56 protein-coding genes (1 of these 56 running past the window's edge) are annotated in these 57671 nt (G+C 64.3%); 34 read left to right on the forward strand and 22 right to left on the reverse strand.

Annotation, left to right across the window (positions count from 1 at the left end; translation table 11 throughout):
* The 3 genes from J2852_RS23715 to J2852_RS23725 form a co-directional block, all read left to right on the forward strand.
* Positions 1-713: vWA domain-containing protein (locus tag J2852_RS23715; protein WP_209880503.1), on the forward strand; the 713-nt coding region annotated here is incomplete at its 5' end.
* A gap of 44 nt (positions 714-757) precedes the next feature.
* A complete protein-coding gene (locus J2852_RS23720) occupies positions 758-1687 on the forward strand; it encodes a protein phosphatase 2C domain-containing protein (protein WP_246499945.1) in 930 nt (309 codons plus the stop codon).
* Complete coding sequence (locus tag J2852_RS23725) at positions 1684-3624, forward strand: hypothetical protein (protein WP_209880506.1); 1941 nt, start codon at positions 1684-1686, stop codon at positions 3622-3624. The genes J2852_RS23720 and J2852_RS23725 overlap by 4 nt, the downstream gene beginning before the upstream one ends.
* Positions 3625-3802: 178 nt before the next feature.
* On the opposite strand, the gene J2852_RS23730 is transcribed toward J2852_RS23725, so the two are convergent.
* From J2852_RS23730 to J2852_RS23745, 4 genes are all read right to left on the reverse strand, one after another.
* A complete protein-coding gene (locus J2852_RS23730; RefSeq protein WP_209880508.1) occupies positions 3803-4195 on the reverse strand; it encodes a hypothetical protein in 393 nt (130 codons plus the stop codon).
* A gap of 560 nt (positions 4196-4755) precedes the next feature.
* The gene (locus J2852_RS23735) at positions 4756-4986 is read right to left on the reverse strand and encodes a hypothetical protein (RefSeq protein ID WP_209880510.1); all 231 of its coding nucleotides are present in this window, start codon (positions 4984-4986) and stop codon (positions 4756-4758) included.
* 439 nt (positions 4987-5425) lie between these two features.
* Positions 5426-6385, reverse strand: coding sequence for a hypothetical protein (locus J2852_RS23740; RefSeq protein WP_209880511.1), 960 nt, complete (start codon positions 6383-6385; stop codon positions 5426-5428).
* Between the two features lie 268 nt (positions 6386-6653).
* Positions 6654-7958 (reverse strand): site-specific integrase, encoded by a 1305-nt coding sequence (locus tag J2852_RS23745; RefSeq protein WP_209880513.1) that lies wholly within the window; start codon positions 7956-7958, stop codon positions 6654-6656.
* Positions 7959-8214: 256 nt separating this feature from the next.
* Here J2852_RS23745 and J2852_RS23750 point away from each other — a divergent pair, with 256 nt between their 5' ends.
* Positions 8215-8934 (forward strand): hypothetical protein, encoded by a 720-nt coding sequence (locus J2852_RS23750; protein WP_209880515.1) that lies wholly within the window; start codon positions 8215-8217, stop codon positions 8932-8934.
* 91 nt (positions 8935-9025) lie between these two features.
* Here the strand turns inward: J2852_RS23750 and J2852_RS23755 are convergent, their stop codons facing one another.
* Complete coding sequence (locus tag J2852_RS23755; RefSeq protein ID WP_209880516.1) at positions 9026-9487, reverse strand: hypothetical protein; 462 nt, start codon at positions 9485-9487, stop codon at positions 9026-9028.
* Between the two features lie 243 nt (positions 9488-9730).
* Here J2852_RS23755 and J2852_RS23760 point away from each other — a divergent pair, with 243 nt between their 5' ends.
* From J2852_RS23760 to J2852_RS23815, 12 genes are all read left to right on the forward strand, one after another.
* Positions 9731-10597 (forward strand): helix-turn-helix transcriptional regulator, encoded by an 867-nt coding sequence (locus tag J2852_RS23760; protein ID WP_209880518.1) that lies wholly within the window; start codon positions 9731-9733, stop codon positions 10595-10597.
* A 4-nt stretch (positions 10598-10601) separates the two neighbouring features.
* Positions 10602-12149: a hypothetical protein gene (locus J2852_RS23765; RefSeq protein WP_209880520.1), complete on the forward strand. Its 1548-nt coding sequence runs from the start codon at positions 10602-10604 to the stop codon at positions 12147-12149.
* A gap of 14 nt (positions 12150-12163) precedes the next feature.
* Positions 12164-12373, forward strand: coding sequence for a hypothetical protein (locus J2852_RS23770; protein WP_209880522.1), 210 nt, complete (start codon positions 12164-12166; stop codon positions 12371-12373).
* The gene (locus J2852_RS23775; protein ID WP_209880523.1) at positions 12370-12873 is read left to right on the forward strand and encodes a hypothetical protein; all 504 of its coding nucleotides are present in this window, start codon (positions 12370-12372) and stop codon (positions 12871-12873) included. Before J2852_RS23770 ends, J2852_RS23775 begins: the two co-directional genes overlap by 4 nt.
* A 368-nt stretch (positions 12874-13241) precedes the next feature.
* A complete protein-coding gene (locus J2852_RS23780) occupies positions 13242-13937 on the forward strand; it encodes a hypothetical protein (protein ID WP_209880525.1) in 696 nt (231 codons plus the stop codon).
* Positions 13938-14097: 160 nt separating this feature from the next.
* A protein-coding gene (locus J2852_RS23785; protein ID WP_209880527.1) for an IS5 family transposase occupies positions 14098-14936 on the forward strand; the annotation gives its coding sequence in 2 pieces (ribosomal slippage) (positions 14098-14476 and positions 14476-14936; 840 coding nt in all).
* Positions 14937-15209: 273 nt separating this feature from the next.
* Complete coding sequence (locus J2852_RS23790) at positions 15210-15521, forward strand: hypothetical protein (protein ID WP_209880529.1); 312 nt, start codon at positions 15210-15212, stop codon at positions 15519-15521.
* 153 nt (positions 15522-15674) lie between these two features.
* Positions 15675-16589, forward strand: a complete 915-nt coding sequence (locus J2852_RS23795; protein WP_209880530.1) for a hypothetical protein — start codon at positions 15675-15677, stop codon at positions 16587-16589.
* 145 nt (positions 16590-16734) lie between these two features.
* Positions 16735-17520 carry a hypothetical protein gene (locus J2852_RS23800; RefSeq protein ID WP_209880531.1) on the forward strand — a complete coding sequence of 262 codons (786 nt, stop codon included), beginning with the start codon at positions 16735-16737 and terminating at the stop codon, positions 17518-17520.
* A 176-nt stretch (positions 17521-17696) separates the two neighbouring features.
* Entirely contained in the window at positions 17697-18377 is a 681-nt protein-coding gene (locus J2852_RS23805) for a hypothetical protein (RefSeq protein WP_209880532.1), read from the forward strand.
* Positions 18378-18445: 68 nt separating this feature from the next.
* Positions 18446-19270 carry a tetratricopeptide repeat protein gene (locus J2852_RS23810; protein WP_209880533.1) on the forward strand — a complete coding sequence of 275 codons (825 nt, stop codon included), beginning with the start codon at positions 18446-18448 and terminating at the stop codon, positions 19268-19270.
* A gap of 700 nt (positions 19271-19970) precedes the next feature.
* Positions 19971-20714 carry an IS5 family transposase gene (locus J2852_RS23815; RefSeq protein ID WP_209880534.1) on the forward strand — a complete coding sequence of 248 codons (744 nt, stop codon included), beginning with the start codon at positions 19971-19973 and terminating at the stop codon, positions 20712-20714.
* Between the two features lie 135 nt (positions 20715-20849).
* Here J2852_RS23815 and J2852_RS23820 read toward each other — a convergent pair whose 3' ends face one another.
* Entirely contained in the window at positions 20850-21185 is a 336-nt protein-coding gene (locus tag J2852_RS23820; RefSeq protein ID WP_209880535.1) for a hypothetical protein, read from the reverse strand.
* Between the two features lies 1 nt (position 21186).
* On the opposite strand from J2852_RS23820, the gene J2852_RS23825 reads away from it, so the two are divergent.
* Positions 21187-21777 carry a hypothetical protein gene (locus J2852_RS23825; RefSeq protein ID WP_209880537.1) on the forward strand — a complete coding sequence of 197 codons (591 nt, stop codon included), beginning with the start codon at positions 21187-21189 and terminating at the stop codon, positions 21775-21777.
* 421 nt (positions 21778-22198) lie between these two features.
* Here J2852_RS23825 and J2852_RS23830 read toward each other — a convergent pair whose 3' ends face one another.
* The 4 genes from J2852_RS23830 to J2852_RS23845 all read right to left on the reverse strand — a co-directional run bounded on the left by J2852_RS23830 (position 22199) and on the right by J2852_RS23845 (position 25781).
* Entirely contained in the window at positions 22199-23071 is an 873-nt protein-coding gene (locus J2852_RS23830) for a site-specific integrase (protein ID WP_209880539.1), read from the reverse strand.
* Between the two features lie 132 nt (positions 23072-23203).
* The gene (locus tag J2852_RS23835; RefSeq protein ID WP_209880541.1) at positions 23204-24274 is read right to left on the reverse strand and encodes a site-specific integrase; all 1071 of its coding nucleotides are present in this window, start codon (positions 24272-24274) and stop codon (positions 23204-23206) included.
* Positions 24275-24288: 14 nt separating this feature from the next.
* Positions 24289-25335, reverse strand: a complete 1047-nt coding sequence (locus tag J2852_RS23840; protein WP_209880543.1) for a nucleotidyl transferase AbiEii/AbiGii toxin family protein — start codon at positions 25333-25335, stop codon at positions 24289-24291.
* A 5-nt stretch (positions 25336-25340) separates the two neighbouring features.
* Positions 25341-25781 carry a hypothetical protein gene (locus J2852_RS23845; protein ID WP_209880544.1) on the reverse strand — a complete coding sequence of 147 codons (441 nt, stop codon included), beginning with the start codon at positions 25779-25781 and terminating at the stop codon, positions 25341-25343.
* Positions 25782-26507: 726 nt separating this feature from the next.
* Between J2852_RS23845 and J2852_RS23850 the strand changes: the two genes are divergently transcribed.
* From J2852_RS23850 to J2852_RS23865, 4 genes are all read left to right on the forward strand, one after another.
* Positions 26508-27791: a coiled-coil domain-containing protein gene (locus J2852_RS23850; RefSeq protein ID WP_209880546.1), complete on the forward strand. Its 1284-nt coding sequence runs from the start codon at positions 26508-26510 to the stop codon at positions 27789-27791.
* 177 nt (positions 27792-27968) lie between these two features.
* Entirely contained in the window at positions 27969-28892 is a 924-nt protein-coding gene (locus tag J2852_RS23855) for an abortive infection family protein (protein WP_209880548.1), read from the forward strand.
* Positions 28889-29569, forward strand: a complete 681-nt coding sequence (locus tag J2852_RS23860) for a DUF429 domain-containing protein (protein ID WP_246499943.1) — start codon at positions 28889-28891, stop codon at positions 29567-29569. The genes J2852_RS23855 and J2852_RS23860 overlap by 4 nt, the downstream gene beginning before the upstream one ends.
* Positions 29570-29597: 28 nt before the next feature.
* Complete coding sequence (locus tag J2852_RS23865; RefSeq protein WP_209880551.1) at positions 29598-30677, forward strand: hypothetical protein; 1080 nt, start codon at positions 29598-29600, stop codon at positions 30675-30677.
* Between the two features lie 64 nt (positions 30678-30741).
* Here the strand turns inward: J2852_RS23865 and J2852_RS23870 are convergent, their stop codons facing one another.
* From J2852_RS23870 to J2852_RS23895, 6 genes are all read right to left on the reverse strand, one after another.
* Positions 30742-31311, reverse strand: coding sequence for a hypothetical protein (locus J2852_RS23870; protein ID WP_209880553.1), 570 nt, complete (start codon positions 31309-31311; stop codon positions 30742-30744).
* A gap of 143 nt (positions 31312-31454) precedes the next feature.
* On the reverse strand, positions 31455-32198 hold the full coding sequence (locus J2852_RS23875; protein WP_209880555.1) for a uracil-DNA glycosylase family protein: 744 nt from the start codon (positions 32196-32198) through the stop codon (positions 31455-31457).
* A gap of 4 nt (positions 32199-32202) precedes the next feature.
* Positions 32203-33606, reverse strand: coding sequence for a hypothetical protein (locus J2852_RS23880; RefSeq protein WP_209880557.1), 1404 nt, complete (start codon positions 33604-33606; stop codon positions 32203-32205).
* Between the two features lie 8 nt (positions 33607-33614).
* The gene (locus tag J2852_RS23885; protein WP_209880559.1) at positions 33615-33923 is read right to left on the reverse strand and encodes a DUF4258 domain-containing protein; all 309 of its coding nucleotides are present in this window, start codon (positions 33921-33923) and stop codon (positions 33615-33617) included.
* A gap of 674 nt (positions 33924-34597) precedes the next feature.
* The gene (locus J2852_RS23890; protein WP_209880561.1) at positions 34598-35572 is read right to left on the reverse strand and encodes a phospholipase D family protein; all 975 of its coding nucleotides are present in this window, start codon (positions 35570-35572) and stop codon (positions 34598-34600) included.
* Positions 35550-35882 carry a trypsin-like peptidase domain-containing protein gene (locus J2852_RS23895; RefSeq protein ID WP_209880563.1) on the reverse strand — a complete coding sequence of 111 codons (333 nt, stop codon included), beginning with the start codon at positions 35880-35882 and terminating at the stop codon, positions 35550-35552. The genes J2852_RS23890 and J2852_RS23895 overlap by 23 nt, the downstream gene beginning before the upstream one ends.
* 288 nt (positions 35883-36170) lie before the next feature.
* Between J2852_RS23895 and J2852_RS23900 the strand changes: the two genes are divergently transcribed.
* The 7 genes from J2852_RS23900 (at position 36171) to J2852_RS23930 (ending at position 42819) form a co-directional block, all read left to right on the forward strand.
* Complete coding sequence (locus tag J2852_RS23900) at positions 36171-36836, forward strand: hypothetical protein (RefSeq protein ID WP_209880565.1); 666 nt, start codon at positions 36171-36173, stop codon at positions 36834-36836.
* 64 nt (positions 36837-36900) lie between these two features.
* Positions 36901-37683 (forward strand): hypothetical protein, encoded by a 783-nt coding sequence (locus J2852_RS23905; protein WP_209880567.1) that lies wholly within the window; start codon positions 36901-36903, stop codon positions 37681-37683.
* Between the two features lie 379 nt (positions 37684-38062).
* On the forward strand, positions 38063-38797 hold the full coding sequence (locus J2852_RS23910) for a hypothetical protein (RefSeq protein WP_209880569.1): 735 nt from the start codon (positions 38063-38065) through the stop codon (positions 38795-38797).
* A 256-nt stretch (positions 38798-39053) separates the two neighbouring features.
* Positions 39054-39845, forward strand: coding sequence for an AAA family ATPase (locus J2852_RS23915; protein WP_209880571.1), 792 nt, complete (start codon positions 39054-39056; stop codon positions 39843-39845).
* Between the two features lie 29 nt (positions 39846-39874).
* Positions 39875-40273: a hypothetical protein gene (locus J2852_RS23920; RefSeq protein WP_209880572.1), complete on the forward strand. Its 399-nt coding sequence runs from the start codon at positions 39875-39877 to the stop codon at positions 40271-40273.
* A 616-nt stretch (positions 40274-40889) separates the two neighbouring features.
* A complete protein-coding gene (locus J2852_RS23925; RefSeq protein WP_209880574.1) occupies positions 40890-41900 on the forward strand; it encodes an AAA family ATPase in 1011 nt (336 codons plus the stop codon).
* Positions 41901-41904: 4 nt separating this feature from the next.
* Positions 41905-42819, forward strand: a complete 915-nt coding sequence (locus J2852_RS23930; RefSeq protein WP_211112319.1) for a ParB/RepB/Spo0J family partition protein — start codon at positions 41905-41907, stop codon at positions 42817-42819.
* Positions 42820-43107: 288 nt separating this feature from the next.
* Here J2852_RS23930 and J2852_RS23935 read toward each other — a convergent pair whose 3' ends face one another.
* Together J2852_RS23935 and J2852_RS23940 are read right to left on the reverse strand one after the other, a co-directional pair.
* Positions 43108-44289: a hypothetical protein gene (locus tag J2852_RS23935; RefSeq protein ID WP_209880576.1), complete on the reverse strand. Its 1182-nt coding sequence runs from the start codon at positions 44287-44289 to the stop codon at positions 43108-43110.
* 1825 nt (positions 44290-46114) lie between these two features.
* On the reverse strand, positions 46115-46726 hold the full coding sequence (locus J2852_RS23940; RefSeq protein WP_209880578.1) for a hypothetical protein: 612 nt from the start codon (positions 46724-46726) through the stop codon (positions 46115-46117).
* A 243-nt stretch (positions 46727-46969) separates the two neighbouring features.
* Here J2852_RS23940 and J2852_RS23945 point away from each other — a divergent pair, with 243 nt between their 5' ends.
* From J2852_RS23945 to J2852_RS23960, 4 genes are all read left to right on the forward strand, one after another.
* Entirely contained in the window at positions 46970-47296 is a 327-nt protein-coding gene (locus J2852_RS23945; RefSeq protein ID WP_209880580.1) for a hypothetical protein, read from the forward strand.
* Positions 47297-47389: 93 nt separating this feature from the next.
* Positions 47390-47671 carry an N-acetylmuramoyl-L-alanine amidase gene (locus J2852_RS32410; RefSeq protein ID WP_425514404.1) on the forward strand — a complete coding sequence of 94 codons (282 nt, stop codon included), beginning with the start codon at positions 47390-47392 and terminating at the stop codon, positions 47669-47671.
* Positions 47672-48493: 822 nt separating this feature from the next.
* A complete protein-coding gene (locus J2852_RS23955; RefSeq protein WP_209880584.1) occupies positions 48494-48823 on the forward strand; it encodes a hypothetical protein in 330 nt (109 codons plus the stop codon).
* A complete protein-coding gene (locus J2852_RS23960; RefSeq protein ID WP_209880586.1) occupies positions 48792-49289 on the forward strand; it encodes a hypothetical protein in 498 nt (165 codons plus the stop codon). The genes J2852_RS23955 and J2852_RS23960 overlap by 32 nt, the downstream gene beginning before the upstream one ends.
* A 934-nt stretch (positions 49290-50223) precedes the next feature.
* On the opposite strand, the gene J2852_RS23965 is transcribed toward J2852_RS23960, so the two are convergent.
* Both J2852_RS23965 and J2852_RS32415 read right to left on the reverse strand, forming a co-directional pair.
* Positions 50224-51762, reverse strand: a complete 1539-nt coding sequence (locus J2852_RS23965; RefSeq protein WP_209880588.1) for a helix-turn-helix domain-containing protein — start codon at positions 51760-51762, stop codon at positions 50224-50226.
* A gap of 249 nt (positions 51763-52011) precedes the next feature.
* On the reverse strand, positions 52012-52386 hold the full coding sequence (locus tag J2852_RS32415) for a metal-dependent hydrolase (RefSeq protein WP_211112320.1): 375 nt from the start codon (positions 52384-52386) through the stop codon (positions 52012-52014).
* A gap of 318 nt (positions 52387-52704) precedes the next feature.
* On the opposite strand from J2852_RS32415, the gene J2852_RS23975 reads away from it, so the two are divergent.
* Positions 52705-54639: a ParB N-terminal domain-containing protein gene (locus tag J2852_RS23975; protein ID WP_209880591.1), complete on the forward strand. Its 1935-nt coding sequence runs from the start codon at positions 52705-52707 to the stop codon at positions 54637-54639.
* Positions 54640-54716: 77 nt separating this feature from the next.
* Here the strand turns inward: J2852_RS23975 and J2852_RS23980 are convergent, their stop codons facing one another.
* Both J2852_RS23980 and J2852_RS23985 read right to left on the reverse strand, forming a co-directional pair.
* On the reverse strand, positions 54717-55340 hold the full coding sequence (locus J2852_RS23980; protein WP_209880593.1) for a hypothetical protein: 624 nt from the start codon (positions 55338-55340) through the stop codon (positions 54717-54719).
* 11 nt (positions 55341-55351) lie between these two features.
* On the reverse strand, positions 55352-56152 hold the full coding sequence (locus J2852_RS23985; RefSeq protein ID WP_209880595.1) for a helix-turn-helix domain-containing protein: 801 nt from the start codon (positions 56150-56152) through the stop codon (positions 55352-55354).
* Positions 56153-56995: 843 nt separating this feature from the next.
* On the opposite strand from J2852_RS23985, the gene J2852_RS23990 reads away from it, so the two are divergent.
* Positions 56996-57671: the 5' portion of a plasmid replication protein gene (locus J2852_RS23990; RefSeq protein ID WP_209880597.1), read on the forward strand. 590 nt of this gene lie beyond the right edge of the window; 676 of the gene's 1266 nt are visible here — the first part of the coding sequence; its start codon is at positions 56996-56998; its stop codon lies off the right edge, out of view.

The raw sequence follows: 57671 nt of genomic DNA on the forward strand, positions 1-57671 counted from the left end.
CGAGCGTAGACACAAACCGTTCTCCCGATCATCCGATCCGGGAGACTCACCCCACAGCGACCGCGCCGGAAGGTGGGACCAGAACACCGCTTACAAGCGAACGATTGCCTTGCGTTCTTGTATTGGATGTTTCCGGGTCAATGGCGGGCGAGCCGATCCAGCAGGTGAATGAGGGGCTGAAAGCGCTCGCGCAAGATCTTAAAGGTGACGAGCAAGCCGCGGACAAGGTGCAGATCCTGATTGTCTCTGTCGGCGGCTCGGTCACGGTTGACACCGAATGGACGGACGCGGGCCTTTTTGACCCGCCGCGCCTTTCCGCGTCCGGGCAGACACCTCTTGGCCAAGGCGTTCGCCTGGCGCTGGAGGCGATCGAGGCTCGCAAAGCGGCATACCGGACGGCGGGGATCAACTATCGACGCCCTTGGTTGTTCATCATCTCCGACGGCGAGCCGACTGACCATGGCTGGGAAATGGCCGCGGATTCCTGCAGGGAGGCAGAAACGAGCCGCAAGACATCGGTGTTCGTCGTCGGGGTCAGCGGAGCAAATCGCACCAAACTGCAACGCTTCTCGAACCGGGAGGTCATGCAGTTGAAGGGCCTGCAATTCAAAGAACTGTTTCTGTGGCTCAGCGCGAGCGCCCGGGCCGCCTCGCGGGCACCCGATGCGGACGCTCCGGTGCAACTTCCCAAGATCGACTGGAGCGTTGCGTGACGGACAGTGCCCCGCACACTTGGAGGTGCGGCGGCGTGAGTGTGATGGGCCGCAGCCACGCTCAGCAGACGGGGGCGCATTGCCAGGACGCAATGGCCCTGCGAACCGCGGGCTCTCTCCTGGTGGCGATCGTCTGCGACGGCGCGGGAAGCGCGGCTTGGTCGTACGTCGGCGCCCGCATGGTGGCGGACCGCCTCACCGCCGCGCTAAGCGAGATCCCGGCGCACTACCGCCCCCTCCGGGCCCACCAGGAGGCTGTCCAGGCATTCGTTACTGACCGCTTGGGCGCCGAGCGTCGTCGGCTCATCGAGGCTGTTGCCCGCTTCAACGGCCAGCGGAATGTTGAGGCCAAAGACGATTGCGCGGGCGGCTTCGCCGAATTTGCGGCTCGTCTGTTCAAAGGACTTTGGTCTCTCGAGGAAACCAAGGCTGATGGGGACACGAACAACGAAGCCGTACATTCTGTGGAAATCGCCGAGCGCCTTCGCTGCACGCTGGTGGGAGCGCTGGTCGACGACAGCGGTGGTTTTTTGTTCCACATCGGGGACGGCCTCGCTTCCGCCTGTGCGCTGCGGCTTGGCAATGCTGGCGCATGTGTTGCGGAGGGCACCGAGATCGCCTCGCCGCCCGAAAACGGGCAGTACGCCAACGAAACATTTTTCGTTACCGATCCGGACTGGCGCGATCATCTTCGGTTCACACTGATCGGCCCGGAGTGTGACGCTGTTTTCCTCATGACCGACGGGGCGGCGGCGTTCGCCGGGGGGCCTGACCAACGCTCCCTGTTCGTGCCCTTCGCCAATCAATTGCTGCCGCACCTGACGACGCGTCCCGATCCGGACCTTTCGGATTTTCTCGCTCAGGTGCTGCCGCCCGAGAAGGTCCACCGGGTGACCGCCGACGACGCCACCCTCGTGTTCGCCCACAAACGACGGGGCGACCCGGATGTCAGCCCAGAGGCCGCATCCGCGTGACTTATCGCCTTTCTGATGGAACGCGGACGAAGACCATAGACCTTGGCAGCCCGGTCAACGCTGGCGGTGCGACGGGCAAAGTCTTTCGCATTGCGCAGAACACGAGCCTGTGCGCCAAGATTTACCACGACACAGCATACGCAAAGAAAATCAGACCAAAGATCGTGTCGATGCTGGAGGCCCGCCCAAGCCTCGAGCCGATCCGGTATGAGGGGCGAAAGTATCAGCAAATCGCATGGCCGGACAGCATCGTCGAGAACGATGCGGGCGAGTTCGTCGGCTTCACCATGCCGTACCTGACGGCGAGCAAGACGGTCGCTCTCAGCCGCTTGTTGACAAAGTCGGGGCGGCAGCAGGAAAAGATTTCAGAGTCCTACGAGACCCGCCTGCTCGTTGCCCGCAACATCGCCGCCATCGTCGCGGCGGTCCATGGCGCCGGCCATGCCATCGTCGATCTCAAGCCCATCAATTTTCGCCTGCACAGAGGCACTCCCTTCATCTGCCTGATCGACGCGGACGGGTTTCGAATCGCGGGCCACGGCCAAGCCGTCTACCCCGCGGAACATGTCAGCGACGAGTACACAGCCCCGGAGTCTAAGGAGAAGCCGTCGAGCGACCTGGGCGTTCCGCAGGATCTGTTCGCGATGGCCACCTTGATTTTCCAACTGATCAACAATGGGGTCCATCCGTTCCAGGGGGTCCCGGAGGACGGCAATGTGCCGACTTCCACGCAGGAGCGAATCTACGCCGGTCTGTACGCCTACGGCCGGCTCGCGACCCGCCTGAAACCAAGTCCGCAATCCGCCCACACGCTTCTGGACGACGACACGCGTGCTCTGTTTGAACAAGCCTTCACGTCGATTGATCGTCCCACCGCCGCGGATTGGCTGGCTCATCTCACGGAGATCACCCGTCCGCCACGCATTCGCAAGTGCGGAGCGTCGCCGGAACACCTCGCGTTCACGCGAGGGTGTCCGGCCTGCCATCTGCAAGGGATCGTGGAGGCGAGCAAGCGCGTGGCGGCGGCGCGGTCGGCTGCCAGCGCCACGCCTGCCCATCAAACGCCGTCCCCCCCGCTCAGCACTACTGCGCAATCTGCACCGCAGTCCACGAACGCAAACCAGAAATTTGGGTGGACTTGGCCGCGCGTCATCGCCGTCGTGTTCGCGTGCTGGGTCGGCTGGCAGTGGCTTGTCGGAGGTAAGCCGGCCAACCGTCCAGCCGTGACCGTGCCGCAACCCAAACAGGAGCACCCGGTACCAGCGGCTCCTCACAACCTTCCGACGCTTGGACTGACACCGGACATCCCGGTGGACAGACCATCGCCGAAGCACGAATGCCGTGATCCGAAGACTGGGCTGGTCTATACAGTGTTCGGAGAAACACCGAAGTGTTTTCCTGGCGACGTTCCTGAAGCCAAATACAAAGCCGGCCGCTCTCAACGGGAAGCGATTTTAACGCCGATCACTCGTATGTATGAGACGAGGCCGATCACCATCCCGCCGAAGAACACGACACAGTATGCGCCGGTTGGAGAGTGGTCGCAAAAGACCGTCGGACAGTCATCCTTGTTTTGCGTGGCGACGGCGGGCTTCGGCAACGGCCTGACGCTGAACATCGCGTTTTTCTCGTCGAACGAAGCGGTCCTGGCGGTGGGCTTGCCGGACGGGACAGGCGCTCCCCTCTCGCGAGACGCAGTACTGTCAAAGATCGTCACCGTGGACATTGACGGGGACAAAACGTACGGCGGTCGTGTCCGCGACGTTGAGGACCTGGGGCTCTCGTTTGGGAAAATCGGTGAGGGCGCAATCGCGGCGATCAAGGACGGGCTGTCTATGTTCGTCGTCGTCGACGGCGTCGAACCGGGTGTTCGGTTGACACTGAGGGGGTCACGGAAGGCGCTCACGCAAGCCCAGGACTGCGCGCGGGCCCTGTAGGCGGAGCCTACAGGGTGTCTCTCAGCGTGGCTGATCATCTGAATGGAGTCGGCTGAACGAGGCTGATCGCACTCGCGTTGTACCACGGCCCCGGACATTGCCGGCGTCGGGCTGGCGCGACAGACTGGGAGAGCGCTCGGCTCCGGAAACGTTCATGAACACCCTTTTCGCCTGGAGGTCATACCCAACCCTCCCTCACAAAGCCCTGCCGGTTGATGGTCACCTGCACCACAGTGCTGCCAACCTGCTTGGCCATCCAGACGCGACCGTAGGGCCGCCGGCCAAAAATCGTCCTCGCGCCCCGCACGACGAAGCCCCTGGCCGCGTAATCCTTGACCGTCTTTGTCATTGGCTGATCTTCAAGGGCGAAGGCCCGGACGTACTGCGGCCGCACCACAAATCCGGAAAGGCCGAGTTGCGACGCCTGGACGACCAAGCGTGCGGTCAATGGGCGCAGATGCGTGGCGATCGCGCCGGTCAAGAACGTGTAGGTGAGGCGGTCGCGAATTTCCGCATATTCTCGCGATGTCGGATCAGCGGCGATGGATTCGATGTTGTCACGCGCGGTCATAACCCCGTCTCCAAATGTAAGATCAAAATTGTTGCGCTTGAAACCCGCAGTGTCAACATTTGATCCGCATGAAAGCCCCATATTTTTCTATGCTACTGATTCTTTGTCAATTCCTGATTTTGCCATGACTCCACCTCTACTTGTTTGCGGTGTCACGGTGATGCAATCAACCGCATCGCGGTTCACCGATGTTGGCCGATGCCCCCGTAGTCACGAGGAGGACGGCGCTGAACCCGAATAGACATTTTCTACTTCGGAACGGGAGGGGTGACCATATGGCCGCCCTGTCGGTTCCGGAGATCAGCGGGGCGCGAGCCAGTCGCTGACGACGTTGCCGGCAGCCTCGCTGTGGAAGTCAATGCGGTCGTCGATTGTGAGACACCTGGGCAGTTCTCTCAGCGCATCCCACACTTGAACGATCAGCAAAAGCCGGCCGGCACCGAAACGTGTCCGGGACCTACCGACATGCGCTGGACGCTTAGGCGTCCAGCGCCTGCAAAGAGCGCAGTTCCGGAAACAACGATAATCTGAAGCGGTCGCCCGTAACTGACGCTCTCGCTTCATCCGAAAACGCCGTTGCCGACCGGCTGGAAGCCCTGTCGGGCGAGCACTGGCAGGTTGCTCTCGACCATGCCGGGATCCTGTCGCGACGCCGCGCCCGCCAGATCGACGCTGGCGAAGAACCGTCCGAGGCCCCAGTCACCTGCGTAGAACTCCTGGAGGCGCCGCCGCGCAAGGCATGGCCGACCCGCTGGAAGGTCGCCCAGTATCGGCTCGACCTCATTGATCACGAAGAACTCGGTTTCGAATCCTACTCCACCGAAGGCAAAGCGGTGGATGACGAGGGCTACGCCCGCCCGTTACCGTCACGCTTCAGTCGGAGGATGAGATCCCGGAACGGCTCGACGCCATCAAGCACGGCAGACAGACCGTCTCCGAGATCGCCGAGGTTCTCGCCTGATGGAACGTGTGGAGTTCCGCGGCCACTGTGCTCGTGTGAGGCTGGCGCGCGCCTACTGGAAGGGCCGGCTGAGTAGCGAGGCGTGGGCGAGCGCTATGCAGGAGGGTGCGGAACAGAGTGATTATGGGGACATGGACTACGTGCTGGAGGTGGCAGCGGATTCCCTCGAGGAAGGCGGACTTGGCTGGAACGAAAGGGCAGCCCACCGGCTGCCTTTTCCTTTCCGGACAACGCTGGGATGCGCCTTTAGCACCCGGTGAGATAACCGGCTACGCCATCACGGTGACGGTACGTGTCACCGGCTTTGTGCCGGTGCCGCGCGGGTGAGCCGACCACCAGTATAGTTTCTCGCCGCGCTTCTTGAGGTGCCCGCGCACCCAGTGCAGCCGTGCGGCACGGCGATCATTCTCCGTTTTGCCGCCCCCAGCCCGACGCGTAGCCGCGGTCGAAACCGACATGCGGACCTCTCGGTAATCGAGCAGGGGCGGCTTCCCAGATTTTTGACGCTGGCGGTTCAGGCGACCGAATTCATGCTCGACGGTGTGGATAGCACGCTGGGCAGTGAGCAGCGCCAGGGCGGCTACGAAATGGTCAATTTCGGTAGCGACATCAGCGGCATTGTCACAAATGTAGCGTTGCAGCGTTTCCGGACGAAGCACATTGCCGCGGTGCGTGAAGGTGAAAGCGGCGGTTTCCGTCGGCGCGAGGCCGAAATGCTCGCCGCAACCGCCCTTTCGTTCGCCCACGCCGATGAGGTGATCCGCGACTGGGGAGTCGAAATCAAAGTGGCAGATAAGATCGGCGCGGGTCGCCATTGTGGTATCAGCGAGCCAGTAGACCCGAAATTCGCCACGGCGACCGCTCGCGTCGGCCTTGATCCAAAGCCCGACCTTCTCGGGATGGTGGCGCCCTTCGGGAAGGTCCGGAAGCAAGCCTTCCTTTCGCAAGCCCTCGATGCGGGAGCGCTCCGACCATTCGATCCACATTTCCGGATATGGCACGCGCAGCACTTCTACCGCTTTCGCCAGCATCTCAGGCTTCCCAGTCAGCAGCGCCGCCGCTTGGGCGACATCCTCGGACATGACAAAGCGCACCGGACAACGGCCAAGCGCGTCGATTTCCCGTCGGGTAATGTCGTTTACGGCTTGGTAAAAGGTCTCAAGCGTGGGGCCGCCCAGTCTCGCATCGGGCAAATGGCTGTTGGAGACGAACGCATCGATCAGGCGCATGCAGAATCTCTCGGGCTGCTATGATGTGCGAAGCCGGGGGGCTGGCTTCGCACATCATAGAACATTTGACGTTTCCGGAATAGCCATAACCACGCCGCCATCATCGGCGATTGGGCCCTCGCCGCGTCAGGCGCCGCGGGGGCTTCTTCCCTAGCACCGTGAAACAATATGGATGTTTCCAAAAATTTGACACGGTGATGCGGCGAGTTCTGGGGAATCACCCCGCGCGGCCCCAGTGGGGATGCGGTCAACAGGTAAGTGTGGCCAGTCAGCCGTTGCGGAAAATCGCCGCGGTGACGTTGTCGCGGAACAACTCGCTTTCCCGCAGGTAAATCGCGGCGACCTTCGGATCCGTGTGGCCCGTCTGTCTCATGATGCTGGTCAAGGACTGGGAATGGCGGCCTGCCTCTGTTGCCAGACCAGATCGGAGGCTATGCCCCGACCAGCGGCCGACCAGAACGGGCTGACCATGCTTGTCGGTCACGACTTCCTCGGTCCCGTCGCCGTGCCGGTCGCGCTCGACCAGGCGGCGCCAGGGCCGGTCTGCCGGCTCGTCGGAGAGCGCCACGGTGGTGATGAGGCGCCTTACGATGTCCGCGACGCTCTCGCCGGAAAGGCGCTTGTCGGTCGGCCAGCCGCTTTTCTTCAAGCCGATGAACAGGGGCGCCATCGGCTCCTGTGTGCCCCTGACCGCCAGCCACGCTTCAAAGGCCCGCACCGGGCAGCAGGGATCATTGGGGTCGGCCGCCCGCCAGATGCCCTTCTGGGCGCTGACGTGGTCCTGTTTTCCGGTCTGGTTCGTCTTCGAGTATCGGACCCGCAGGACCAGCCCTTCCGGCCGCACGGCCACGTCGCGGATGTCCAATGCGACCGCCTCGGCCCGGCGCAGCGCCCCGCCAAACGTCAGGAGCAGGAGGGCGCGATCGCGCAGACCCTGGTGATGGGGCAGGGTGTCGCCGGTGTCGCGGTCGACGCGCGTCAGCGGGCAGTGCGCGATCATCCTCCGGAGCAAGTCGAAGGTGACCGGTTCGGCGCGGATGTCCTCGGCGTCGGTGGCCCAGGCCAGCGGCGTCGCGCGGCCAGGAACAGCGTCATCATCGTTCCCGACGTCGATCCCGGCACCGGGTCGGCGGATGCCGCTCATCACCTCCGTGATCATGGGATCTTTGGTGTCGAGCGGGATGCCCGCCCAATCGTGCGCCTTGTCGATCGCCGCCAGCGCGACGCCGATGGTGTTCGGGCGCAGGCCGCGGTCCGCGAGATGAGCCACGTACATGCCGACGATCTGCGGATCGCCGTTCACTGCGGCGAAGCCGAGGCGTTCGCACCAAGCCGTGTACTGCCGCCAGTGCGATCCGTAAACGCGCCGCGAGTTCTTCCCCAGCGACTGCTCGCGGTAGCGCTCGGCCCGGCGGCGCAGGCGTTCGATCTCTTGTTCCCGGGTGCGGCCGGCCGGCACCGGGATCGCGTCCGCCGAGATGACGAGTGTACCGAACTCGGTGGTGGGAATGCGGACGACGTCTTGCACGATCGGAACGAGGGCGGTGGAGGAGGGGGTGTCACCGTTCGGCATGGTCGGTCTCGCAAGGGCAAGGCAGGGCGGGTCTCCGGAAACCAGAGTAGCGCCCATTGACTCCGGTGTAAATGAGTCCTGGCCGAAATCCGATGACGTCGGCGGAAAAAGGTTGGCAGTGGGGCGCCAGGCTGGTCAGTTCTTCTATCTTTCCCAATGCGGGACATCAGGCCTGTTTCCGGATTGCCGAAGCGATTCGTCGGGCGTATGTTCAGGCGCATGTGTCGCACACGACCACCGTTCCGGAAACGACATAGTGGAGAAGGCCGTGCTTAAGAAAAAGTGTGGCGATGACGAGATCCTGATGGCGTTTCGCCGGCATGGTTCGGCGACGGCGGCCGCGCGAGCGCTGCGCGGTTGCGCGCTGGACCTCAGCCCGGCTGAACAACAGCAATCCCGGTATCTGTCCCGCGACCACGTCCTCGCGCTCCACGAGCACGGGCTTACGTCTCGTGAGATCGCAGAGCGCCTCGGCGGCGCAGAATCAAGCGTCAACGGCATGCTACAGCGCCTCGGCATCCCTCCGCGCAACGTGCATCTGCCCCCACTCAACGATGAAGAGGCGGCCGAAGTCCGCCGCCTGCACGCGCTCGGCTGGAGCAAGCGCAAGATCGCGCAGGCGCTCGGCCGCGGCCACTCTGCGAACAACACCGCGCTGTCGGCAAGGCGGTATCGTGTCCGCCGCAACCGGCGCTGGATCGGCGCCGAGGAGCGCGCGACGATGGCCGCGATGGCGCGTACTGATTATACCATCGTCCGGATTATGACGGAGACGGGGCGTAGCGAAGGGACGGTCAGTCGAGCGCTGCATCGCGCCGGCCTGCCAAAGCGCTCCGAGGCGGTCGATCGCGGGCGGGTGATGCGGCTTCTCGCCCTGCGGATTCCGGCAATCAAGGTGGCGCGGGACGTTGATTGCAGCCAGACAACGGCCTTTCGGTACGCCCGCCGGATGCGCGCGGCGGCCAACGCCGGTTGAATATGCCTGCATTGTTCGGTGTCAGCCTTACTGAAACGACAAAGGGGCCGGTTCGACCGGACCCTTTGTCGCTGACAAGCACGTTTCCGGATTATGCCGCGGCAGGAGCCTCCTGGCCCTCCGGTCGGTAGACATGGAAGCCCTTACGCAACTGCCGGATCGCCTCTTCTTCAATCGCCGGCGTGAAGAGCAGGTCGCGCTCCGCCGAAGCCTTAGGATTTTCGCGGTCGCGCTCGGCGCGGACGAGGCACCAGCAGTCCGACACCCCCCTCTGGATGACCACGCGTGTGACCGGCCGAGCGTACTTGTAGGCGTTCGCGGACGCTCCGCCATCCGCTTTCCGGAGTCGTGCGCCCGACCGCTTGTTTTTGGGAAGGTCGTAGGCGTCGAGCATCTTCTCCGCCTCTTTCGCCAAGCCCAAGAGTTCGGGTACTGAGACGTCCCCGTAAGCGCGGCCGGTCTGGACTCCGGACAGAACCTCTTCCAGTTCCGCGCGGTGCGCCTTGTCAATCTTGACTTTGCAGGTGATGAAATCCTTGAGAACCTTGCCCATGTCAATGCCCCACTGATCCGGTTGTTGTCTTTCAGCGGCTGTTCCGCCTGTCTTGAAAATATTTTCACAAAATGACTCTACGGTGTAAATAGGTCCGCCCGAAAAATGCGAAAAATTTTGCTCCTGGGAGCACGGCGGCGGTTCGCCCGTGATTCCGGAAATAGGGAATTGACGAATTCCGGAAAACGGGACATCATGTGTCCGATGGCGGGCAGATGGTGCCGGCGAGAAGGAGGTGGGTGGATGGCGAAGTGGACGCGTGTGGCGAAGACGGGGAAAAAGAGCCTAGCGGGCTATGTCCAGGGCGCTCGCGAGAGCGGGCTGAGCCTCGCCATGGCGTACCAGAGTTGTCCGTTGCGCGGCGAGCACGCCCGCCCGACCGAGGATCTCACCGACGGTGCGCGCGAACACGTCGCCGCGCTGGCCGCGGAGTTCGAGACGGCCTCGCCGGAGGTGCGGCGCGAGTTCGTTGTGCGCATCCTGGCCGATCCCATGCCCGGCGACCTGCCACTGCGCCTGAATGGCACGCCGCTGGACCTGCCGTTTCCGGAGCCGGACGGGGCGCTGGCGATCCTCGTGTCCGATCAGGCCTGGCATCAGATGGGCGACGATGAGGAGGCGGAGGAATACCGCCTGGAGATCCAGCAGACGCTGCATTGGATCGCCGTCCGCCTGGAGGAACTCGGTCACGACGCGGCGCTGGTGGCGGCGTTCCGGAAACTGGCGAACAGCCTGCCCGACGTCGCCGGCCTGATCGGGCTGGTTCGGGTGGGCAACGCCGCCAACGCCGCGATGATGGCGACCCGCGTCCACTGCGACCTGCGCGACGGCCGGGTCGACGCGCTCTCGCAGGGACTGGCGCTGGCCGTCGCCCACTGGGCCGACCGGAAGCGCTTCGGAGAAATCCGCGGCGACGAAATCCGCAGCCTCCGGAAACAAGCGGGGTTGACTCAGGCGGAACTGGCCGAAGCGCTCGGCATCACGCCGCGCCACGTCGTGCGGCTCGAATCCGGTGAGACGCGGGCGAGCGACGACCTCGGTTTTCGCATCGTCGAAGCGTGCTGGGCGCGCGCAAAATCCGGAAACGCGATGATCGGCGAGCCGGTGTGAGGGCATGATGGCGCTGAAGACCAGCCTCCTCAAGGAACTCGTCGACGACATCCCCGAGCGCGCCCCGGCGTCGCCGATCGAGCGCGCCCTGCGCCCGGACGGACTCTTGGGATACCCGGAGATGCGGGCGGAACTCCTGGCAAAGATGCCGGGGCTGAAGGCCGTGCGCTTCGCCGACGGCCCGACCGTGTCCGCCGCGCGCATCCAGCGAATCCCAGAGCATGGTCAGCGCGTCGTATCACTGGGCATCGACGTCGCGGCGCTCCCCGACCGTCTGTGGATCGAATGGGAAGAGGAGTACGACGACGGTCCTCGGAAGACGGGATGGCTGGTCGAAAAGGTTGGTAACCGGCTCCGCGGCATCCGGTTCAGCGGCACGGCGCGCACGATCGACGCGGCCTGCTGGCCGATCACGTTGACCGCGACGCCGGACGGTTGGGTACCGGGCCTGGAGCGGGCGCTGCCGTCGGGCCTCGTGTCCTACGACCCGACGTTGACCGCGAGCGGCCTGCGCGCCGCCCTGGTCGTGATGACGGCCAAGCAGGTGGTCGAGATTGTGCCGGACACCCGGCGCGAGCGCGGCGTTCCGACCTTCAGCCTGCTGCGGCTCGTCGAGCCGTGGCGTGACGTCGACCGTGACGGCGTGCCGAACGCCCTCAAGCGCCCGGCCACCAGCGGCGCACTGGCTGATCGCCTGAGCGATCTGGCCTTCACCAAGCAGGGCATGATCGCCCTGGGTCGGTCTTGGTATACGACCTCGGGGGACCGCGTACGCACGCTGCAGCGCGTCGTCATGCTGCGCGACGTTCTCGACGCCGCCGTGCGCTTCGACCTGTCCGATGGCCTGGTGCAGTCGGCGGCGGCTCTGGCCGACCGCGACGAGCGCAACCTGGCGCGGCTGCGCGACTTGGCCGCACTGCCGTTTCCTCTGGTCTGGCTGGAGTTCGACGCCGGTGACCTCGATCTCGGAATCCCGCATGCGCGGATTGGTCTATTGCTCAGCGCCCACACGGAAAACGATGTGCGCGCCGAAATCCACGGCGCGCTCTGGGCTTTCCGGAATGGCGAAGAATTCGACGGGTTGATCGAGAACGTTCCGACCGCGGCCTTCATCCTGAACATCGACGGCGCCGGCGAGGCACTGGAGGTCGTTGCTGAACGTCACCTCCATCGGGCCGTGTTGAACGAGCGGCTGCCGGGCTTCGTGCTGGCGCTTCTCTGCTTCCTGTCGCAGCCGCGCTTCGTCGAGATGCGCGACCGGCCGGTGCGCCAGGACATCGACCGTGCACGCCGCAAGGCCCGCCTTGCGCCGATCGGCACGATCCGGGAAATCCGGCTGAACGTCGACGTGGCCCCGGCCCACGGCGACGGGAAGGGCGGTGACGCGACGCGCACCGGCACGCGCATGGCGCTGCATCAGGTGCGCTCGTTTTGGCGCGTTCGGCTCGGCAACCTGGAATTTGTCCGGCCCTTCTGGCGCGGCGATCCAGCGCACGGCGTTGTCCGGAAACGGTACATCGTCGTCCGCGACGAAGCCGCCCTCGTGTCTTGATCGGAGGATCAGCCATGGACCCGAAACTCGCCCGCGGCATCGCCAACGCCCTGCGCCGCGGCCTGGAAACCTCGACCGGCGCCGGGTCCGACGCCCTGGATGCCTGCTTGCAGGCCCTATTCGTTGAGACGCTGGCCAGCCCGCTGCGAAAGCGCCGGGACGACCGGGTCTTCAATGTGCCGGTGACTGAGGAAATCACCGATCTACGGGAGGCAGTCGCGTGAGCAAGAGCAAGATTCCCAATGGAGTGGCATGCATCCAGGTTATCGGACCCGGGCTCACCCTTTGGGGCCCGACCACGCTGCCCGCCGATCAACCGGCGGTGGTCAAGCGGCGGGCGATTTTCGAGGAGGATCAGGGGCACGAGCGTGTGACCGAGACCTTCCTCGACCCGGACGGTCGGGTTGTGCTCCTCACCCATCACCATGTGTACGGTCGTGGAATCCAGTCGTTCAACAATGCGTCGCAGCCGCCATTCTCGGCGCGCGGCATCTCCTACGACACGGTCTGGTTCGCACGGGGGATCGACTGCGCCTGGTACGAGTGGCGCTATGAGACAGCGCCGAATCGTGGTGCCGAGCCGACGGTTGTGGACTGGGTGCCGGCAGACATCGACGACATCGTCAACGCGTTTACCTGTGCGGGCGCTCCGCTTGAGGAGATCCGCGGCATTCTTCGCGAGGCCGCGCGCAGCCAAGGCCGTCAACATGCCAGTGCCCGCTAGTGCGTAGAGAGAGGGCGATGGTTGGTGAACATCGTGGATGGATGTGTTCGCATGGCTTGCTAAAAGCGACGAGAGCAGAATGGGTCATGTGTTGCAGTGGCGCAACCGGACCGTGCCCTCGACAAAAGCGAACCTGACACCCCGGATGCGGAAGTGAGCGCGTCGGTGCCGTAGCCACGTCGTTGCCGGGGCAGGCATCGTCCTTGTCGATGCCGCCGGGCGTGAACACCAGTTGGCTGACGTTGCGCTTCCAAGTTCAGCGTCGCGGCGGATCTTGCCGCCGCTGTCGATCTGCACGAACAAAGGGCCCGGCGCGTCTCCACGCAGCGCGAGCCACGCCTTCAGCGCCGACACCAGCCGGAGTGCCCGTGGTCCAGCGCCTCCGCGGGACGCTCGGCGACGCCATGATGCCGGGCTCGCTGTACCTTTACGCTCGTCCACCCGGAATACCGATCGCGCTGGAGCCGGTTGTCGTGCCGTCGCCGGGCGGCGCGATCGTCGGCGGAATCGGCGTGGTGTGCAGCCGGAACGCGCATCACTACTTCCAGGCGTTCGAACACCAGGGCAAAGTCAATGTTCGGCACTGGGGCGGCCAGAGCGACGTGAACGTCCTGGTCTGCCTCAGCACCTACCTTGATGACGCCCTGATAACTCCGGAGCAGCGCCGGGTCGTCGCCGACCGGGCGGAACGTGCTGATGCCCCGGGCCGACGCGGCGCTCGGCTTCCACCGGCTCGAGCAAACGCCCGGATCGGACGGCCGCTCCCCTTCGCGGCCTCCGGCTACGGCAAGGATATGGACAAGCGTATCCACGCCGGCTTCCGTCCGCTGGGCCGCCGGGTCAACGGGCTGTTCCCGCACTGGCGCAAGCGGATCGCCGAATGCGACTACACCGATGCCGAGATGGCCGAGATCGCCGCCCGGTATCCGCACGGCTGGAGGGTGCCTGGGTCGAGCCCGACGCGGCTAGGATGCAGAATCACGGCCTGTTCGGCGTCTTCGGAGGTTGGTCGGACAACGAAGGATAAGCCCGCCGACATCTCCATGGAAACAGCCGCCTTGTGAGTTGCTTTTGGCGCCTCTGGAACACGGACTGCATGGTGCTGGACCGCAAAAGGCTTGACTCACAGCCCGTTTTGAAAGCCGCGCCCACTCCGTTTGAGCGAGGGTAACGGGTGGCGCGGTCGGCTGTTTGGACGGGGATTTTCCCGTCTGGAGGCCGCCGATGTGGACACCCACGGATCGCGCTCTGGTTGGGGACTTTGGGTCCGGCCAGGCGCTCAGCGATGACCAGTTCCGTCTGCTCGAACCGTTGATCCCGCCGCCCAAACCCGGCGGTCGGCCGCGCACCACGGACATGCGGCGCATGCTCGACGGCCTGTTCTACGTCGTGCGCACCGGCTGCCAATGGCGCCATCTCCCGCCACCGCCAGCCTTTCCGCCGTGGCAGACGGTCTACGGCTACATGCGCGCTTTCCAGAAGGCCGGCGTGTGGGAAGCCATGCGCCACCACCTGCTGGTCCTGCTGCGCGAGCAGGAGGGGCGCGAGGCCAGCCCGACGGCGGCGATCATCGACACCCAGAGCGTCAAGACGACGGAAAAGGGGGACCGCGCGGCTGGGACGCGGCCAAGAAGGTCTGGGGCCGCAAACGCCACATCGCCGTCGATACCGGCGGCTTGCTGCTGGGCGTCCTCGTCCACGCCGCCAACATCCAGGACGCCGACAGCGCAGGCGCCCTGCTGAACCGGATCAAGGGGCTGTACTGCTGGCTCCAGGCGGTGTTCGCCGACAGCATCTACAACCGACCGCCGATGCTGCTCGCCTGCTTCCTGCTCGGACTGACGCTCATCATCGTGCGCCGGATCGCCGGGACCGGCTTCATCGTGCTGCCGCGCAGGTGGGGCGTCGAAAGGTCGCTCGGCTGGTTTGGCCGGTATCGGCGGCTGTCCAAGGACTACGAGGAACTGCCCGAGGTCTCCGAAACCATGGTCACCCTCGCCGCCATCCGCCTCATGCTCCACCGCTTGGCTCACCCAAACCGAAAGCGACTGCCGTCCCCCTGACTTTCAAAACGGGCTGTCAGTAAGAGCGCCTGTCAAGGCCCCGCCTCAATGAAGCCAAGCCATTGATGCGCTTCACTGGCAGTGGCTTCTGATTTGCGCTTCCAACCGACAAGGCAATCCGCGGCTGAGCATTATTGTCGCGGCGCGCTTATTGAGGGCGGCGCATCAAATGTGATGGTTTCTGGTTGCATTATATGGTATCGAAACGCCCGCCGGCTGCGTTTGCAGGGGGGAGGCTCAATACCATACAGGTATGAACTGGAGTGCTCGCGGATGTCAAAGGATGAGGCTGTTAGAAGTATTGCCGATCAAATAAGGGGATGTTTCGGGTCGGTAGATCTGAAATTCGCACTCCACCATTCCGACGAAGAAAGAGCCAAGCAGATAAAGACTCTTGTTAAAAAATATGCTTTAACGCGTGACGAGGTTGATCGTGCAATTCGCCCGGTCTTTGAGCAATGGTTGAATACCGATTACGGCGGGTTCAACAGCAACGTTCGCGGACCCCTTTCAGATGACCCTAATGTTGTCGCCGCTAAGGTGCGCGAAATGGTCAATTCGGTATTGAATTATACGCACCGCTAAGAGCGAAAAAGAGAAGGCGCTGCCAATTAGACAAGCCATTGGCTATCTTTACTGGCAGCGTCTTGATAGGCGCTCTAATCATGTCGCGGAGAATCTGCAACCATGGGTGCGTCTATGGCCTGCTGCGCAAGGCGGAAGAGCGGACTGGTGGCGATGACGCTCCTGTTGGGGGCGTGCGTGCAAAACGGCAGCGCCGTCTCCGGCAGCCTCGCATACTGCCGCGGTCCGAGCGGCGACGCCTACCAAACCCGTGGGCGCTGCCTGCTCGCCGATCAGGCGATTTCCCAGGCCGAGTACCGGGACTCGGCGAAACGCCAGCAATCCAGGACCATGGCCTCGGCACCGGCGCACCAGCAATCGCAGGCGGCCTGCGTGGCGTACGTCGATGCCGACGCGCGTAAGCGCACCGACGTGCCGGCACTGCTGAAGACCATCGGCTCGATGAAACTGTCGAAGGACGAGTTCGAGACGACGCCGGCGTACGAGGCGCGCGTCGCGGCGGCCGTCGAGCGGCTCACGGCGACGCTGTCCGCTCAGACCGGCTCGGCTCCGGTCGTCTTGGACATTTCCCTGTCGGCGTCGGTCGCGACGTACGACGCCGACCGGGGCGTGCTGGAGATCACCGGAGCCGTCGTCCCGATGACCACGATGAGAGCCGATGGCCGCTACCGGACGGTGATCGTCACCGACAAACTGGACCACGACATCAGCACCTACACCGGGCAGAACGCTTATGGGGCCAAGGCGGAGGTGGTGAAGGTCCGCGATCGGCAGGCCGGAGTCGTGGTGGACGAAACATCGGACCCCGGCCGTTCCGGCCACTGGCCATACTCCTCCTTCAAGGCGACCGTGGCGCTGTCGCCCGACCGGGCGCGCGCGGCGAAGGCAAGCCTGCGCGCCGTTGTGATGGGCGACCTCCGTGCCCCATTCCTCGTCCGCGGCAACGACTACATCACGCCGACCTTCCAGGTGCCGTTCGACAAAACGACGGAGACGCTCGCGGTCGTCCTGCAGCCGAAGTGCAGCCTGATCTACAACGCGGCAACGAGGGACGTTTACTGGCCCTGACACTGCGTGCAAGGGGTGCCGTACGGCGCACGGATCGACATCGTCGGCAGCCGGGTCGGCGAGGTGATCGGACGATAGAAGCCAGGAAGACCTGCGATGGCGGCCGCGTTCCCAGGACTTCCGCACCGGAATGGAGGTGTTGGTCATGCTGGGTCGCATCGTCGAGTTCATCCGCAACCTCGTGGCCGGAGCGGACAGCGCTTCACCAGAGGAGTACACGGCCGTCGTGCCGGCTTCCGTCGCGGGGCCTGAACCAGCGCTCAGAGTGGCGCCGCGCAGCGCCTTCCGAGAATGGTCCGCAATCACCTATGACCTGGAACAGGCAACACTGCTCGGGCGCGCGGCGTATGAACGATTCCATGCCCTGCCGAGGAACTACCAGGAACACATCAACGAAGCGACGACCCGCACGAATCTGGTGGATCCGATGCTCGCGCAACTTGGGTGGTCGCCGCTGAACTGTGAGGTGGTGTTGCCATCCGGGGGGCGTGTCGACGCATACGACAACGAGCGTCAGACAGCCATCGAGATCAAAAGGGCGCAGCCCAAATACGACGACATCGCAGCGCTGAACCCGACCCAGCCTTACAAGACCGTCGGCCAGCAGGTGATTGGTTACCTGGACAACGACAACGTGAAATCCGTCATCTACACCAATGGGCGGATGTGGTGGCGCATCGAGCGGGACGACGTGACCAGTCAGTTGTACGCTCTGCGCGTCGACCTTCGTCTGGCGTCGGACATGGCGGTCATCCGGCGGGGGCCCAGTGAAGTTCTCCAGCACTTCGCTATGTTCTTCCATTCCGGCGCTTTCAACCCTGGGGTCAACTTCGCGGTGCCGGTTCACCCCGGACGGTGGCTGCCGTCCGAACACAGCCCGATGTGGCTGAAGGACCTGAACAAGGGCATCGGCTGGTCGGAGACGCCGTAGTCCGCGGGCTGCTGAACGTGGAATCGACATGACGCCAGGAAAAGAGGGTGTTCGCGTTCACATCCTCCGGACCTCTTCGCTGCTGACCGAACCACGCCGCGTTGTTGTTCAGCGTTGTCCTGGGGGCCGCTTCAATCTTCGCCATTTGCGACATTTCGCATCAAGGACATCTCCCCATGCCGGTCGACTTCGGCACTATCATGCACGCGTATTTCGAGACGTTTCTCGCCGCCATACCCCTGGAACCGTGTCTCGACCAGTGGGTCGGCACCGTAGATCGACATGGTCGCGTTGACGGGCCGCAGAAGGACTTTGATCGCAAGTGCATTAAGGAACGCCCGATCGACACACCAGCGCTGATCCTCGTCCTGGAATCGCCACACGTCCATGAGTACGCGAGGGCACCCGACAGGAACGGTAAGCGCCGGGCTATCGGACCGGCGAACGGCGCCACGGGCACCCATATCCGTGACCACCTCAAGCATTTCGCCGCCCGCTTTTCGCTCGGGGGCGATCGAAGCCTGATTCTGATGAATGCCATCCAGCATCAGTGTTCGGCTGGCGTGACGCCGGTGGCGCACCGCGACGGCCTGTTCCGCGCCTGCTGGGCGAAGGGCGGCGATGTCGACTTCCAAACCCGGCTGGAAGCCGCGTTCATCTACGGGGACATCGTAGTCAACGCCTGCACGGTCGGGAACGGACCGAGGACGGATTCACTGAAGGTACTCGTGGAACAGCGAATCCGCGTCACCCTGAACCGATCCAGCCATTTCTGGACGCATCACCCGTCCTGCTGGTGGCAGCGGAACCGGCGCACCCCTCTTCCAGTGCCGTTGCAGTTGCCTACCCCGGAATAGAACAGCGCTTCGCTGCATCTCAGAGAGCGCTGACCCGTTCAAAGGCTGACTACCGCGACACGCAACGGGTGGCAGACGCCGAGGCCACCTTCAAAGAAGCGATAGTTTTGCAACGGGCGCTGGCAGCCCGGAACCCCGAGGCCCACGAGCCACGCTTTGCCGTCTTCCTAAACAATCTAGGCGTGCTTTACCGCGACACGCAACGCGTGACCGACGCCGAGATGGTTTTCAAAGAAGCAGTGATTTTGCAACGGGCGCTCGCGACACGTAATCCTGACGCCTATCAAGCGGGCCTGGCTCTTACCTTGAATAACCTCGGCCTGCTCCGCAAGGACGTTCAACGCTTTGATGAGGCGGAAGCATCACTGAAGGAGGCGGTGGCCATCCTGCGGGCGCTGGTGGCGCGCAATCCCGAAGCCCATCAGCCTCTGTTGGCCGTATCCCTGAACAATCTCGGCCGTTTCTACCGAGATACGCAGCGCCTGGACGACGCTGAGGCGGCGTTCAAGGAAGCGGTGACTATTCAGCGGGCCCTGGCGGCACGCCGTCCGGACATGGAGCAGCCTTTCCTGGCCCGGTCTCTGGAAGACCTCGGCCGTTTCTACCAGGATATTCAGCGCACCGACGATGCCGAGGTAGCGTTCAAGGAAGCGGTGACCATTTGGCGGGCCATGGCAGCACGCAATCTGGACATGGGCCAGCCTTACTTGGCTCGGTCTCTGGAAGACCTCGGCCGCTTCTACCAAGATGCGCAGCGCCTGGACGATGCTGAGGCGGCGTTCAAGGAGGCGCTATCCATCCAGCGGGCGCTGGCAGCGCGCAATCCGAACATGGACCAGCCACCCCATTTTTCGGTCTCGAAACCGTGGGTAACATGGCGGCCTCCACCGTGACACGCAGCGCCAAGGCAAGGCCGAGTAGGTGTACTAGGGTCTGTTAGCGCTTGAGGTCCGTGCCCATCTGCTCGGGATGGTAGTTGATTAGGCCAGCAAGGGCGAGAACGGCATGGAAAAAGGCAATCCGGACGTGTTGGCCGACCTGCTCACCGCCGGCTGATCGCCCTGCCCTCCGGCGACGGCGTTGGCTTTCCGGCCTGGCAACTGCCGGTGACCGCGCCCAGCCTGGTTTGGAAGACGCCTTCGCCGCGATAACCGCCATCAGCGATCCTTGGATGCGGCCGGAGTGGCTCATCATGCCCGACGACGCTTTGGGCGGACAAAGCCCCGCTGGAAGCGCTGCTGGCGGGGCGCCAGGACGAGGTCACCCAGATCGCCGCTGGCTGCGGGATCTGATCCTTAACTTGGGCTGCTGCGGAATGCGGCGCACCGTCAGGTCTGGCCAGCGTCACGTCGGACGTGACGCTGGAGCAGCCGGCCGAAGAACTCGTCGAGCACGCCTTCTCAACCCTGCTGATCCAACTCCTGGACGCCGAAACGGAACACCTGGAACCCGAGGAAGGTCAGGTTCCGGGTGGCCCTTAGGTACGGTTTCCAGAACTCCCTGCGGTCGGCTGCGAGCGCGATCACATACCCGCATGCCGGTTCCCGTGCCTTTGGCATGGGAGCGGACATGCGAGCGCAGGCGGTAAAACTGGTGGCCGACATCATCGACCGGATCGAGAACCGGCACCCCGGTCCGGGGCGCCCACCGGTGCCGACGTCAGAGGTGATCCAGACGCTCGCCTTCTTTGTGCGCGAGGGCGTCCAGTGGCGGGAACTGAAGGCCGCGGATGGGCGCGCTTCGGGCTCCACCCTGCGCCGCCGCCTGGAGGAGTGGCACACGACGGCGTTGCTGCGCCGTGTCCATGCCGTTCTCGTCCGCATGGCGCGCTCTGGCCCCGACGTCGCCGCAGGGGATGTCGTGGTGGACAGTTGCTCGGTGCGGGCCAAGCGGGGCGGTGAACTGACCGGGCCGAACCCGACCGACCGCGGCAAGCCGGGGACCAAGTACCACGTGGTCGTCTCGACCGACGGCCTGCCGCTGGCGGCCGTCCCTTCGCCCGCCAACGTGCATGACAGCAGGCTCTTCCCAGATCTGCTGCGCTTGGCCCAGGTCGTCTGCGCCGCCCTTAGCAGGCTCTATGCGGACGCAGGCTACGACAGCGCCGACAACCGCTGGCTCTGCTTACGCGACTGGGTTCAGCCACACATCCGCAAGATCGGCGAGCCCCACGGCTCGGGGCTCGGCAAGGTCCGATGCGTCGTCGAGCACGGCTGCGCTTGGCTGCTGGCGAACAAGCGCTTGGATCGACGGCAGGACAGGTTGGGGCGGATCATACTCGCGCTGCTTACCGCGGCGGCCATTTTCATCGTCGCAAACCGACTCAGCGCGTTCTGAAAACCGTACCTTAGGGTCGCCGCGAATGCCTCTTTGCTCTCATGGTGCGTGGGACCATCCACCTCGATGATGACGGGGCCGGTGCTCGGCAGCATCAGGAAGTCCTGTAAAAAATAACGTGGCGACTAGGGCCTGTTAGTGCTTGAGCCAGTCGAGAGCGGCGGCCAAGCAAAGCACTCCCATGAATGCCACGGCGCCGGAGTCGATGAGGCCGATCTGGCGCTGGGTTGTGATGCTCCAAATCTCAGGGCACATGGCTAAATGCAGCACATACTCCAGTATGTGTTCGTCGCCAACGATTACTGCGTCGTTATCAAAATTGGTCTCTTGCTTTATGTTCCTGATCACGAGACCATCATCACTCAGGCGTTGAAGGGTTTTTACAAAACAGACACGGAGGGGCGCAATGATTAGTTGTGTTATTTTTCCTTTAAGAACAATGCCCGCTGCGGTATTCGTTACCACGTTCATCGTGAGCGCAGCACACGCCGATCAGGCGACCATCAACACAATGACAAAATTAGCAAAAGATTCTTGTCTGGTGGGAACGCAATTTTACTTCAATGCAAGTGCTAATGGAAACATAACATTTAGGGATCCTACAAAACCTGGAGGGCAAGGCGAGATTAAGGTGGATGCGAGAGAAGGAACGGGCGCAGTGGCAATTTTTTCTGACAACATACGGGTCGTCGCCGACCAGCAGATCAGGGATTGCATGCACCCTTACGTTATGGAGATATTCACCTATATCAAGAATAACCCAGCACCTCCGGTAACAAGGATTATCAAAGGGCAAACCGTAGGGTCTCACGCCGGGGATCCAGCAGGCGACGGAAACGATGCCTTAGCCTGCGTTTATGCGGAGGACGGCTGGTCCATTGTTCCAAATTCCGGTTCTTTGGTGCAAGACGGGCAGCCAGCAAACGGCTCCATCGGCATAACAAACACCGAGTACAATTCTCAACATTTCTGCGTGACATACCACATCATCCGTACCGATAGAGGTCGCTCCGCTCAGGCGAATGCTCACGCGCAAGCAGTTCAGAGTAGACCCGCACCTTAAGGCCGGTAGTTGAAGGCGCGACAGGGCCGCGCGGCAAAGCCCGCGGGGGAGGCGGCCGGTTCGTCGCCTTCCGGACCTGTGGGCGATGGGATGTTCCCGCGTCACCCGGTTTCAGCCCCGTCAGAGGTGTCGCTGGGACCGATGTAGTCAAAACCGTCCGCGCGCAGGATTTGAAAAGGTCATACAGGCTTCAATTCATGACACCTCATCCTCCGGGGTGTGTGGTGTTCCTGACCGAGCGGCGGTTGCCTCGTAGGCTGATGATGGCTGGCACGGCGGGGAAGACACCTATGCGCTCCACCGCTCATCGTCCCCAACCGGCTGTCAGCACATCACCGGCGCATTGATTGGACGAGCCTGAGACGGCTTAATCCCAATTCCGCCTTTGGCGCTCCCACAGGCGATTATTCCGTAATGGCCTTCATTGTCCCGGGTTTCCGAAGGCGAGGCCGGTGATCGCGTTCTTCCAGATGTCCTGCTCACGCAGGTAAACGGCCGTCGTCTCCGGCTTGGAATGCCGAAGGTGCTTCATCACCTTGTGGAGTTCGGCGCCCGAATTACCCGCCTCAGTCGCCATGCCGGCGCGCAGCGAATGTCCGGAGAAGGTGCGGCCGCGCAGGTCGGCCTGCCGCATGGCCTCCGGGTCGGCCTTCCGGACGAGGGCGGCGATGATGTCCGGGACGCTGCGGTCGGCCAGGCGCTGCCCGGTCGGCACGCCGTTGCGGCGCAGCGAGGTGAACAGCGGCGCGTGGACGTCCGCATCGTCGCGCAACAGGCGCCAGTCGCTGAACGCCTGCAGGACATTGAGGTCCGGGTCGGCGGCGCGCTCGATGCCGACCAAGGCGCCCTGGCCGCGCTGGTCGCCCTTGGCCCGGCCGATGGTCACCAGCAGGCCGCGCGGGCTTTCCTGGCAGTCTCCGAAATCCAAGGCCACGAGTTCTGACCGACGCAGCGCGGCCCCCCAGCCGACCAGCAGAAGCAGCCGGTCGCGGGCGCCGCGGGCGCCGCCATCGGCCGGGCCTTCGCGCGTCGCCGCGATCATCCTCTTGAGCAGATCGCGCTTGATCGGCTCGGCCTTGCGCTCGTCTTCGTCGGCGCAGCCGCGCAGGATGCCTTCGAACACCAGGGCGATGCTGGGGTGGTCCTTCGGCAGGTGCAGGCCGGCCCAGCGGTGGGCCATGGCGATGGCGTCCAACACGACGCGGGTGCTCTTCCGGGCCAGCGGCTTCGGCGTGACGGTCGTGCCGTCCGGCCGACGCACCGGCCGCGGATCGGCGAGCGCGGTCAGGTGCATGCTGTCATGGTGGTGTTCATCGGTTGACCAGATTGCGATGCGGAGAATCGTCACACGGGAACACGGAGGCAAAAAATGGCAATATTCGAGGAGAGAAGGGCAAAAATTCCGTCCTAAGCCCCTGAGCGCGGCTCAAGGCTCGGCCGGAGGCGTGTTTCCATCGCCATCACCGGCCTCAGCGAACACCAACTGGCTGACGTTGCGCTTCCAGAGTTCGGCGTCGCGGATGTAGCGGCGGGCTACGTCGGCATTCTTGTGCCGGGTCTGGCGCATGATGTCGTGCAGTTGCGCGTCCTTGTTGGCGGCCGAGGTCGCCAGTCCAGCGCGCAGGCTGTGGCCGGCGAACTTGGTTGGATCGTACCCGGCGCGCTCGGCTGCCCCCTTGACGATCCGCGCCACTGCCTGGCCGGCGAGCCGGCCACGGTCGATGCGGATCTTGCCGCCGCCGTCCGCCTGGACGAACAGCGGACCCGGCGCATCACCACGCAGGTCCAGCCATGCCTTGAGCGCGGCCACCACGTCGATGGCGGCCACGGGAGACCCGTAGACGGCCACTTCCTGACCTTCGCCCTGCTGGTCGGTTTTCGAACGCCCGATCACCACCTTCACGCCGCGGTCGCGGAACTCGATGTCAGCCAGATCGAGAGCCACGATCTCGGAGCGGCGCAGGGCTCCACCGAACCCCAGCAGGATGATGGCGCGGTCCCGAACGCCCTTGGGCGTGCTTGGCAGGTTTGCCACCATGCGGGCCAGGATCTCCGGCAGGATGGGCGCCGCGACACGGGTAGGGCGCCGCCCCTTGGTGCGCGCGATGCCGTCCAGGACGGATCGGATGAAGTAGTGTTTGCGGTCGAAGGAGGCGCCGACGGTCCGGTGGGCGGCCGTGATCGCGCTCAGGTGGACTTCCAGGGTGGTGACGCTCAGGCGGTCCGCGGCCTTCGCCAGATACATCCCAACCACTTCCGGGTCACCGGCAAGCGGCTGGAAGCCGAGGTCGCCACACCATGCCGTGTAAGCGTTCCAGGCCGAGCGGTAAGTGTCGATGGTGTTGTCGGCGCGCGCCCGGCTGGCATACGCGGCAGCACGTGCCGCGATCTCTCTCACTCTGTCGGCGCGACCACCTGGTACCTCCAACTCACCAAACATGGCGGTCTGCACAGTGGTGAGCGCCAGTGCGGTAGATGGGACAAGATCATGCGGCATAGGTGACACCGAAATCATGGAGCGGGTTGCGCTGTTTCGTCCGGAGAGGCGCCATCGTCGGCAGCCGGAAGCGGAGCAGGTTCCTTGAAGGCCGCCTCGAAGGCGTTCTTGAACGACACGAGTGCGTCTCGAAACGTGGGCCGTTGCGCACTTTGCGGCACAAAGTCACCGACAAAGGAACGATACTGCGTCTCGATTTCCGTCCGGTTTGCCATAAGGTTGAGCGCTTGCCGAAGCGTTCCCAGGGGATCCTGATCGAACGCGGTGTCCTTGCCCCGGTGTCGTTCGCGCTCGCGGTCGACGGCCTCATGGGCGTGGACACGGAAATCGTCGTCGATGACCACACCCGCGTTCATCAGGCAATGGATGTCGTAAAGATGGCGGACGTCGCGCTCATCGTGCTTCATGCCAGCCACGTTGCGGAATCTGGCATAGAAGCGCCGAGGCATGGCCAACAACTTGTCCAGCGCGATTTCCCGCTCATCCACACAGACGATGGGAAAGCCTTCGGGAACAGAGGTTCCAGCGCTTATTGCCTCAGTTTCCGCGGCAAGCGACGTGAGCGCGCAGGTTGCGGGCGGGAACACCTCCTGGGAAGGGCTGATCTCGATTTGGATGCCTTCGCGGATAGGGGCGGCGGCGAAACCTTTGGGAACGACGCGGCGGTAGCCAATCACGAACTCCTGCCATTCCAAAGGGTTTGCGGGGGTAGGAGCGGCTGTGAAGTGGTATCCGGCCTTCTGGACCGCATCCATGATACGCCGATGAAGTTCCTCGCCTTCCCGTCGCCCGACGTTGGTTCCGAGAATGTCGAGTTTGAAGTCGATGTCTTCTGAGAAGCGGCGAATTCGGCGATGCGCTTTGAACAGGGCCGTACCGCCGCCGAAACGCAGGCGCAGCCCAAGCCCACTGAGATCCAGCGCGGCCAGCGCCTGGAGCACCTGTGTGTTGTGGTGGTCTTTCTCTGCGTACTCGGCGCGCACCTGAGCAAGTTGGGCGATCCCAGCCCAATATTGCGGATCCAGGAAGCGCTTTTCGGACGGGGGCGGACGGCGAGCCACGAGCCTCAGCCCTTTCGGACGGCGACGAAGGCGGGCGTCATCCCGGCCACGACGACCTTGCGTCGCGTCGGTCGGTCAAGCCCGATGACCTGTCCGGTGGGCACCTGGGTGCTGCGGCCTTCGTTGTAGTCGCGCTCGGCCGGAGTCTGGCGCGGCTTGTAGCCGAACCGCATCATCGTCTCCACAGCGATGCGGTGAGGGTCCTTGGTCAGCATGCGCTGGCCGGGGAACCAGCGCGAGGGCTGGAGTTTTGCCCAAGCCCCCAGGCTGACCTTCGTCACTTCCTTCTGCCGTTCCAAGTCGCGCAGGGCGCGACGGACGGCTGATGGCGTGCCGCAGTCGGCGAAGTCGGACAGCACGTACACGCTCCGCCGCCCTTTGCGGAGGACTCGACGGACCCGGTCGATCACATGGTCATTTGGTTTGCTGTCCTGACTGTCCGGCATGCTGCGCTCCGTGCTGTGCCCCATAGACATGATTATGGTGCACAGGTATGGCGGAGGTCAAGACGGAGTGTCCGACCATCGCGGCCGGCGGCGTTCGGGCGGGGGAAGATCGTGCGGAGGGGGGAATGGTTAGGACTTCTGCGCGACGGGTGCGACGTAGGCCCAGTTGGCCGTTGACAGAGATCAGCAGGCAGTATCGAATGTTACGGTGGATGACCACGTGACGAGCGGCAGTCTGCGCGGGGCGGTAGGCCGGCAACGCCCAGAGTGGCGCTTCATTCTCAAGGTAAACTGAGAAAACCGGACGCCACACTCTCACGATTACCTGAAACCGATGCTGCTTCCGGCCGCACCGATCCGGCGGAATGGCCGGCCGTTCTCACGGTAAACTGAAAAAAGTTCGCACGGTTATCCGAAAGACGACGCTGCGTTCGCAAGGTTACCTGCGAAAAGCCGCTCCAGTTCCAGCGTTCTCACGGTTACCTGAAACCGACAACCGCTGAGCCCCCGCACAAATGACTCCGCCACAAAAATGGCTCGCGAAAAGGCCGCTTTACACGACCCATATGGCTCACCCAACCGGCAGCCCTAAGGCTCCTGACGTGCTGCGCGCCGCAATGCCCTCCCAGCGCCCACCGCAATCGCCATTATCCGTGGATACCGCTGTCGCCGGTTGGTCCGGACTGCGCTAGATTGGCTGGAACGCCAACGCGGAGAACGCCCCCTGTGAGCCGCCTGTTCGACGATCTCGACGCCATCCTCGCCGACACCAGCCACCTCGACGCCTATGTCCCGGGAGCGGGTCTGCCGGCGGCCATCCCGGCCTCCTTGGCCCGGCCCCCGATTGCTCCGGTCGCGGAACGTGGCGGCGATTATCGCAAGCGGACGCTGGCGTTGGCGCTGGACGCGGCCACCTGGCAGGCCCGCCTGGACGAGCGGCTGTTCCGGACGCCGGCGGCCATCCGGTCGGGCTGGACCGAGCGCTGGGCCGTGCTGGTCACCGCCGAAAGCGCCCGGCTGGATTTTGGCGATGCCGTGGAGCCGCGCGAGATCATCCTCGACGAGGTGTCCGCGCTCACCGAGGCCGCCCCGTTGGACGAGGCCCGCCGCATCCTGCCGCTCGTCCGGCTGGCGCTGCGCCGGCGGTCGGACGCTGACATCTTCACGCCGCGGCGGCTGGCCGCCGCCATGGATCTGCGCCCGCGCGGCCCCCACCGGCGCCGGCGGCTGGAGCAGCACATCGAGGTCGCGCCAGAGACGCTGCGCCCGTTGGTCGCCGCCACCGACCCGGAGCGCGCCAGGGCGGCCCTGGAAGACGCCCTGGACCCGCTGTTCCTCGCGGAACTGCGGCAGGAGCCGCCGCTCATCGCCTCGGCGCGCCTGCTCGCCCGCTGGCACGCCACACGGGCCACCGATGTGCTCGGCAACGCGATTGGGCGCGTGCTGGCGGACCTGCGGCTGCGGCTGTCCCGCGGTGTCCGGGCACCGGTGGCGGGACTGGCGGTGGGCTTCCGAGGACGGCGCGCGGAATATGCCCCGGCCGACACCGAGGAATGGCTGGGCCGCTTTCTGCGCGCCAGCACGGAGGCGGCGAAGGCCGGGCTGCGGCTGCTGGACGACCTCGAGCGGGCGGCCGTTCGGCTCGAGCGCCACGTCGACAGCGATGGTCGGCGGAAGCGCCGGCGTCGCAACGATGCCCTGGCGCCGCGGATCGCGGCGTTGCTGGTGGAACGGCCGGCGGTGACGATCAAGGGCGCCGCCAAGGCGCTGTCCACGCGGGACGCGGACGGCAACGTGGTCGAGGCCGTGTCGGGCGAAACCGTGCGCCGTGTGCTGGCAGGCATGCTGGAGGATGAGGCGGCGGTGGAGATTGCCGGACGGGACAGTTTTCGTGTGCTGGCCCTCCCGATCCCCACGCTCGACTTGCGAATGGCGCCACGGCCGGCGAAGCGGTCGACGCCGTTGGAGCCGGTGGTGGACAGCGGGTTCCGGCCGCTGAACGACTGGTGACTGCAGGGGCACCGCAGATGAGATGAACAGAGTCGGGTTCTGCTGGATTCCCATCCTCTGTGCTGTCTGCATGATGGCGGTTCAAGCGCAGGCTTAGCCGTATCCGGTGGCATCTGGGGCGGCCGCGCGATAGGCTGTATCGAACCGTGTTGCTGCACCTCCCGGTTGGTGAGAACCATGGAACGACGCGCCTCTTCGAGCCTTCAGACTAACCGGCCTGCCCTGTCGCCTCGGGCCGTCGAAGCCATCGTCGAGATCATCACCGGAGGGGCTGGACATGATCCGAATCCCACGGTCGGGATCTATCGGTCCGCCACGCAACTGGAGCGCTTTTTCCGGCGGTGCAACTTGAACTTCTCGCTGAACGGCGCCTCGCGGGTTCCGGCTGTGGAAGCGTACCTTCTGAGCCTCATGCATGATTCTGCCGGTCAGGACACGCTTGTCCAAGTGCTGGAGATGGCCGTCGACCCCAGGGACTTCGCCGGCTGTCCCGAACGCTTGTCGGCGAGCGTCGAGTTTCTCAACATGCATCTTCGCTTCGACGGCTTGGAACTGGCGGCTCACGGCCACCGCTTCCGCCTCGTCAGACAGGGGCAGTTCGCGGCGGTCGCCGGCGCCTTGGCCGAACGCGCCGTGGCTTTGGATCTCGACACCGTCCATCGCGACACCGAGCGGGCACTGCAGCAGGCCCACAGCGATCCGGAAGACGCCGTCACCGCCGCGTGTTCAATGCTCGAGAGCGTCTGTCGCAGCATCCTGAAGGGGCTCGGAAAGCATCTGCCGGCCAAGAAGGATCTTGCTCACCTCATGGGCGCCGTGCAGGCCGAGTTGAACCTGTCGCCGTCGCGCAAGGACTTGCCGACGGAGATCGAGGACGATGTCCGCCGCATCCTCGGCGGGCTGACCACCGTCACCATCGGCATCGGCGCCCTCCGGACGCATGCTGGAGACGCGCACGGACGCGAGCGCGGCTTCCGGCGGATCGACGCGAGGATCGCGTGCTTGGCGGTCCACTCGGCCAGCACCATCGCCATCTTCCTCATCGAGACGTGGCAGAGCCAAGCGGCGAGTAAGCCGGTGGCGTGCCCTGAACCGTCATGAGGGTAGTTGGTGTCGACGGCTGCCGTGGCGGCTGGGTGGCTGTGTCGATCAGCAGGGATAATCAACGCTCCTTCTTGGTCATGCCGAGGATCGAAGATGTCGTGGCCATGAAGGCCGACATTACGCTGCTCGATATGCCCATCGGCCTGCCGGATCTGGGCTACCGTGCCTGCGATCTAGCAGCCCGGACAATGCTCGGCAGCAGCCGCTCACGCGTTTTCCTCGGTGTTCGGCGGCCCCTGCTGGCCTTCCTCAATGACTACGCCGGCGCCAACGCGTGGGGCAAGTCCGTCGGCTGTCGCGTTTCGCGACAGATGTTCGCCATCCTCCCGAAGATCGCCGAGGTGGACGCTTTCATGTCCGCACATGCTCAGCAGCGTATCAGGGAGTCGCACCCGGAGGTCGTCTACTGCCGCTTGGCTGGTGGGTACGCTCTTCCCAGCAAGACCTCGCCCGCAGGGCGTGCAACACGCCGGGACCTGTTGCTCGACCATGGCTTTGCGGACATCGACTCTTGGTTGGGGACGTTGCGCAAGACCGGAGCGAAGCCCGATGACCTGCTCGACGCCTGCGCCTGTGCGATCGCGGCGGTGGACGTTCTGAATGGGACGGGACGGAGGCTCGGCGGTGAGGACGACATCGACCGCCGCGGACTAAAGATGGAGATATGGTACTGATGCTCCTTGAAGCGAGGAGGCCTAACGAATGGCAGTTTCCGAGGGAACATCGGTGAACGGGGGCGGAAGCATGTCTTCCCAAAGCGAGCCGAGGGCGAAGCAGCCGCGCCGTCTATCCACCTTCTTCGACCGGCTCGCCGATCCGATCCACGAGGTCCACCTTTACATGCCACTCGTGGAGGCCCTGAAGACCAATAATACATTTGTTCGCGCCCTCGTGGCGAGGATCTGCGAAGAGCCAATGTCCATCGTCCGGCTCGACGACGCCATTGCCAGTCTGCGCGACTGGACGCCCGGCAGGCGCGAATACGACGTCGCTTTCGTGGTGCGGCTGACCGATGGTCGTCGGGTGGCCTTCCTGGTCGAGGTCAAGGTCTTCGAGGGCCTGCAGCCGAAACAGGACGAGGCTTACGACGCCCTTGGGGCCCATGGTGTGGCGATCGGCCGGTGGCATGATTATCGGACCGTCCTTCTCGCCCCGACCTCCCAGATGGCCCGTTTTGCGCAGACGCGCTTCCATTGCCGGATCTCTCTGGAGGATGTGGCCACGTTGCTGACCCAGTCGGGAGCGGACACTGCGACGGCGTTCAAGGCCGACCTCTTCACCAAGGCGAACGGCCGGATGAAGACCAGACACACCAAGCAGGTCGACGAGCCGACAACCGCATTCTTTCGCGCCTATGTCGCTTTCGTCGCATCGGAGTACGGCGAGCACGGACTGACCTGCGAGATCGACAGCGAGGGGCTGCCCGCCAACAGCACGTGGCGGTGGTTCAATCGGCCAGACCTGCCGAAGGGATTGGAGTTGAAGCATCAAGCCGAGAAGGGCTTCATCGACCTCGTCTTCGCAGGATGGTCTCGTGAACGGCTTGCCGAGGCTTTGCACGGCCTCGACCTTCCCTCGGGAGCGGTGCCCGAGAAGTGCAAGGGCTCGGCTGCCCTTCGCGTCCGGCGAGATCGGCTGGCGACGCGTGAGGATTTCCAGGCCCAGAAGGCAAAGGTCAGATCATGCTTGGAGACGGTGTTCGAGGTCTACACCTGGTACCGGAAACATCGCGACATCATCAATGCGCTGGTGGCCGGCACGCCGGTTACATCAATTTCCTGAGTTCAGTGCGGTTAACACGATCCAGGGAGTCAATGCTCGCGAACTTCATGGATGAAGTTAAAAGTCACGCTACCACGCCGGTGTGAAAGCGTTCGTGCAGGGGATGGCTGCGGCATGGTGCGATGGCCCATTTCGGCCGTCGCCCGCGACCAATCCCAAGCACGCTGTAGAAGTGCTCCTCATCTTCGATCTGATGGGTGCCGTACACATATTCGAGTTGTCGGTTCGCCAGGGGGAGTGCGCCATAGCGGGCGCTGAACTCTTGCAGCAGCAACGCCTCGACGTCTTGGTACGCCGCCGCATTGTTCCGGACGCGTGGCAGGCAGATGTGGGCCGACCATCCAAAGTCGGCCTGGGTCTGCGCGAGATCCCTGATCCAAGTCCGGACGTGGGACGACATCCTACCGTGCAGGTTTCCTTCACCGACGTAGATCAACGGCGAACTGCCCGTTGGGTATGCGATGACGACTGGACCCGTCAGCCGGATCGTGTAGACGGAACGCGCCAAGTCGGCGCGCGACACGCCGTGCTCACCAGTCGCCTCACGCAGAATGTCGATGGGACGGGTGTCGATGTTAAAGCACGCCTGCGGATCGCGGGGCAACCGCAGCCATCGGACCGACAACAACGCCATCGCATTCCTCTCCATCGGCTCCGAGCAGTATAGCCCCAAGCAGAGGCTTGGCTATAACGACGTAACCGATGGTGAGGGGCTGACATGCTCAGAAGGCGCTCGCGCGGATCGAAGGGCGCTGACAGTCACACGCGCGGTGACGATCAGGGTCTCTCACCCGACACCCGCTTGCCCGCGCGGAAGTCCTCGACCACTCGCTTCGCCTCTCTAAGGCGTTGTTCGATTGCAAGGCTGCGCTGGCCATTGTGGAAGCCGTAGACCACGCCGATTGGCTCGGCACCGCCTTCCGGTAGCCGGAACGTTCGCCTGTGGATGTCATAGCCAAGGGCCGCCAGAACAACGTCGATGCCCTTCCACAGCCCGATCACATGGGTCGGGCGCAAGAGGCGGAGTTGGTGCGCGGTGTAGGTCTGCCAGCACCGCCGCAGGACACGGTCTCCCACGGTGTCAGCCGGGTTGGCACTGGCGTTGCTGGTCTTGCATTTGACCACGTTGATGTACGCGATCTCTTCAATGTCGAAGCCGAGGATCTCCCGGTGCTTGCTGGTAACGACCTGCTGCCAGCCTTGCATCGAAACCGGCAGGAACCTCATCAGCGCTTGGAAAGCCGCGACGTCCGCTTCCTCGCCTACGCGCTGCATCAGGCGCTCCATGTGGTCGTCGTTCGCCTTCCGGGAACCGGTGGAGCCGTTGCCGGGGTTGGCGCCGACGATCACGAGGCCGGCATAGCGCGGCCCAATGTAGTCCGGGCTGGGAGGCCGCTCGCGGATCATCGTGCCACAGTCCCGCAGGCAGGCGCTCCGATGCTGACAGACCGCAACCTGACGCAGGATGGCGTGGAAACCGCGGGCGGTCGCGACTGGATCTTGCTGCTGTTCGGTGCTCATGGGCTCAGTCCCTCATCGTTTCGCACTGCCAAGCGGCCAGCAGTGGTGCCATGGCGTCTTCGAAGCGTCCGCGCTCGCGCAGTCTGGTCGCTTCAAGCAGCCCAAAAAGCCGCGCGGCCTCTTCATCGAGCAAGGTCGATACCTTCAGTGCTTCGGGCGCGTGGGCCAGGTTGCGCTGAATGACCGCCAGCAGGGTACGGTTGGGAGCACCGGTCGAGGGAAGGTCGTCCCCGCCAACGTCCTCATCCCCGCCGGCGATGTGGAGGCTGTGCTGGCCGCTTCGATACGATCCGCCGAGCCATTGCAGGCAAGAGGCGGCACTCACCGATTTGAACTTCACGTGCCCGGCGAGGTCGACAAAGGCTTTGGTGTCTTCGGGCCACTCGGTGATGCGGACGGCGCTCCAACGCGTTTTGCCCTGGCGTTCAAACCGGAACGGAATCCACCCCGACGCGGTGGGCGGCTGAACCTCGACGCTGGTCTCCAGCAGCGGAACGGTGACGACCGGAACCAGAAGGAAGCAGGCGGTCGGGCCCGCGCCGGGGTCCAAGGGCGCAATCGCGAGCGAAACCCGGACGTCGAGGTCGACCTGAAGATCTTCCACCCCATGCTGAGCAGCGATCACATCCCACTCGGATTCCTCCGAAGGCGGCTCTGGACGGTCCCCGACCGTTCCGACGGCGGACACACGTGCGATGAAGCGGTTCACCAGGGCGACCTGCGGCACCAACGCGGCGACGGCAGCGGCCTCGAGGGGGATCTGGAGGCCATCGGCCAACACATCCGGATCGGCCGCCGCCGGGGGGACGTCGGGCACGACGATCTGCCCTCCCGCGAGGACATAGTCGCTGTTCCGCAAGACCTCGAAGTAGGCGTTGAGATTGCGGCGGGCGCTGACCCAACTGGCGATGAGGTTCAGGTGACCCGCGGTATCGGCGGCATCGTCGTCGATCGTTCCCAGGTTCGGCACCGGCTTTCCGGCGTAGTCGATGCCCGCGACAAGGTCCACAAGGGCCTGGCTCTCACCGCGCAGATGGCACCCCGCCGCGCACACAACGGCCGCCCATTTCCAGCCGATCGCTGCCAACGGTGTGCTGAGCGGGGTCTGCTGCGCGAAGCGACCGCGGAACTTGGTGGTCTTGCCATCCCCCTCCCCTGCTTTTTCAAGCGCGGTCGCGATTGCGGCGGTTCCGGCCTTCGCCTCAACCTCCTGGAACATCCGGTAGACAACCCGGCCAAAGTGGACACGCAGTCCGGGGGGAATTTTCTTCTGCGCGTCCAGCCATTTGCGGATCTCCGCCGCTTCTTTGGCCAAGCGGCCGGCGACCTCCTGACGGTACTGCTCGGCGAGTTTCGCGCGTCCAGCATCTGCCGCCTTGCGGTCGAGATAAATGACGTTTTCGGTCATGGATCGCCTCAGTGGATGGCAGCGCCGCGGGTGTAGGAGCGGCGCTTGCGGCCGTGCAGCCAAGCGACGGTGATGATCGTGCTGTCCGCGTGAGCGACCACGACAGCGAGGCGCGACAACCGGCTGACCGAGCGCGCCGCGATGGTCCCTTCCGCGGCAAGCGACTTCGCGGCCTCGGCCGTCAGGGTGACGGCAACGGCTTGCGCGCCAACGGCCTTCACGCGGTCACCATGGGCAAGGACGATGTGGGCATCGTCGACGGTGATCGCCCGCTGCTGCATGCGCTTACGGGCGTGCTTGGACAGTGCCTCGTGCATTGGATGCTCCCTGGTGCGGCTCGTTCGGTGCGGTCCAACGGTGGCACGGTGCGCCGTACCTGGCTTCCGAAACTTTAGGGAATTCCTTAGGATGAATCGAAGGGAGTTTAGGATGAGGGTTGTCAAGCGGCCTCTAGGGAGGCGACGATCCCTCCCACACGTCCACGAACAACATCGTTCGGCACGCGTGCTACTATTCCTGTGTCGCCAACATGATCCATTGCCGGCGGCGCTGAAGGGAGCGACCGACACGATCCCGGAGGTCTAGGAGGTACTGAGGACCTGCGCCTTCACCTGTACCGGTGGGTCTGCGATGACGAGAAGGTCGCCGGCGCCGACGTGGCGGCCCTCACGCGGAAGACCCAAGGTGGCCATATCCCAAAGCACTATCCGGCCGGTTGGTCGGGCTTGCCGCACGACGGCCCTCACCAGGTGCGCGTCCACTGCTTTACCGCCCGTATTGATGTGCCAGCAGAGAGGACGTCGCGCCCGGCGCGGCCGTGAGGCGCGTGCTGCCGGGCACTGGAGGGCAAAGCGGTGGAGATCGCCTGCCCGCACAGTTTCCGCGTTGTGGCCTTGCCGGCTCCGAGCCTCGGTTTGCGGTTGTCGCTGCGGTCCCCACGGAGCGAATGCTTCGCTGAGGAATGTCCGGCAGCGCATCCCTCAAGATTCCCTCACAGTCGAGTTCGCTTTTTCACCAGCACTACCTCGCGGGCAAAGTCATAAAGAGGCCGGCGCCACTCATTGTCCCAGTTAAGCCGGCTGATCAGATCGGCCCAACGTGGATGATCGTCCTTCGGCAACCCAAACCCTCTGACATCCCGCACCTTATGGCACAGGGCGATGCTGTTCCCCTCGCCCGAAAAGATAGGGTCGTCGTTCAAAAACCTGAAAATGCCTCGAAGGCTTGGTAGGCGCTTATTCTGATAACTGCGGAAATCGACCACACAAGCGCCTGGTACGGCCACATCTTGCCAACCTGCGTAAGCGTCCAACTTAGAGTCGTGACGTTGCTCTTTTGCCTCAGCGTGAAGTTCTTCTTCCTTTTCGCTCATTCTGCCTGGCCCATAGACGGCGATCAAATCCCCACGATCTCGAAACGCGTCTGGATTTGTCAGGAGTTCATCAAGCAGGGATTGGCCCCGTCCCACATGGGGGCGCTGTCTCCGGCGTAATTTCCAAAGATCCGTTGCCTGCTGCAGGTCGCGGTTTTTGATCGGTCTGCTTCCAGCATCCCAGACCTCGTTGTCAAACCAGCGTCCGACCGCTTTGATCAGCGCTTTATCAGTCGACAAAACGTTTGCTTCAATCCACCCCGAAAGTTCAGCCCCCTCGAAACTAAGTCCATTAGCGGAGGCGTTCGCAGAACCAAGAATGACGGCTTTGTCCGTCCACCATACCTTTGCGTGCAGGCGTGGGTTGGTGCGGACAGCAGCCCTCGGAATATCCAGAAGACGGCGAGCCTCGCCAGGATTGGTGCCGCCGGTGTCCAAGTTGCAGACGATTCGCAATGGGCAGGCGACATCAGGCAAGCCAAGGTTCTTCACGGCGCCTTGCCCCCAGAATGCGACCGCGACACGAACCTCTTGGGCATCCCGAAGGATCTCCTTGATTTGGCCCGCCAATTTATTCTCTGGAATAAAGAGCATGGTTGGTCTCCCTTATGGTCGGATGGTTGCCTGGGACTGAATGCCTGAGGAGTGAGGCCGAGAGGCATTCGCTGCCACATGGCTGAAGATCTTCCCCATAGGAGGCGAACACCTGCGCCCTCGTGGCTTTCCGGTCGCCGCATTTGACGAGAATCCCGTCCCCATCCTCGACCACGTGCCTGTTCGTGGCGATCAGACCGTCAGCGGAGATCACGATCCCTGTGCCAAAGCCGACGGCACTTCCTCCCCGCGTGGTGGTGACCAGGCAGAGCGAGTCCTTCGCCATCTTGTAGATTTCATCGCCGGACATGGCGTAGGGGGGTCGTCTGTCCCCCCAAAAGAAACATCATTCCGAGCGCAACACGCTTGCCAATGCCTCTCGCGTCCGTGTGCATCGCGCCCTTCTCTGAACGGGGACACCTCGCGGCAGATTCTACCGTTTTGGGAAATCCACACAAGACGACATCGAGATGCTGGCGTTGCTTCGGATCATGCATCAGGCCAATCAAAAATGTCGTCTGGTCCTCTCCTCGTGGTTGACGGCCGCCCTTGCGGTGGCGATCCTGCTCGGCATTCAATTGGGAAGTGTTGACGAACGATGCAGCCCCACAGCGGTTCACCGGCCTCGCCCGTGTGGCTGATCGGCGATTCCAATCCGGACCCATGGGCGCAACGCCTGAAGTACCCGCTCGACGACAGACACCCGACACGGCACAACATCTGGACACCAGTCTGGGACCGCATCCAGGATCACGTCTATCGCGAGGGCAGGCTGCGCCTTCACGACCGGAAACTGTTCATCCGCAACGCGGTCGCAGACGCCAATGTGAAGCCGCGGCCGTCGGCCCTGGAGTGGACGAACCAAGATCTGCTGTCCCCCGTCGAATGGTTGAGGTCAGACCTGCACAGGTTTCAGCCGCCCTTGGTGCTTGCCTTCGGCCAGTTCGCGTTCGAGTTCGTCCGGCGTGCGCTTTACATGCAGCCTCCGTTCCCCTGCCAGCACTGGGGACTGGGCAATCTGAGGCGGGCGTTTGACGCCGCCATAGCCGCCTTCGACCAGAACGAGATCAACGTCGTCCCGTTGCTCCATGCAACCATCGCCCGTGGCAAGTTTCTGGACGCGCACGCCGCATTCGGTGGCCATTACTTCGGCCATACGGGCGAACGGCTGGCTCACCTGCTGCTCGCCCATTTCCGGGATGCTCCGATCTGGGTCGGCGGCCCCTCCCCCGACCAAGACAGCGAGATGAAGGACGATGCCTAACCAACGCCCTGACGCACGGCCACAGCAGCGGCCCTGGCGCACGCTGCCCCCTGCCGAAGCCGACATGCCGCCGGCCGATCTGCTGGCGGCCGCCGCGCCTATTCTGGACGCCATTTACACAAACGGACGCGAGGCCGTCGTGCTGACCGCCATCAACAAGCCAGCGGCTTATGACCGGGAGGTCATCGAGCGCTTCAACGGCACCTACGCCGCCAACGTCTTTGCGTTCATGCGCCGCCAAGCCACTTTGAACACCGTGCTGGTGCTCGCCAGGCTCTGGGACACCAACGCCGACGCCCAGTCGATCCCGCGCGCGGCGCGCTATCTGGCGCGAGCGGACGTGGTCGATGAGATCGTGGCACGCCGGCGTGCCGACCGGCTGGCCATTATGGAGCATCCCATCATCACCGACGCCGCCGAAGAAGATCTTCCGCTGATCCGGGAGGCGCGGGAGCGTATGGCGGAGGAGGGTGCGGACGCAGCCGAGGCGCAGACCCGCGCCGGGGCGGTCGACATCATCGAGCGCGTCGACGCATTCCTGCGATCGCCCTTGCGCGACTCGCTCCATGCCCTCCGCTCACGGGCCATCGCCCACACTTTGGAGATGACGCGCGACGAACGCCGCGCCGCCGAGGCCGGCGCGCCCATTGCCGCGCTGGTCATCGGCGACGAGGATCGCATCCGCGAGGTTACGCTGCCGCTGATCACCGACATCAACCTAGTGATGCGCGGACTGCACGTCGGGTTCGAGGATATGGCCGCGGTCTGGGACCGCTATGCCCAGGATTACTGGGGCTGGTTCGATGGCACACAGAAGGGGCGACCGCGGCCTGATCCGGTGGGCTGAGCATCGGGTTGAGGAGGGGGCGGGTACCAAAATCGCTAACCGGACGGAATTGCCGGTCGTCACGCTGGCACGCTGAGCATGTCGTTGAACGTGGCCTCGATGTCCGCATCGAAATCATAGCGTCGTCGCCGACCACTTTCCTGAACGCGTCCTCGACGACATTTTTTCGATGAATGCACACTACCTGTCAAAGCGCCTGCTGCACCGCGCCGTGCGGAAGGCGGTATGAGACATGGGCAGGCTGCCGGCTTCGAACGTGGCACCCTGCCGAGCATTCTGCCCGCATCCACACCAGCGATTCCGCAAAACCGTCCGGAAACACGATAAAAAATGCACAGATGCCGCGGCGGCATTGGCATTTCCGGAAATGACCAGTAGTATGGTGTTGGTCCGTCACCATGATTACGAGCCGGCCGCCATGACCTCGACCGACCAGATCCGCGAAACCCGCTACGTCGCCATCCGCATGGATGCGGTGTTGGCCACCGCGCTGGTCCGCGAAGAGGCCCGCCGCCGTGCTGCCGGAGCGAAGGGTCGCCGTCGAATTTCCGCCATCGTCGCCGACGCTGTCGAGTGGCACCGCAAGCAGGGCCTCAATCCGGTCGCCGACGTCCGGCCGGAGAGTAGCCGTGGTCAGGCCGTCGTCCGTGTCGGGCAGATCGATATGGAAGTTGTCGGCACGCTGCGCTCAGTGCAGGACGGGCTCGGCAGCGGCTACGTGCGCGCCTGGTTGCGGGCCTATCTGACCGCCCGTGACGCCGAAGAACACGACGTGCAGTCCCTGCGCCGAGACGTGCCCTGTGTCATCCCCCAATACCTTGCGGAGCAGATCGTAACGGCCGCGACCGGCACGACGCTTTCCGCCGTCACCGCGGACGCGATCAGAAAGACGCTGGTTGCGCGCGGCGCCGTGGAGCCGGTGCACGCTCCGGTCGGGACAACCGCGCGCATGATGCGGCTGTGGGTCGGCGGTGATCTCTACAGCGCCATCAACCGCGAGGTCGAGCGCCGCGTTTCCGCCGGCCTGCGCGACTCCGGCAGCGCGAGCGCCGTGGTTCGTGACTGCCTGCTCGCCGCCTTCAGCAACCGCTCTCAGATGGCCATCGCCGCCTGACCATTTTGCCAGAACTGGTAGGTTAACGGCTGGCTCCACGCCGGCCGTTTTTGTGTCCGCGCGACCGTTGCCGGCCTCCAAAAAACTCGTGACCGAAAGAGCATCCGAGATCACGGGTGCGGCTCCGATCATTTAGATTTTCCGGAAATAAAGTTGTGGGACTGTTGGCAGCACAGGACCAAGAATGCCCGCAGGGTGCTGACAGGGGTGCCTGCGGCCTAGTGACCAAGCGACCAGCAGATCGGAGACCAACACCATGACCGACATCCAGACAAACGCCAGCAAACCGACAACGGCCGACGAGGGCCAGCGCGCCTACGTCCTCCTCGTCGCCAACTCGAAGGGCGGCGTGTTGAAGACGACGACCGCGTGCCAGGTTACCTCCTGGTTCGCCAAGAACGGCTACAAGACCCTGCTGATCGACGCCGACCGGCAGCAGTCTTCGGCCGACTGGGTCACGCTGCACCACGGCCGTGGGCTCGACACCGAAACGCTGACGTGTGTGCAGGTCACCGGCGAGGCGCTGAAGCGGCAGGTCCGCAACCTTTCGAAGATGTTCGATGTGATTGTGATCGACGTCGACGGGAACGGCGACGAGGACGACACGACACTCAGGGCGGCGCTGAAGGTGTGCGACAGGGTCGTGATCCCGTTCTTTCCCTGCGGCTTGGATGCCCGCGCCCTGAACGACTTCATGAAGGCTGTGACCGCAGCCCAGCAGACGGCACATTTCCCCGTGTCGCTGTTCCTAGCCCGCGATTTCCCCGCCGACACCAGCCGTCCGAAGGTGCAGACGTTTGTTGAGGCCCAATGGCCGGAGATCAAGGTCGATTTCCTGCGATCGCGCATTCTCACACGGCGCTCAATGGTCGATGTGATGAGCGACGGCTTCTCCGTCTGGGACTTTGCGACGAGGACTGGCCGTTACCGCGATCCCAAGGCCGTTACGGACTTCGAATACCTCATTTCGGAACTCTTTCCGGAAATTGCGGCCAGCGTCGGCCTGACGACGGAGACCGTCGTCGCCGAAACCGCCGCCGAAGTCTGACAGCCAGCGAGAAACAAGGGGACAAGACGATGTCGAACAACACCTCCTCCTGGCCATCGGTTCGGAAACCGATCCCCAGTCAAAGACGCATTGAGAAGCAGCCTGCTCAGCCTGCCTTGGTGGAGGCGCCCGCGACTGAGGCTGCCGCTCCACCTCCCGTCGCGCCTGCTGCCGCCGCTCCGGTCATCACCAAGGCCGCTGCTGAAGCGAAGCCGATGTCGAAGATCGCACAGAAGAAAGCCGCCCGCGACCCGAACAAGCCTTACAAGAAGGACTACGCGGTCTGGCTGGACAACGCGACCATCGCCGACATCATGCGCATCCGAGACCGCATGCGCGGCAAGCCGGACCGCGGTCGAATCCTTGCGATGGCTATCGAGGACTGGGTCGACCGGAAACTCGCCGAATTGAAACTTGAGCCGACCTAACTCTCCGGTGCGGAGCGCTGAGCATGGTTGCCGGCACTCCCTCCCCCACTCGTCGGCACACCTGCCAACGGGGTCGGCTCCCGTCTCCGACAACCCTTTCCCCATGCCCGACGCGGCGGGAGCGGCGTCGAATTGCGTCGTTCCCCTGTTGCCCCGGCGCTTCCGGATTCTAGCCGTCATCGCCTTCATCCTGATGCGCTTGATCGTTCCGGTCGGCGCGGCACTCTGGCTCTACTCGGTCCTCCCCGGCCGTCCTTCCTGACGGCGCGGCACCCGACTAGCCCCCCCGAGTCGGCCTTTTCGCGCTGGAAGGGCAGGGCGCTTGATGCCCCCGCCCTCCCCTTCCGGCACCGGTGGCCGGCGCCGAAATACCGGCGTCGATTTGCCGGTAACGAGCCATCGGCACCGCCCTACCCTACTGGCAAAAGACAAGGCACTGCCTGGGCTGACTGGTGTGCCGGCAAGGATGTGACTACCCACTCACCACCCTGCCAGCGGGGGTGCGGCGGGGTTGATACACCGGGGTAGACAGTACCCTGTCACATCCGGCATTCTTGACGGGCGTTGCGTCTACCCCCTACCCTGCCAACCGGCGACACGAACGATGGGGGTAGGCGTGACGGGCGACGAGTTGAGGGCATACCGCGAGAAGAAAGGGCTGTCGCAGCCCGAGTTCGCGATTTGGCTGAACGACCGGCTCCAGCGACGCTACGACAAGCAGAAAGTGTCCCGCTGGGAGAATGGCGGCGAGCGCATCCCGGCCGCCGTTGCCGCGCTGATCAAACGCGACATGGTCGGCATTGAAAGGCAAGGCGGCCCCGCTCTGGTTGTTGTCGTGACCAACCAGAAAGGCGGCTGCGCCAAGACCGTCAGCGCCGTGAATATCGCATCCGTGTTGGCCCTGCGCGGCTACGCGACCCTTCTTGTGGACTGCGATCCGCAGGCCAACGCGACGCAGCATCTTGGGTTTGACTGCTACGATCTCGAAAAGCAGCAACGCACGCTGTACTACCCGATGCACGGGGACATGCCCTTGCGCGACATCATCGTCACGGTCGAGGAATCGGGCCTGCGCTTGGCTCCGGCGTCGATCCGCCTGGCGGAAACGGAGGTCGAGATTGACACGCAGACCGGCGGCGATTTCGTGCTGAAGGAGGTGCTGGAGGACGTCCGAAAGACGTTCGACTTCGTCATCATTGACACGCCTCCCAACATTGGGAACCTGACCAAGAATGCCTTTTCCACGGCGCACACCGCCGTCATTCCCTGCCAGACGGAGCGCTTCTCTCTGCTCGGCATGGGCTTTTTGCTGGAGAACATCGGCAAAGCGCGCCGTCGCCTGAACACGGGGCTTTCGGTCCTCGGCATCATTCCGACGATCTTCAAAAAGAACGAGCGGAACGACCGCGACGTGCTGGCTGAGATCACCCAACAGTACGGCGAGCACATGCACATCTTCCCGCCGGTCCCAAAAGCCAGCATCTACGCGCAGGCGACCTCGGTCGGCCGGGCCGCTGTGGAAGCCGCGCCGGACGTTCCGGGCGCCGCCGTGTACCAAGAAGTTGCCGAGGCGCTCGTGAAAGAGCGCGAAACCCGGCTGAAGACGGAGATCGCCCGTGTCGCGTAGCCTCTTGGGCAAGACCCCGAAGACGAACGTCACCGCCTCCGCCAAGGAGCATGTGCGCGACGCCCTGTTCGGACTGAGCAAGGACGCCCCTCACCTTGTTGAAGTGCCGGTCGACAAGGTTCGACCGAACCCGGATCAGCCGCGGCGCATTTTCGACGAGGACGACCTGCGGGACCTTGCGGCCTCCATCGAACGCCATGGCCTCCAGCAGCCCGTCGGCGTAAGGCAGATCGGGAACGAGGAGTGGGAACTCGTCTTTGGCGAGCGACGCCTGCGCGCCGTGCAGATGCTCGGTCGGGAGACCATTTTCGGCGTCCTGGTGACCGGTGACAGCAAGGAAATCGCGCTCATTGAGAACCTCCAGCGCAAGGACCTGACGCCTCTGGAGGAGTCCGACGCGCTGGCCCGGCTTGTCGACCAGTACGGCTACTCGCACCGGCAACTGGTCGAGGTGACCGGGCTGAAGAAGACCTACGTGACGATGGCGTTGGCTCTGCAGAAACTGGCGCCAGCCATCCGTGAGGAATACGCGGTGATGTCTGACCGGCCTCCGAAGTCCAAGATGGAGGCCATTGCCGCCATCGAAGATCACGAGGAACAGGTCCGCGCGTGGGAAGCCCTCAAAGGCTTCGAGACCAGCACCCTCCCCTCCCCGACACCAGACGATGCCGACACCGGCGATCAGGCCGACGTGGAAAAGCCTGCCCGCGTGCCCCGCGCCTCGGTCAGCGCCCCGGCCGGCGTGGCGCTCAGCGCCCTGCCCAAGCGCGCGGCCAAGCCGGTGTTCCAGGCACGCGACGTGCTGATCGGGTTGCGCGAACAGCCCCAGGCGCTTGCCGACGTCGACCGCGACGCTCTGCGGGAAATGCGCGAGGCGATCGACGCCATTCTCGCCGAGGACGAAGTGACGGCCGAATGATCGTTGGTCGGAATCCGACCGCTATGTCCGTGGTGGCGCAGCGGTCGGATTCCGACCGCGTGAGGCAGGGGTGCCGGCCTGGCTCCGACCGAGCGGCTATCTGCCGACCACCCCGCTGGCATCCCTGCCACCACCCTGCTAACGGGGACGGCAGCGGAAAACCCGGCATCAAAAAAGGGAGCGGGAAAGCGTACTCTTGTGCGCTCAACCACACGCCGTTTCCGTTCGTCCAGCCCGTCTTCCAGGTCCTGCCCGGTCATCGCGCGCTCAGGAGGAGGCGGCGTCGGTTCACCGCCCCCGAAAAACCTTGGTCATTGAGAGCCAACCGCAGCCGGTGCTGCTGTCCGGAGTCTCTTCGTCGTTGACCTCCTCCGCCTCGACGTCCACTGTCGGAGGAGGCGGAGCCGGCAAAGCGGCCATGGTCTTCTGCGACACCGTCGACGACCGCGCCGTTGAGATCCCCGGCAGGGGAACGCCAGCGACATGGCACAGGGTCTCGCGGAAAAACTGCTCGGCCGAGCGCGTGCGGCCTTCCCGCAGTGCCCGGTTCGCGGCGCCGACGAAGGCGCTTTTGAGGTTGCTCAACGGATGTCCGCTCCACGGTGGAGCGGCGGCAACGACAATGTCGAGCAGGTCAAACACTCCGCGCAGGGTCTTGGCCGCTGCGACGCTCTCCCGTGCCTGCGGCATGCCTTTGAGGCCGCGGTAGAGGGCGGGAATCGCCTCCTCGGCGACGTGCGCGACGAGCCGCTGCCGGGCCGCCAAGGTATGCTCCTGCCAGAGTAGGTTCGCCACCGCGCCAGCCGCGTTAGACCCAAACAGCGGCATGAGACGCTGCTGCAGGGTGACCGCGTCCTTGACCACCGCGCCGGGGTCCGGAGCCCGCGCGATCTCGGCGAGGAGGTTGGCCGCCTGGAGCGCTTCGACGACGCGCAGCCCCATGACGGCTTCTCCGATCACGTCCGCCCTGCCCTCCTCCGGTACCTGGGCGGCATCGAAGCGCGCGGCGACCGACGGGCACTCGATCACCGACAAGCCGATCTCCAACGCGCTGGAAATCATCTCAGCCTGGCGCTCTTGGTCATTGCAGGGGCCAACCAGTGCAGCGATCCGCGCCATCATCCCAGGCTTTGCCGCGGCCGACGCGAACACCTTGAGCACCTGTGCGGCGACCGCGCTCGGCGACACTGGCGTACCGTCCATGGCCTGCTGCTCGGCGAGGCTGACCACGTCGTCATCGACAAGAGCCGGGAGGAGATCCTCCAGCACTTGGGCGACGTAGCGAGCGGTCGCGACCGTGTCCGGGCTGCCGGTCAGATGGCCGGCCATGTCGTCCGCAGCGTCGCAGGCGGCTGCGGTCAGGTGCACTTGGAACGGCCTCATACCCGCGTTCTTCCGCTTGGCGCGGCGGTTCGCCATGCGCTCGGCGTTCTTCGAGCGCTTCGGCTCGGCGTTGGTGTTCGTGGCCATGGTTCGCCCCTTTCAGGTGTCGAGATCTGCTGATTCAGGATCGCGGAGGCCGGTGAAAAAGATCACGGAGCCGCCCGACAAAACGGACGGCTGGGAAATAGTCTGAAATCCTTGCTGCGTGCGGCTTCCGGCGGATGCGAAGGGGTGGTCGCGACCGGGGTTCCGCCCCCCGCGATTTGTCCGAGCGTTACGCGACGCGTTGTTGCGTCCTGCACTCGAAGTGGCGTTGGCATGAGATCCGGCGCCGTTGCTGGCTTTCAACCGCCGGCAAGGGTGTTTCACGCTTGGGTGGAGGGCGTTACACGCTTAGGGTCAGGACCGCCGGGACGTAACGGGCCTCCGTTGGCCCAGTAACGGGAGGTGCCGGGCATCCTGCTGCCGGAACCGCCTTCGGGAGACGGTGCCGGGTCAAAGGCCAGCCGTCGGGGCTGCCCTTGGTGCCGGAAAGTGTCAGCAGGATGCCCGGCCGACAGAGACGCGGGAAGAGGATAAAGGCGCTGACGTCCGAACATCGGAAGCGAAGACCGGAGGCAGGATTGCAACCGCAACCGAGAAACCGCCATCGGCGCCATCGGGAAATCGACAGCGGGCTGCCGACGGTGGAAGCGCTCGCGTATGCCCGAGGCGACGGCTGTACGGTCGGCAGGCGAGGGCGGTCGACACCGGGCCCGGCCTACCCATAAAGGGCTCAGGATAGCCCACGGATGCATCAGCGCCCTGCCCCACGCCCTGGAGACGTTGGCGGCGAGAGACGCCGCCTGGAAAACGTCCTGGCCTCCCACATCCGTCACTGTTCGCGGATGTGTCCATGGGCGGCCTCTCCGCGCCCGGAAAACCCCGCGCAGGCCCGGCGATCGCCGGGATGTCAGCGGGAGGGGGCTAGGCGTTTGCGGACGGAGGCGCTTCCGCTCGATGCCGTGGTCGGAATCCGACCACTCCGCCGGATGGTTGTGAGGGGCGCCCCTCCCCGTCGGGAACCATGACTGACACGTCCACGACACGGTCAGCGTCATAGTCGTCGTGCTGGCGCATTGCTTCGACCGGGGTGAGGGCCGTGTGCGCGTCGATCTCCGTCACCTCTCGCATGCGAAGTCGCCGCCGGCCATTACCGTTTGGTCCTGCAACGCTTCACCGCGAGGCGATGGGGCGTCAGCACCCCATCGACCACCTTGCCAGCAGGGTACGTTCCAGGTCGGTCTACTTGGTTGCGGCAGAGTGGTCGGATTCCGACCACCCAGTCATTGACCAAGCATGCGTCCAGCATGCCGCACGTACCGGCGCCGCATGCTGGACGTATGCGCCACGCATAACGCCTCGAAAATCTGCTCGCGGCGCACCTGCATCGCCTCCGGAAACGCAATCAGGTAAATGGCGCTCTTGGCGGCACAACAAACACGAGGATCAGCGAGCGGCGGGCAGAGGCTACGAGAGGGAAGGGCAGGGCGCTCACCAAGGGTATGTCAGCGCGACGACGAGCCGGCGGCCGGCGTCGAAAACGAAGCCGTGGCCCTCCGGCTCATGGGTCGCGCCGATCTCGTCGAGGCGGCAACCAAGCGGCTCCTCGATGCCAGGGTCGCGGCGTCAAGATCCTCGGCACCGCACCGATGCGCGGGCGACAAAACGGCATCAGGGTGTACGGCGTCGTCACCACGGAGCCGTGACCCGCCGACGATCTCCCCGATGTCGACACGGTGGGCACCTGGTGGAAAAGCCAGAGCGATCGGGCAGCCAGGAGGAGGGGAGGCGGGTGGCGGCAGGGGTGCCAGCACGGACGCGGGCAGGGCGGTGGTCGGATTCCGACCACCGCGGTCAGACCGTGCGAGTGTCAGCGCAGGTCTTTGCTGTCGACGGCGACCAAGATGATGTTAGACGCGCCGAGCAGGTCCCTTTCCGTCGTCGTCTTTTGCCGGGCAACGTCCACCCCGCACTCGCTGCCCCTCCGGATTGCGCGCACCACAGAGTCCACGAACTTGCGGAAAGGACCATCGCCGTCGCTCAGGTATTTGGACCGGTAGGTTTCGCTGACGAAGGCGCTGTCCAGCGAGCCGTCGCGCCTGATCGCGATCATCACCTCGATGATGTAGTCCTCGGCCGGCAATGCCAGACACCGGGCGAAGCGTTCCCGATCGACAACGATCGCCTCCGGCCTCTTCGCGATCGAAGAAGGAGATGGCCTTGTGTCTCTGTCCTTCGGCTGAGAAGAAGCGGATATCAACGCTTCAAAGCAGGCGCGGCGCGCGCTAGGATTGCCGACGTTTGAGCAGGACATCAGATCGTCGATGAGGGCTGCCCTGACGTCCACAGCCACCAGCATCACGGCTCCGAGGGCCAGCGCAGCCTGCCTCAACCATCGGTGCTGATCCTTTGATCTGCCGGCGTGCCTGGAAGCGGCGAACATCGAGTGCTCATCGTGCGTTTCGGACGTCAACTTGAGCATAGGGCCGGTCGGCTCCGGAGGGAAGGTGGTCGGAATCCGACCGGCACAGAACCGTGCCACCGCGTCCCAAATGGTGGGCGATGCTGTGGTCTTATGATCGCTGACCAAGTATGCGGACAACCCCGCCAGCGGGGTGGAGGGCAGGGTGCCCGAAAAACGTCCAGGTATGAGATCACAGCACCTCCCGTAACCTTAGGCTTCGCCAATGTTTCCGGGAACGAAGGCCGGAGGCGGATCCTCACCATGTGCCTCGTCTGCAGCCTGGGCCTCGACCGGCGCGCCTTTCGCCGCGGCGTGGCCGTCGGCGCCGGCCTCGTCGCGGCCTCATTCCTCACCGGCTGCGTGCCGGCCGCCACGGGCAAGATTTCCGTGTCCCCAGGCGGCGGGCTGGGGCGGGGGAACGCCGCCGTTCCAGCCGACCCGAACGTGATGGCGCAAGGCCGGCGCCGGGCGCGCACCGCCAACGGGAAGCCGGAAACCATTGAGATCATCAGCCCCAACGTCCAAGCGACGACCGGCAGGCGCATCACGCACGTCGTCAGCCATTACACCGCAGGCGCCAGTCTCTAGGGCGCTGTCACGCACGTGCTCCTGCCGAGCAGCAGCACGTCGGCGCACTACGCGATCGGGCGCGATGGCACGCTGGTCCAAATGGCCGACGACATGGACATCGCCATCCGTGCCCGCGCCAGTAACGCTTACAGCATTGGCATTGAGCATGTTGCCCTGTCAGGGCAGGGCAGGACGCCGGCGCAGGACGCCAAGAGCATCGAACTTGAGAGGTGGTTGGTGAGCGAACACCACATCAACCCGGCGAACATCGTTGGCCACCGGTTCGCCCCGGGCAACCTCAACAGGACCGACTGCCCGTCGACCCTTTTTGGCGAGCCGACCGAACAGAGCGCCCGGTACTTCCTGCCGGTCATCTCCATACACGCGGCGTGAACGCCCTGAGACCGCTGGTCGCGCATCCCCTGGGTGATTTGCGCGGGCTGGGCAGCCATGGCGGCACGCCCCTGTCCGTTGCCGCCCGCAGCGTCGGTGGAGCCGCCCTGGTTTCCAGCCCCGGCACGCGCCCGGCCGTCCTTGAGCGCCTGGCGGACGCGCTGTTCGGCGCTGGATGTCTCGGCCGCCAACTTCTTCTTGAAAGCGTCAGGGGACATGATGATCTCGGCCGGCACGTAGCCGACCTGCCCCTTCGCCGCCACCCGCGCGGCGTCGCCTTCGATGGCCAGCACCCGGACGCGGTCGCCAGCGTGGCACCGCTCTTGCCGGGCGCCGATCGCACCACAGCAGCCTGGCCAACCCCCGTCGCGTCCTCGGCGGCAGCGGGGGCTTTCAGGCCGGGGATCGGGACCAGGTTCAAACGCTGCATGCAGGCCGACGCGCTCTCCGAAGCGGCGCAGCCACCGGATCCATCGTCGGCCAGGAGGGGGAGAGGCGCCACGGCGATCAGTCCGGCCAGCAGCGCCGCGGCGATGATGCGACTTATCCCGGACACTCCATTGAAGGTCATCGCGGATGGAACCATGGCGCCCGTTTCCGGATCACGGCGCTGCGGCCACGATCGTGTTTTCTCGGTCGGGCAGGGGCGGAGAGTGGGTGCCAGCACCCAGCCGGCAGGGTGTCTGACAGGGCGGCGTATAGGACGTCCGCCATGCTGCGCGGCCGAAAATTTAATCTTACACCGGCACCCGTGATCGTCCGCAGGCGGTCAGCGGTGCTGTCAATCCGGAAACAATACCATGACACGACAGGGACACCGCGATGTTCCACCGCATCCAGAGTCGGCAGCACGCCGGCGACACCAAAATCGGCCGGAAGAGCCTGCGCGCTCGGCTCAACGGCGCCGCAGCCCCTGGCCTCGTGCTCGCCGGCCCCGCGGCCCTGGCCGCGGCGATGCCGGCCAGCGCCGAGGATCGCGCCATCTGCGTGCGCCTGGTCCGCGAGGCCGAAGCGAAATACGGCATTCCCGCGGGTGCCCTCGAAGCCATCATGCGAAACGAAAGCGGTCAGCGCGACCCTGAGCCCGGTGCCGCCTTCGGCGACCCTTGGGTCATCAACTATGGCGGCAAAGATCTGCGGTTTTTTGACTAAGGAAGCCGCGGTCGCCGAAGCCAAGCGCCTGATTGCGCGAAAACCCAAGCGCAACTTGGATATCTCTTGCCTGCAGCGGTCGCTGACCTACCACCCGCCAGCGCCGGGAATGCCGGTGGCTGATCTGTTAAATCCGGCGCTGAACGTCACCTGGGCGGCGGAGCACCGCCGGCTGCTTTTCACGGGCGGACCGTCGCCCGACCGCGCCGGCGCCTACCAGCCGAGCGCCGGCCGGGACGGGCTGCGCGCGGCCACCCGCTATCACCGGTGGGTCCAAGATGACCGTTACTGGGCGTACCAGATCACCTTCTTGACCAACCTGGAGCAGGTCCGACGCGAACGAGGCATCGCCACAGCCGCCTCGAAGCGAGTCCAGATCGCGGACATCGACATCGGCGCCGCACGAGCCAACGCCCTCGCGCGCCGGAACGCCGGCCGCGTCATGGTGGCCGAGGTCAACCGCTAACCGGAAAGACGGCTGGGGCCTGGATGACAAGGAGAGAAGGGGTGACTGCTGAACATCCCTTCCCCGCGAACACCCCCTTCGTCCGTGAGCGGAAACAGGCGTCGGAGGAGCCATTCAGCAGCCGATGCAGCACGACAGTCTGAGATGGCCCTGGCCTGAACCAGAGCCATAACCACGCGAATTCCGCGAAGCGCACGGCGATGATCAGGAAGAACGACTAAGCCGTTGGACAGAAAAGGAATTTCCAACGTCGGGGAAGAATTTTTTTCGCGCCAGGGGTGCCCATATGTTCGCCCCGGCAGGGTTCATCTGTTCGCCCCGAGGGCGAAGAGATGTTCGCCCTCGGGGTGCACGTTTCTTCGCCCTAAAAGGCCCGTACTATTACAAGAGAGCCTTCAGGGAGTGATGAGAGAAAATCTAAGCGTCATACAATACACCCGCGCATGCGCGCGCCTGCGAGACACTGGGTTTTGTAGGAACGGACCATCGTTTCTTCTCAACATCGGGATAACCTTCAGTCATTGGGCTGCGGCTCTGCACTTGGCAGGACATCAGACACCACCTGTCCGTCCTTCAGCCCTGGCATTGCACCCCATCGCGGCAACGCGCAGCGAACTCGGCATAACACCTCGCCGCTGAGCCAATTCAGCGTCATTCCCTTTCAGCCCCCCCGGTTGCGCGCGCCCCCCAGGACCGGGACGACTGCCGCTCAGGAGGCGACGTCAGCACCTGCCGAGGCTTGCCAAGCCGCCTTTGGAGCGCGTGTGTTGCTCTTTCCGAAGGCTGGCGTGGGGTGGCCGCTTCAGTCCCGGAAAGTCTCACGAAACCGTGCTTCCAGCGCGATCCCCGAGAGCGGTGTCATAGCCTTGAAATGAGAACGGCGCCGAGGTTTCCCCGGCGCCGTTTCGACCCTTCGCTGACGAACGTTTTTCGCTCACTGTCCCGTCTGACAGACCTCACGGATCTTTTCGAGAGCGCGCTTCAGCGCTGCCTCGGACGGCTTGCTGTCACCATGCATTCCGGGAATGGCTCCAGACAACTTTTTCGCCACCATCTGCCGTGCGGTGGAAGACGGCTTGCGCGACATCGTGTCGTGGCGCTGCCGCAGTGCCGGCCCGGCGAGTTCTTCGATCTTCTTCTTCTGTCCGACCCAGCCGAAACCGCCGTTATTCATCCGAACCAGCATGCTGCGGATGTACTTGGCGGGGCTGTCGATCCCCTCAGCCGTGGCCGCGCAGACTGCGACCGACAGGCGGCGGAGAGCGTCATCGGTCCCCAGAAATCCGTCAAACGCATTGCCAGCCTTGAAACCGTCGAGAAGCGCGCGCAGGGCGGGGATCAGATCCTCCCAATCCTGGACGCGATCCCAGTCCATCCCAGTGGCACGCAGCGCGTCCTGGAGCGCGGGATAAGCCGCTGCCAGCAGAGAGGCGGTGATCTCCTCGCAGGCTCGGGCCTCCTTGGCCCTGAGGTCAGCCTTGCCGGACAGCACGTCGGCCGGATCGATGTCGCGGGCCGCGGCTTCCGCCTCTATCGCCTTCTCCTTCCGTCGTGGAGTAAACGGCACGACCTTGGCCGGCTCGGTCACAACGGCGACGGCGTTTTCCTTCGGTTCAACGGTGGGCGCAGCCGGCGTACGGATCGCACCAGCGATGGCCGCGAGGATCTCATCATCGATCGACTCCAGGGCGGCGGCAACAGCGTTGAGATCCGAAACGGACGGGTTTACGCGATCGACGATCCGCTCTGCTTCGGCAAAGACCTCGCCGGCGTGCGCGCGAATGACGGACCAGTTGGCCGCGTGCGGCACTCTTGCGGCGGCATTGCGAAGGCGAAGCCGCGTCTTGGACGTCAGAGCGCGCAGACGCTTCTTCGCCGTTTCGACGGCCTTCACCTCGGCGTCGTGCCGGGTTATCCGCTCCTTGAACTCCTCGAATCGCAGGATGGTCGGGATGAGGCTGATTCCCGAGAAGGAAACAAGGCGGCCGTTCTCGTCGCGCTCCCCCTCGCGGGAAAGGTTCGCGGCGTCGACGCGCCAAATGAAGCCGGCGATAGCGAGTTCCTGCTCAAGAATCTGGCGGTAACGCGCGGAAATTTTCTGGCCGTTCTTGCCGGCCTTGCGCTCCAGCGTGGCGCCGGACGCGTAGACTGCCGGACCGAGACCGCGCTCGATCCAGTCGGTCTTGCAGTGGTACTTCTCGCCAGTTGCCAAGTTGAAGCGCGTGGTCGCCTGGGCGAGCAGTCGCTCGTAGTAGATGCACGCCTTGTCCGACACGCTGACCGCCGCGGCCATCTTCGCGACCTTGAGGGTTTCCTCGTAGGTCTGCCCCTTGGGCATGCCCTCGTAGACAAGCACCCGGGGCAGGCGCAACTCGTCGTCGGTCAGCACGCGGCCAACGTGGGTTTCCTCGTGGCGGGCGTTCTCGGCGTTCACGCCTTCGCCGAACTCGTTGAAAATTTCTGCGGCGTTCATCCCAGGCTCCAGTCTCAAAGCGTTCCGCCTCCGGCATGTCCGGAAACGGGCGCTGGACTTGGTCTCCGGGCTTTACAGCGACGACCGGACTTGGTACAAGGACCACATCCAGTCGCGCAGCGGGGCCTGATCTCCAGTCCGGGCTGCTTCGCGGTCGATGGCCTTGGTTGGCGCCTGCCATCGGATCCGCACGAAGCAACCGCTCGCGCAACACCCCTCGGCGGGGCTACCCTTCTGTTGTATCTTGACTCATCCGGAAATGCAATGCCGCCGAGACGGACGGGAACGAGAAAAGTTTCCGGAAACTGTCAACGAAAAACCGCCGACACGAATCCGAGACTGCGCAAGCCCCAGATGCCAACCGCCACGGCCAGCGTGAAGGTCAGCAGTCCCTCGGCCGGTAATCCCGTCCGGAAGATCGGAACACCGTATTTCTTCGCTCGCAGGCCATAAAAAAAGCGGCACGCCGCCTTTGGTCAAACTGTCGGCGACGACGTGCGAGGCGCAGCCCCAGGCGATGGCCGACCATGGTTTCGCCCCATCCAGCCCACCGGCGAACAGCAGCGCGAGGAAATAGGCCACGACCGCCCAGGCCGTATGCGTCCAGGTCCGGTTGCCCCACACGACAGTTAGGATGTCACTGATCTACTCCAACCGGCTGCCGATGTAGGATTCCGGATGGTCGATATCGCGGAGTAGGGACGCCGCGGCGACCGGCGTGAGAACGAGAAGATCGGCCAGCGAAGCCGGATGTGGTTACGCAGGTCCCATAGGGCCGGACAACATCCATGGCTTCCATCTTGGCTGGCGATGCCCGCGTGGTCGGCACGATCCACGGCCTGATTTCTCCCCTACAGCACTGAGGGGCCGGAGCAAAAATCCGTTTTCTCAGCGTCGGTCTCGCGCTATCTGATTTCTGGAAACGGAATTGGGAGCAAGATCATGTCGGACGCGCAGTCCGCGCCAGCCGAAGTGCGCCGTGGCCGCAAACCGACCGCGCGACCGGAAACCGCTCTTCTGGGCACCGATCCGAAGCAGGTCGAGGCTCTGGAAAAGCGGGGGCGGATCATCCTCGACCTGGCACGCTCGCCCAAGGTTGACGCCGGCACCTTGGAACAGGTCGCCACAGCCGAAAACCGGCGTCTTGCCGCCCTCTCCAAGAAGGCTGCCGCCGTTCAGGACATCGAGGCGCCGCGCTTTTCCATCGTCCGCATCACCCCGGAAATGGCGAAGGCGCTGCTGGCCATTGCTTTCCAATCTGGCCGGCCCTACCGTTGCGTCAAAAGTGCCGTGGACGCTTATCAGGAAGAAATGGCTGCCGGGCGCTGGGTTCTGAATGGGGCTCCGCTCATTTTCGGAAAAGGGCCAGATCGCCCGCTCCTTGACGGGTACCAGCGTCTGCTTGCGTGCGCGCGATCCGGCGCCCCATTCGATACGCTGCTGGCCCAGAACCTCGGCGAGGAGGTGGTCCACACGTTGGACCAAGCGCGCCGCCGGACCTTCGTCGCGGTGCTCGAGGCCGAAGGCGTCGAGTTGGCGCCGCAGGTCGTCCCAGCGATGTCGCGGCTCATCCGAATGGAAAAGGGCACGCTGGGAAAGCGGACGTCGGATGCTCTGCTGCCATGGGGGACGCTGGAACGCTACTGGGTGGCCAACAAAGATGATTTGATCCGCGCCGCCGAGTGGGGGGTCGCGCGCAAGACGCCGGTCATCGGTGAAGCGGTCCGCATCATCCTCTCCTACGTCGCGCACCGCTCCGACAAGGTCGATCTGCTCCGCGAAATGTTGGATGCCGTCAAGCACCCGGACCACTACGAGGACCGACATCCCGGCGTCAAACTGTACGAACGTTTGGCCTCGAGCGACGAAGGCCGCATGCCACTGGTCACCACGCTGGCGCTCGCGCTCATGGCCTGGAACGACATGGTGACGGGGGAGCGCCGCCGTTTCTACCGCTGGCAGCCCATAGAGGAAGGGAAGCGCGGCGGCGACGAATTCCCCGCGGTGGTCGGGTACCCTGGCCTGATCCGGCCAGCCCTCGAAGAGGGGGCTGTCGCGGTGACGCTGGAACACGGACTCGCCGCCAACTACAGCCAGGTTTCGATCACGGTGGAAACGGTAACGCCGGACCTCGCGGCCAAATACCTGCGGCGCAATTTCCGAAACAGGAAAATCCAGCGCAGCCACGTCGCCATGCTGGCCCGTGACATAAAAGCCGGCGCGTTTCACTTCAACGGCCAACCGATCTGCTTCTCGGTTGAGCAAGACGGCACCCTCATCAACGGACAACACCGGCTCCAGGCAATCGTGGAGGCTGGCGAGCCCGTGGAGATGCTGGTTGTGCGCGGCCTGTCCCCAGAGGCATTCCACACCTATGATCGCAACCCCAAGAGGGCGGCCTCCTTCCAGGGCGTGTCGTCCGACCTCGATGGGGTCGGGGACGTCGACATCGTGAGGGGCATTGCGACGCTTTACTGGCGTCTGGATGTCCACAACGGGCGCCGCGTGCGGCCGTCGGTGCACGATCTCCGGCAGTTGGTCGCGGAACACCCGAACTTGGCCGAGGCTCGGCACTGGGGGCGCAAACTCCGGGACGTCGGCCGTCCCTCCACGATGGGCTACATTGCCTACAAACTTCTCAGCGAAGATGCACACCTTGCCGAATATTTCCTGGAAGCCTTGGCAACCGGGGCCGATTTGCCAGCCCGATCGCCCATTCTGGTCCTGCGCCGACGGCTGATTGAGATTCGCACGGACAAGGTCAAGCATGACCGGTTGGAGCCGATCGGGCTGGTCGAGAAGGCTTGGGAGACGTGGATCCGGCGCTACGCGGCGAACCCGGAAGAAGAGCAGGACGAAGATCCCTCGGCTGAGTGATCACGACCAGCCCGAGCCGGTGCCCCCCTCTCGGGAGGCTTCTACCGATTTTCGCCGTTTCCGTTAAGGCCAGCCGTTCAAAGCATCCGCCGCATTGCCCCCGCCGTCATCGCCATAACTTCGCCACGCCGTCCCCGATCCGGCTGGCCGGCACGGATGACCGCGTGAAGCCGATCGGCCAGGGCGCGCTCCTGGGTGCAAAGGTCGTCACACAGCGCCCGCATTTCCGCGATGGACGGTCGCCATTTCTTAGTCCGGCGCCAGTGCTTGGCCGCAGTGTCGATCGCCCACGCCGGGTATTCGCCGAGATCCTCGGCCCAGTCCAGCGCCACCAGACGCTCAACGTCGGGCGTCATGCCCTTCGAAGGGAAATGGCTCAAAAGGGCGAGGACGCGGGCAAGGACATGATCCGTGGACACGGGTGCCAGTACTGTGGAAGTCAGATCATCAAGCGCGCGCTGTGCCAGTGCGGCGTGCTGCGGTGTCACGCCGGCCGGGGGCGACCAGGTCTCGGCCATGCCGTCGAAGCCGTCGTCGCCGAACCGCGGCCGGCGCTCGACATGGCCAGCGGCCAGCAGTTCCTGGAGCGGCGGCGGCAACGCCCCGACCAGAAGGGAGCGGCGGGCGGCGGTGGGCATGGCCGGGTCGAAAGGCAGCGGTGACCGGTTGTTCGGGAAGGCGGTGACGTTGGGAGCGGGCATGTAGGTCCTCCTCACGACCAAGACATGGTGGTGCGCTGGCGCAGTTCAGCGGCTGCAGCCGCCCAAGCGCCAAGGCGCAGTTCAGCGGCCGTTCCCCGGGTGCTGCTCGGCGTCGGAGCCGAGCCACCGGCGAAAGGCATGTTGCGGGCGACTGGCGCCTTGCCGGCTGCCGCATCCTGGGCCAGCCAGGCGCGCCAGGCCGCGGAAATGTCGCGGTAGCGGTAGCCATGGGCCTGGCAGCGCAGTACGAAGCCCTCGACATGGCGAACAAAGTCGATCTCGGCGTGACGGGCTTTGGCCCAGGCCATATCGTTGGCGCACGGCATCCAATCCGACGGCACATCGCGCACCGGCACGCGCCTGCCCGAAGCGAGCGAGTCTGGAATCTGTTCGGAATGGAGGTGTTCCTGACTCGTTGCTGGACAGGGGGCGTTCACGGCTGAGTTATCCCTGTCGAGGTCCTGAACAGGGCGCGCTGTGACTTTGGCAACCGCCTTTCCGTCCTGTTCGACGCGCAGCCGGTACAGGCAGGAGAGCCGGGCTCCGTTGCGCCCCTTCCGGTGCTCGATGGAGACCAGCCCGATGTCGTTGAGGCCCTGGAGGATACGGTTGATCGTCGGACGAGAACGCTTCAACTTGGCCGCCAGTGTCGACTGCGACGGCCAGCACACGCCATGCTCGTCGGCGAAGGTAGAGAGTGCGGCCAGGACGGCGAGACCATCAGCATCCAGGTCCGGGTGTTCCAGCCACCAAGCCGGGATCCGGCCCCAGCGCCCGGTGTCGGGCAGATCGGCAGCGGTTGTGTTGGGCATCGAGAAACTCCGCAAGGTGTGGTGCCGGAATGGGCCCGGCGATCTTGCGGGTAGGATTCCTCATGTCCTCGAGTCGTGCCGAATCGCGGGTTTTTTGGACATGTCGTTCGGTCCCGCGCATGGGTCGTAAAAACTCGCGAATGGAGCGCAATAACCCGCGACCCTGTCGCGAAAACTCGCGGATGGCCCGCGAATCGGAACACGGGTGATTGGCCGACTGGAAGAACGTGGCCAACGGGGCCATGCGACACCCGATAGGATGTCGTGAAAACTCGCGTTTCCCTGAACGCTCCCCGGTCGGCAGCACGGCGGTGGACGGCGCCCCCTGTCGCAAAAACTCGCGATTGGCCCTCAGTGCGTGAGCGGATCATGGCGGGAAAACCCGCGCCTGGATGCGACGTCAAAGCCTGCGAAGAACAGGCATGTCGGAAAAACCCGCGATTCGGCTGCTCAACAGCGCTGCCGCCGTCAGACAATGTCGGGAAAACTCGCGGTGCTGCCAATGGCGCCGCAAACGCCGGTACCCGATGCCGCGGATGTCGTGCAAATCCGCGGAGGAGACCGCCTCCACCGACTGGAAGGGATGGCGCGACCGGCCCAAGTCAGGAAAACTCGCGATTCGCTGAGCAGGGTTCGATTGGTGATCTCCGATTCGAGGGAGGGGCCTTCCCGCGAACCCAGCGCTTGAGACGGCGGCCAGAGAAACGCGAGTTTTTGCGACATGATCGCGGGCTGTGACGACAGGTCCGCGAGTTTTTACGACACCTCCAAAGGCGGTCGGTGCTGGGGCATACTTGCTGGGCTTTGGTCCGGGTCTGTATGGTCGTGATCAGGGAGGCGCGCATGAGCAGCAACAAGACATCGACCACCGCGGCGCAGTTGGTGCTGTTCGAGCATGAGGACCGCTCGCAGTCGCACCTCATTGCGATGTACGATGTCGCGCCACGCTTTGTCTTTCCTGCCCGTGGCCCAAGCGGACGCGACGAAACTGCGGCTGGTGAAGTTCAGGCCGCCAAGGACCAGTTCGTCAGGTCTGTGCACCGGGACTTCGACTTCCAGGGGCGGTCCTACCGACTGACGCTACAACCAGCCCGCATTTATCGCGCGCCGCCGAAGAAGGAGGGTGACGCAGCGGTTCCGGCCGTTGCCCAGGATCCGTCAACGATGGTCGAGGTTGAGGTTTTTCCTGGTGAGCGGGAACAGATCGTCGAGCAGGTGATCCGGCGCTTGGCCATGGACCGCTCACGCTTGTCGCTGGCCGGCGAGAACCGGGACAAGGTGCAGATGAAGTTCTCGCTGTATGAGATCAAGCGGGAACTCAGGGCCGTCAACCGCACGCTCGATTTGACCAACATCCGCGAGGCGCTGGATGTCCTGGCGCGCGCGCGCATCATCATCTCCAGGAGTCCCGACGCGGGCCGCAAGCCCGGACGCGGATCGAATCTCTTGGAATCCACGGCGTTCCCGGTCATGGCGATCCGCGGGCGATCCGACCATGTGGAGGAGGACGAGACCACCG

Source organism: Azospirillum soli, from assembly GCF_017876165.1.
Taxonomy (GTDB): Bacteria; Pseudomonadota; Alphaproteobacteria; order Azospirillales; family Azospirillaceae; genus Azospirillum; species Azospirillum soli.

Excerpts from the sequence above, each read along its gene's own strand:
- J2852_RS23720 (WP_246499945.1), top strand. The coding sequence starts at position 758 with ATGGGCCGCAGCCACGCTCAGCAGACGGGGGCGCATTGCCAGGACGCA.
- J2852_RS23730 (WP_209880508.1), bottom strand. The coding sequence starts at position 4,195 with ATGACCGCGCGTGACAACATCGAATCCATCGCCGCTGATCCGACATCG.
- J2852_RS23740 (WP_209880511.1), bottom strand. The coding sequence starts at position 6,385 with ATGCGCCTGATCGATGCGTTCGTCTCCAACAGCCATTTGCCCGATGCG.
- J2852_RS23745 (WP_209880513.1), bottom strand. The coding sequence starts at position 7,958 with ATGCCGAACGGTGACACCCCCTCCTCCACCGCCCTCGTTCCGATCGTG.
- J2852_RS23755 (WP_209880516.1), bottom strand. The coding sequence starts at position 9,487 with ATGGGCAAGGTTCTCAAGGATTTCATCACCTGCAAAGTCAAGATTGAC.
- J2852_RS23760 (WP_209880518.1), top strand. The coding sequence starts at position 9,731 with ATGGCGAAGTGGACGCGTGTGGCGAAGACGGGGAAAAAGAGCCTAGCG.
- J2852_RS23765 (WP_209880520.1), top strand. The coding sequence starts at position 10,602 with ATGATGGCGCTGAAGACCAGCCTCCTCAAGGAACTCGTCGACGACATC.
- J2852_RS23770 (WP_209880522.1), top strand. The coding sequence starts at position 12,164 with ATGGACCCGAAACTCGCCCGCGGCATCGCCAACGCCCTGCGCCGCGGC.
- J2852_RS23790 (WP_209880529.1), top strand. The coding sequence starts at position 15,210 with ATGTCAAAGGATGAGGCTGTTAGAAGTATTGCCGATCAAATAAGGGGA.
- J2852_RS23795 (WP_209880530.1), top strand. The coding sequence starts at position 15,675 with ATGACGCTCCTGTTGGGGGCGTGCGTGCAAAACGGCAGCGCCGTCTCC.
- J2852_RS23800 (WP_209880531.1), top strand. The coding sequence starts at position 16,735 with ATGCTGGGTCGCATCGTCGAGTTCATCCGCAACCTCGTGGCCGGAGCG.
- J2852_RS23805 (WP_209880532.1), top strand. The coding sequence starts at position 17,697 with ATGCCGGTCGACTTCGGCACTATCATGCACGCGTATTTCGAGACGTTT.
- J2852_RS23820 (WP_209880535.1), bottom strand. The coding sequence starts at position 21,185 with ATGAACGTGGTAACGAATACCGCAGCGGGCATTGTTCTTAAAGGAAAA.
- J2852_RS23830 (WP_209880539.1), bottom strand. The coding sequence starts at position 23,071 with ATGCACCTGACCGCGCTCGCCGATCCGCGGCCGGTGCGTCGGCCGGAC.
- J2852_RS23835 (WP_209880541.1), bottom strand. The coding sequence starts at position 24,274 with ATGCCGCATGATCTTGTCCCATCTACCGCACTGGCGCTCACCACTGTG.
- J2852_RS23845 (WP_209880544.1), bottom strand. The coding sequence starts at position 25,781 with ATGCCGGACAGTCAGGACAGCAAACCAAATGACCATGTGATCGACCGG.
- J2852_RS23855 (WP_209880548.1), top strand. The coding sequence starts at position 27,969 with ATGGAACGACGCGCCTCTTCGAGCCTTCAGACTAACCGGCCTGCCCTG.
- J2852_RS23860 (WP_246499943.1), top strand. The coding sequence starts at position 28,889 with ATGAGGGTAGTTGGTGTCGACGGCTGCCGTGGCGGCTGGGTGGCTGTG.
- J2852_RS23865 (WP_209880551.1), top strand. The coding sequence starts at position 29,598 with ATGGCAGTTTCCGAGGGAACATCGGTGAACGGGGGCGGAAGCATGTCT.
- J2852_RS23870 (WP_209880553.1), bottom strand. The coding sequence starts at position 31,311 with ATGGCGTTGTTGTCGGTCCGATGGCTGCGGTTGCCCCGCGATCCGCAG.
- J2852_RS23875 (WP_209880555.1), bottom strand. The coding sequence starts at position 32,198 with ATGAGCACCGAACAGCAGCAAGATCCAGTCGCGACCGCCCGCGGTTTC.
- J2852_RS23880 (WP_209880557.1), bottom strand. The coding sequence starts at position 33,606 with ATGACCGAAAACGTCATTTATCTCGACCGCAAGGCGGCAGATGCTGGA.
- J2852_RS23885 (WP_209880559.1), bottom strand. The coding sequence starts at position 33,923 with ATGCACGAGGCACTGTCCAAGCACGCCCGTAAGCGCATGCAGCAGCGG.
- J2852_RS23890 (WP_209880561.1), bottom strand. The coding sequence starts at position 35,572 with ATGCTCTTTATTCCAGAGAATAAATTGGCGGGCCAAATCAAGGAGATC.
- J2852_RS23895 (WP_209880563.1), bottom strand. The coding sequence starts at position 35,882 with ATGTCCGGCGATGAAATCTACAAGATGGCGAAGGACTCGCTCTGCCTG.
- J2852_RS23900 (WP_209880565.1), top strand. The coding sequence starts at position 36,171 with ATGCAGCCCCACAGCGGTTCACCGGCCTCGCCCGTGTGGCTGATCGGC.
- J2852_RS23905 (WP_209880567.1), top strand. The coding sequence starts at position 36,901 with ATGCCGCCGGCCGATCTGCTGGCGGCCGCCGCGCCTATTCTGGACGCC.
- J2852_RS23910 (WP_209880569.1), top strand. The coding sequence starts at position 38,063 with ATGGTGTTGGTCCGTCACCATGATTACGAGCCGGCCGCCATGACCTCG.
- J2852_RS23915 (WP_209880571.1), top strand. The coding sequence starts at position 39,054 with ATGACCGACATCCAGACAAACGCCAGCAAACCGACAACGGCCGACGAG.
- J2852_RS23920 (WP_209880572.1), top strand. The coding sequence starts at position 39,875 with ATGTCGAACAACACCTCCTCCTGGCCATCGGTTCGGAAACCGATCCCC.
- J2852_RS23935 (WP_209880576.1), bottom strand. The coding sequence starts at position 44,289 with ATGGCCACGAACACCAACGCCGAGCCGAAGCGCTCGAAGAACGCCGAG.
- J2852_RS23940 (WP_209880578.1), bottom strand. The coding sequence starts at position 46,726 with ATGCTCAAGTTGACGTCCGAAACGCACGATGAGCACTCGATGTTCGCC.
- J2852_RS23945 (WP_209880580.1), top strand. The coding sequence starts at position 46,970 with ATGTGCCTCGTCTGCAGCCTGGGCCTCGACCGGCGCGCCTTTCGCCGC.
- J2852_RS32410 (WP_425514404.1), top strand. The coding sequence starts at position 47,390 with ATGGACATCGCCATCCGTGCCCGCGCCAGTAACGCTTACAGCATTGGC.
- J2852_RS23955 (WP_209880584.1), top strand. The coding sequence starts at position 48,494 with ATGTTCCACCGCATCCAGAGTCGGCAGCACGCCGGCGACACCAAAATC.
- J2852_RS23960 (WP_209880586.1), top strand. The coding sequence starts at position 48,792 with ATGGCGGCAAAGATCTGCGGTTTTTTGACTAAGGAAGCCGCGGTCGCC.
- J2852_RS23965 (WP_209880588.1), bottom strand. The coding sequence starts at position 51,762 with ATGAACGCCGCAGAAATTTTCAACGAGTTCGGCGAAGGCGTGAACGCC.
- J2852_RS23975 (WP_209880591.1), top strand. The coding sequence starts at position 52,705 with ATGTCGGACGCGCAGTCCGCGCCAGCCGAAGTGCGCCGTGGCCGCAAA.
- J2852_RS23980 (WP_209880593.1), bottom strand. The coding sequence starts at position 55,340 with ATGCCCGCTCCCAACGTCACCGCCTTCCCGAACAACCGGTCACCGCTG.
- J2852_RS23985 (WP_209880595.1), bottom strand. The coding sequence starts at position 56,152 with ATGCCCAACACAACCGCTGCCGATCTGCCCGACACCGGGCGCTGGGGC.